Source organism: Deltaproteobacteria bacterium, from assembly GCA_005879795.1.
Classification (GTDB): Bacteria; Desulfobacterota; Binatia; order DP-6; family DP-6; genus DP-6.
In genome coordinates this window covers 1-55396 of sequence record VBKJ01000146.1, presented here as the reverse complement: position 1 = coordinate 55396, position 55396 = coordinate 1, and the positions used below count along the sequence as shown (strand labels likewise).

The window sequence follows — 55396 nt, the reverse complement described above, 5'->3', positions numbered from 1 at the left end:
GCGAGATAGCCCAGGTTGCACTCGAAGCCGTGACCCTTTCCCGGCACGTTGAACCAGTTCAGGAAGAAGCCGTTCTGGATGTGCACCAGGAAGATTGCGCCGGTCATGACGGCCGCGATCCCGAAGGCGGCGAGGCGTGTGAGACAACCGAAGAAGACGCCCAGGCCGCCGAAGAACTCGGCCGCGATCACGAGCATCGCCATGGGTGCCGGCATGCCCTGCTTGGTGAAGGCCTCGACCGTGCCGCTGAACCCCGCGCCACCCCACCAGCCGAGCATCTTCTGCGCCCCGTGCGCGAAGAAGATCACCCCCAGCGCGAGCCGGATGACGAACGGTCCCAGGCGTGCCATGCGAGCCTCCTCCGCCGTCCGGGGGAACGGCGCCGTCAGAACGTGATCACGCCGCGCGCCACCTCCCCCTTCTCCATCGCGGTGAACGCGTCGCTCACCTGGGCGATCTTGTAGCGGCGGGTGATGAGCTCGTCGAGTTTGAGCTTCCCGGCGCGGTAGAGGTCGATCAGGCGCGGGACGTCGCGCGCCATGTTGGCCGAGCCGTAGAGCGAGCCGACCAGGGACTTCTCGGCGAGCGGGAGTAGCATCCCGGGGACCGAGACCGTCGCGGTCGCCGGCGGCACGCCCACCACGATCGCCTTCCCGCCACGGCGCACGGCCATGAAAGCCTGCGTCACCACCTCGGGGCGGCCGATCACCTCGAAGGCGTAGTCGGCGCCGCGCATCCCGGTCAGATCGAGGATTGCGTTCACCGCGTCCGTCGACCCGGCGTTCACGGCATGTGTCGCGCCGAACTGCCTGGCGAACGCGAGCTTCCGCTCGTTCAGATCGATGGCGATGATCGGGTTCGCACCCGCCAGCACCGCGCCCTGAATGACGTTCAGGCCCACGCCGCCCGCGCCGAAGACGGCGACCGACTGCCCCGGCTGCACGCGTGCCGTGTTGATGACCGCGCCGACGCCGGTCATCACGCCGCAGCCGATCAGGCAGGCGCGGTCGAGCGGCACGTCCGCGTCGATCGGGATGCAGGCGGTTTCCGCCACGACGGTGAACTCCGCCATCGATCCGATGCCCGCGAACTGGCTGATGCTGGTGCCGTTGCGGCGGAAGACCTCGGCGCCGAGCGCCTTCACGTAGCCCATCTCGCACAGGTAGGCGTTGCCCGAGTTGCAGTACCAGCAGGAGCCGCAGAACGGCACCCAGTTGAGGACCACGTGGTCCTTCGGCTTGACGCGCTGGACGCCGGCCCCGACCGCCTCGACGACGCCCGCGCCCTCGTGGCCGAGCACGCAGGGGAGCGGCATGGGCAGGTCGCCGGTGATGGCGTGCAGGTCGCTGTGGCACACGCCGCTGGCGCCGAGGCGGACGAGCACCTCGCCGTCGCGCGGGTCGCGGACGGCCAGCGGCTCGACCGAGAGCGGCTCGCGGACCGCGTTCAGGACGGCGGCCTGGGCGGTCGGCATGGGGCACCTCCTCCTGGGGTGGCGAACAATTACGGCGGCAGCGCCCTCCGGGGCAAGGGGTCCTGCGGTGCAGCGCCGAACGGGAGCGTCAGTCGATCGACGCTCGCCTGCCCGGGCAGGTGCCACGCGGCCCGCGTCATGGCCGCGCCCCGGCTGGATTTCGGGACCCGAGGCATCGGCCCCGGGGGCCGGCACGGAACCTGCTCCTGAGCATGGCACCGGACGGGATGGGTACGAGTCGATCGCCGGGCTGTGGCGTGGTGGGTGTGGTTGGGCGGTGGACGTGGCTGGATGGGACGCGATGACCGTGAACCCCCTGGGAGGGTGGCGGCGCCGCCGGCGCCGCCACCCCTTCCCGACTCCGTAGCCGGCCCCGGAAGCCTGTCCGAGCACCCCTCCGGCTGCGGCGAATGACCGGGCGGCTGCGAGCGGCCTGCTCGCACCCCACTCGAGCGGCGGTGCTTGTTAACCTCCTCGCTCGGCGCTGCGCTTGCCGCTGTCGCTCGAGGTAGTTCGTTCCGCGCTCGGAGAGCGTCGGCACGACCGTGGCCGCCTCGCGGTCGCCGGTTACTCGGACAGGCTGCCGCGCCTGAGCGTCGGCATCCAGCGCGGTACGCGCCGCAGGTACTCGGCGTAGGCCGCCCCGAAGCGCGCCTGGAGGCGCGGCTCCTCGACCCGCACCACCCAGAGGTGTGCGCCCACGCCGGCCGCGAGCGCGACGAGCGCGAGGCCCCACGAGGCGGCCGCCAGCGCGGCGCCCCCGAGCGCGAGCACGAGCCCGGCGTAGAGCGGGTTGCGGGTGCGGAGATACGGCCCTGCCAGGACGAACGCGGGCCGCGGGCCGCGCCGCGGCCGGCCGCGGCCGGCGAGCAGAAGCCCGCTGCGCGCCGCGAGCGCGAGGCCGATGACGCCGGTCACGATTCCCGCGGCACGCACCTAGCTAGCGCCGCGCCATCTCCATGATGGCCGCCCACTGCTCGGCCGACACCGGCATCACCGAGAGGCGCGGCAGCCGCAGGAGGTCGAAGCCGGCGAGCCTGCGGTTCGCGCGCATCTCGCCGAGTGCGACCGGACGCGCGAGGGGCTTGACCGGCTGGAGGTCGACCATCAGGAGCCGCGTGTCCTTCTGCTTCGGGTCGGGGTACGCGCCGCGCACGACCTTCGCGATGCCGACCACGGCCCTCTCCTCGCCGGTGTGGTAGACGAGCACCTCGTCGCCGGTCGCGACGGCCGCCAGGTGCTTCAGGGCGAGCGCGTTCTTCACCCCGTCCCAGACGGTGCGCCGGTCGCGCTCGATCTCGCGCTCGAGGTAGAAGATCTCGACTTTCTCCGCCGCCCCGCCCTTGCGCACGAACTTGTGGCCGCGGAGCACGGTGTCGAGCACGCCGAGATCGGGGCGGCCGGGCAGGTCGCTCACCCCGCGGATCTCGGTGGTGGCGAAGACGGTGTCGCCCGCGAACGCCGGCGCCGTGTGCCGCCCGGTCGCGTAGCGGACGTCGGCCAGCGCGTTGTCGGCGACGTCGGGCGAGGAGAGCCCGAGGCAGAGAGAGAAAGGGATGCCCCCGTAGACGATCAGCTGCCCGCCCAGGAAGCGCTCGGGATCCTGGTCGATCATCCACTGATTGCAGTGCACCTGCGAGGTGTTGTCGAGCATCCCCGTGAGCGCAATGTGCTCGGTGGTGATCACGCGCCCGCGCGAGTGCTCGAACACGTCGCTCGCCTGGAAGTCTTCGAGATAGGTGTCGTCGCCGGTGAGATGCGCGAGCGCGCGGTAGTCGCGGCGCGGGTCGTAGGGCGGGAGCGTGAGCGCGACGGGGATGTCGCGCGCCGGCGCTTCGCCCTCGGCGACGGGCGTCTCGGGGTCGCCCTTCCACACCTGCACCTTGCGCTGGTAGGCGAGGACGACCTCGCCATCCTGGTTGCGCCCGACGGTCTGCACGTGCACCACGCCGCGGTCGCGCTCGCGCGACGACGCCTTCACGCCGAGGACGGTCGACGTCGCCTCGATCGTGTCACCGACGCAGACCGGCGCGCCGAAGCGCATGTCGATGTACTCGAGGTTCGCGCGCCCGTTCTCGGAGACGTCCTCCACGCTCTGGCTGAAGACGACGTTCATCACCAGGCCGGGTGGCGCGACCAGGCCGCGGAACCCGTACGCCTCGGCGTAGCGCCGGTTCTTGGCGAGGGCGTTGGTGGTGAAGCAGAAGTCCGTGAAGACGGCGAAGAGGCCCTCGGTGATCGTCTTGCCGCGCTTGTGGCGGAAGACCTGCCCGGGGCGGAAGTCCTCCAGGAAGTTGCCGTGCTTGGTGGGTCGCTTGGCCACGGGGCCGTCCCTTTAGCGGGCTGCGCGCGCCGCCGTCAACCGCCGCCGCGCGCTCAGACCTTCAGCAGGTTGCGCGCGATCACCGCGCGCTGCACCCCGAGGGGCACGTGTCGAGCACGCCGAGCCGGAGCCCGCCCAGCTCGCGCGGCACCTCGAGGTTCATGAGCCCGAGCTCCCACGCCTTGCGCGCCACGTCCCCGGGGAAGCGCTGCTCCTCGTCGCAGCGGGCCGCCACCGGAATGATGTCCGCGGCGGCGAAGCGGCGCGCGGTTTGCTCGAGCCGCACCTGCTCGGGCGTGAGTCGAACGCCAGCACCGTCATCAACCGCGGGCGGCCGTCTCCGCCCGGACGCCCGGCCGGCGTGCGGCCAGCACCTTGGTCACTCGCCTCCCCTTCACCTCGGCGACGGAGAGGTCATACCCCTCGACGGCCACCCTGTCGCCGGGGCGCGGCATCCGCCCCACCTGCGCCGTCACGAAGCCGCCGAGGGTGCTCACGTCGGCGGTCTCTGCGAGCTTGACGCCGAGCCGCTCGGCGACGTCGTCCACCAGCATGAGGCCGTCGAAGACGAGGCCCTGCGGCGTCTCCTCGACGTTCGGCGGCTCGCGGTCGAACTCGTCCTGGATCTCGCCCACGATCTCCTCGATCACGTCCTCGAGGGTCACCAGCCCCGAGGTGCCGCCATACTCGTCCACCACGATCGCCATGTGCGTGCGCCGCTGCTGGAAGTCCTTCTGGAGCGCGTCGAGCGGTCGCGTCTCGGGGACGAAGAGGATCTCGCGCTTGAGCGCCGCCAGGTCCTCCGAGGAGCGGAGCTGGTCGCGGCGGTTGAAGAGGTCCTTCACGTGCACCATGGCGATCACGTGGTCGATGTCGGTCGCGGCGAGAGGATAGCGCGTGGCAGCGGTCTGGGTGACGACGGCGAGGTTCTCCTCGAGGCTCCGGGCGAGCGAGAGGTACGCGATATCGGCCCGCGGCACCATCACGTGGCGCGCCGTGCGCTCGGTGTAGTCGATGACGTTCTCGAGGAGCTCGCGCTTCGCGCCCGAGAGCACCCCCACGCGGTGCGACTCGGCGAGCAGGATGCGGAGCTCTTCCTCGGAATGCGCGAGGTCGCCGCTCGTCTCGGCGGTCATGCCGAGAAGCGCGAGGGTGCCCCTCGACGCCCGGTGGAGCAACCAGAGGGCAGGCGCGAAGAGGAGCTGGAAGAGACGCATCGGGGGCGCCACCCAGAGGGCCACGCGCTCCGTGAACCGGATGGCGAACGACTTCGGCGCCAGCTCGCCGAGCACGATGTGCAGGACCGTGATGGTCGCGAAGGCGACCGCGATCGACGTGTTCTCGATGACGCGCTCCGACTCGATTCCGAGCGCGGCGAAGAGGGGGACGAGGAGGTGCGCGAAGGCCGGCTCGCCGATCCAGCCGAGTCCCAGGCTCGAGAGCGTGATCCCGAGCTGGGTGGCCGAGAGGAAGACGTCGAGGCGCCGCTGGAGCGCGGCCACGAGGCGCGCCTGCCAGTGGCCCTCCGCGGCGAGCGTCGCCACCCGCGTCGCCCGCACCCGCACCATGGCGAACTCCGCGGCGACGAAGAAAGCGTTCACCACGACGAGCGCCAGGGCGAGCGCGACGAGCAGGGGGTCGGAGACCATCCGCGGCGGGCCCGAACCCGCACCGGGATGCTAGAGGAACGGCGCCCGGGGAGGCAAGCGCCGCTGCATGACACTCCGGCCGGGCGCGTGTATGCTGCTCGAGGGCAGGCGGAGAACGCCGCCGGAGGAGGTTGCATGCGACGTGGCGTGGCTGTGGGGATGGGATGCGCGCTGCTGCTCGCCGGGGTGGCGGCGCACGCGCGCGGCGAGCGCGAGCTCACCAACGACGAGCTGCGGGCCGAGATGGCGAAGAACCGGACCCTGGCGGCGTACGTGGCCCGCAACGGCGAGCCGGACGTCGCGGAGTCGCACTTCCTTGCCGACGAGCCGCCGTGGGACGATCACGAGGTGACTCTCTACTACCTCGACGCGCGCAAGGAGATCGGCTTCGCGCGCGCCTGGATCCTGGGCAACCCGGAGATCGATATCCGGCGCTACGAGCGGCCGCTCACGGACGAGCAGGTGGCGACGCTCGCGAGCCGCGTGAAGGCGCGTGCCAAGCAGGCGCCAGCGGCGCCCGCTGCGGGTGCCCCGCCCGGTGATCCTCCCGCCGTGCCAGCCCCCCCCGGGACGACCTCCGGCGCCGAGCAGACGGCCGGCCTCGGTCCCGACGAGCGCGCCGAGCGGGCGGCTGGGCGCGCCGAGGACGCCGCGGGGCGCCTCGAAACGGCCGCCGACTCGGCCGAGCACGCGGCCGAGCGCGCGGAGGCAGTCGCCGCGAAGGCGGAGAGCGAGTTTCACCGCGGAGTGCGGAAATAGCGCGCGACCAATGCGGGCGCTGCGCTGGGACGGAGTCCGGCTGGCGCTCGCGCTCGGTCTCCCCGATCCAGAACCCGCCTCGGGCGAGGCGCTCGTCCGCGTCCACCTCGGCGGCATCAGCCGCGCCGATCAACGAGGTGACCATCCTGGGCTCACGCCGGGGGGCGCTTTCCGCCCGCTGGCCGCCCGCCGCGTGTCGGTTGCAGCGCTCATCGACGCGGTGTATCCGCTCGGCGACGCGGTCGCGGCCTTCACCCATGCCGCGACACCCGGAACGCTCGATCGTGGACGCCCAGGGACAAATGGCGATCGCCGTCTCGTCGCTGCCCGACGCAGCCCCGCTCAGCACGCCTGAGCGTGCGCTGGCGCGCTGGCTCCGTCTCTTCGCCGTACTGTTCGCGCTCGGCGCGCTCGGCTTCCTCCTCCGTCCGGATGACATCGTGCGGGACCTCGACTGGGTGGGCTCGCTGCTCGGGCTCCCGACGCTACCGCCGAGCCGAGCTCCGGTCGCGTCCGACTTCTGGCTCGCGCTCGCCGTAGCCAACATGGCGACCATCACCGCGTCCGCGTGGCTCGCCGCCGGCGACGTGCGCCGCCGGCGAGCCCTGGTCTACCCGGTCGTCGTCTCGAAGCTGGCGTCGTCGGCCACGGGGCTCCTCCTCTTCGTGCAATGGACACGTGCGTTCCCGCTGCTGACGATCGCGCTCGTGGACTTGCCGATCGCGATCGTTCTGCTGCGGGCGCTCCGGCGCGCCCGGCCTGCCGCGTGACGGCGTACGAGGAAGAGCTCCTCCGCCTGCTCGTCCGGCTCTCGTACTTCCGCGAGCCCGGGAAGCAGTTCCGGCTCGCGTCGGGACGGATGAGCGACTACTACATCGAGTGCTCGCTGACCACGACCAACCCTGCGGCGATCCCGCTCATCGGCGCGCTGGTGCACGCGCGGGTCCCGGCCGAAGCCGTCGCGATCGGCGGTCCGACCATGGGTGCCGACCCCATCGCCGCGGCGGTCGCCTTCCACAGCGCCGGCACCGGCCACCCGGTGGCGTGGTTTTCGGTACGGAAAGCCGCCAAGGAGCACGGCGCGGCGCGTTGGCTCGAAGGCTCGGCCAAGCCGGGCGACACCGTCGTGGTGGTCGAAGACGTGATCACTAGCGGCGCCTCGCTGATCGAGGCGGTCCGCAAGTGCCGCGAGGAAGGGCTCCGCGTCCGCCGCGCCATCGTGCTCGTCGATCGTGAGGAGGACGGCGGGTGCGCGCGGGCGGAGAAGGCCCTCGCCGAGGTGGGCGGGGACTTCGAGGCGCTCTTCACCCGCGGCCAGCTCGAGCGGGCGTGGCAAGCGGCGCGTCGGTGCAGTTAGCTGGCTAACTAGCCTGGTGTGCCATGGCGAGGAGCCCGGCTCCCGCCTGGACGCAAACCAGCGGCCGCAGCGGAAGGACCCGGAGCGCACTCTCGCTCTCGACCTCGCCACCGATCACGGCGAGGCGGTCGCGCAGCGCGTCGGCGAGCCGCCGCTCTCCAACCATCTCTGCCAGCCGGTACACCTCGCCCAGGTACAGCATGTGGTGGAACGCCCGGCAGGTCGTCGCGTCGAGCGCCTCGGCGCGGGTGGCCTCGCGGGTGTACGCCGGATCCTGGGCGTGGGCTCGCTCGGCGGCCAGGCGCTTCGGCGTCTTCTCGAGGTAGTCGGCGACAGAGCGGGTGAGACGGTGTGCGGGCGCGCGTCCGCGAAGCGCGCCGAACGCCCGCTCGCACTCCGCGTGCAGGGCCTCGGCGCGGCCGAGACCGGCGAGGAGCGCGTCCCGGCGGCACATGCCTGCCGCCCTCGTGTCCTCGAGCCCCGGCGCCGTGTAGTACGGCAGCTCGCAGACGAGCGAGAAGGCGTCGCAGACTCGCCGGAGCCAATCGTCGGAGCTGGTGCCCGCCTCGATCAGCGGGGCGGGATCTTCCCCGAGCGTGCGCGCCATGAACTCGTACGTCTCGTCGATGCCGAAGAGGGCGTAGACGGCGGGCGCGAGCGTGCGGAGGTAGGGCACCTCGGGCTCGCCGCGATGGAGGGGCAGGCCCTGGTGCGCAACCAGGCGGTGGAGCGCGGCGAACAGCGCCGGCCGCTCGTGCGAGACGTAGAAGTAGACCCCGCAGAAGCCCGCGTTGTGGAGCGAGTAGAAGAAGTGCGGGCGCACTCGCTCCATGACGCGCATCACGGCCGCCGTCTCGGGCGACGGGGTCGTGAAGCGGAGCGTCTTGTATTCGATCGGGAAGCTCCACTCGACCTGCTCCCGGTGTGGCGGGCGGTAGTAGTTGAGGGTGTAGCGCAGCGGAGAGAATCCCCCCTTGAACCAGCCCTCGTTCAGCACGAGCCCGTCGGGATCGGCGACCGTGATGGCGTACACGGTTGCGTCGAGGCGTGCGCGGAGCTCCGGGTCTTCGCACAGGAGCCGGCAGAGGAACTCGAGCGTGAGCGTGCCGATCGGCTCGTTCGGGTGCGGCACGCCGAGGAAGAGGGCGGCCTTCCCGCCGTGGCCGACCGTGAGCAGCTCGATCGGCCGGCCCTCTGCCGAGGCGCCGACGGTCTCCAGGCGCGCGATCCCGGGGAACTCGGCGACCAACCGGCGCGAGCTCTCCCGCAGTTCCTCGAGGGTCAGGAACTCTCGACGGTCCGGCACCCGGGCGAGGAGCGCCGCGAGATCGAGCGGGTCTTCTACGACAGCTCCTTCGAGGAGTAGCCGAGGATGCGCCGCGCGACGATCAGCTGGTTGATCTGCTGCGTGCCCTCGAAGATGTCGTTGATCTTGGCGTCCCGCATCCACTTCTCGAGGAGGAGCTGGCGCGAGTAGCCGAGCGGGCCCAGCATCTCGACCGCCTTCTGCGTGATCTGGGTCACGACGAGGCCGGCCTTCGCCTTGGCCATCGAGGCCTCGAGGTTGTTGCGCAGGCCGTTGTCCATCATCCAGGCGGCGCGCCAGGTGAGGAGCCGGGCTGCCTCGAGCTGGGCCTCCATCTCCATCACGTCGCGCTCGAGGGCGGTCAGCTTGTGGGGGGCGAGGCCGTAGCGGATCGCGATGCCGCGCTCCTCGAGCGTGTCCTTGACGAAGTCGAGCGCGGCCCGGCCGACGCCGATGGCGCTCGCCGCGACGATCGGGCGAGTGGCGTCGAAGGTGGCCATCACGCCCTTGAAGCCCTCGCTCGTCTTCGGGACCTCGGGGCTGCCGAGGATGTTGTCGAGCGGCACGCGGCAGTCCTCGAAGACGAGCGTCGCCGTGTCCGAAGCCCGGATGCCGAGCTTGTTCTCGACCTTGGTGACGTACATGCCGGGCGTGCCCGCCTCGACCACGAACGCCTTGATGCCGGCCCGGCCGGCCGAGCGGTCGAGCGTCGCCCACACCACCACGAAACCTTCCGACTTCTCGGCCGCCATGAGACCGCTGGTGCAGAAGATCTTGGTCCCGTTCAGGACCCAGTGGTCGCCGTCGCGCACGGCGGTGGTCTGGATGGCCGAGCTGTCCGAGCCGCATCCCGGCTCGGTGATCGCCATCGCGGCCCACTTGGGTTTACCGCCCTTGAAGCGCGAGAGGAAGCGCTCCTTCTGCTCCGGGGTGCCGGCAGCGGCCACCGCGGCGCCGCCGAGGCCGGTATTGGGAATCGAGAGATAGAGCCCCGCGTCGCCCCAGGACAGCTCCTCGATCGCCACGCACATGGCGAGGTTCCGTTCGCTCCGCTCCTCCCGGGGCTTTTTCTCGGCGCCCGCGACCGGGTTCCCGCTCGACACCTGCCACATCATGTTGAGGAAGTCCCAGGGCTTCTCGTGCTCGCACTCGTCGTACTCGCGCGCGATGGGGCGCATCGCCTGCTCGGCGACCGCGTGCACCATCTGTCGCTGGATCTGGACGCCTTCGGACAGCTCGAAGTCGATCATGGGCGCTCCTCCTCAGACGATGGCGAGGCCATCGAAGGTGGCGAACCCGCGCGCGTTGCGGAGCCAGAGCTCCACCGGATGCTCGCGGATGTAGCCGTGGCCGCCGAGGACCTGTACGGCGTTGTCGGTGATGTTCAAGGCCGACTGGCTGGCGTACTGCTTCACGAGGACGGCCTCGCGCGTGGCCGGCTGGCCGGAGTCGAGCTTCCATGCTGCCTCCCAGGTGAGAAGGCGCATGGAGTCGATCTCGATCGCCATGTCGGCCAGCTTGAACGCGATCGCCTGCTTCTGCGCGATCGCCACGCCAAAGGCGCGCCGCTCCTTGGCGTAGTCGCGGGCGTAGTCGAAGGCCGCCCGGGCGATCCCCACCGCGAGCGCGGCGACAGCGATGCGGCTCGCGTCGACGAGCGGCTGGAGGTTCGCCCCCTCGCCACCCAGGCGGGCTCGGACCGGCACGCGCACGCCTTCGAGCGTCACGGGGAACGTGTCGAGCGCCTTGATGCCCATGTTCTTCTCGCGCTCGCGGACGGTGAGACCCGGCGTGCCGCGTTCGACGATGAAGGCCGCGAGCCCCTCGGGCGCGGCCGCATAGACGAGGATCCCCTCGGCGCGCGCGGCGAGCGGCACCAGACACTTCTCGCCGGTGAGCACGTAGTCGCCGCCCTGCCGTTCGGCGCGGGTGGCCAGTGACGTCGCATCGAAGTCCCAGCGCGGCTCGACGAAGGCCGCCGTCCCGACCGTGAACTCGTGGCCCGCGAAACGCGGCAGCCAGCGCCCGCACTGCTCCTCGGTGCCTGCCACGAGAAGCGGGATGGTGAGGAGACGGGGGGCGAGGAGATGAAGGGTGAGAGCCAGGTCACCGTACGCGAGCTCCTCCAAGAGGAGGGCGCTGGTGACCGCCGAGCGGGCATCCCCGTAGCCACCGAACGCCTCCGGAATCGCGCTCTGCACCAGCCCGAGCTCCCAGCCGCGCTGGACGATGGTTTCCGGGACCGCGTTCTTCTCGTCGGCCTCCCGCGCCGCGGGTCGGAGGACCTCGCGCGCGAAGCCTGCCATGGTCTGACGGATGAGCTCCTGCTCGTCCGTCGGCTTGAAGTTCACCATGCCCGCTTGCCTCCCGAGACTGCGACGCCCGTGCCCGAGCTCCCGGTGGCGAGCCATGCGCTGAGCTGCTCGACGAGCGTGTCGAGGACCCGCCGGAGATCGATCTCCTCCGGATCCTGGTAGTGCTGAACCTCCGCCCCGATGATGCCCCCCATGATGACGGCTGCCGCTGCCTCGGGCGCCACATCAGCGCGCAGCGTGCCCTTCTGCTGCCCGCGCAGGATGACGGTGGCCAGGAAGCCCCGCATGCGGCGCAGGATGTCGCGGAACTCCCCCGACAGGCGCGGATTCGTGTCGAGCGCCTCGATCATGAGCGTGATGATGAAGCGCCGGTGGTTGGAGACCGTGGCGTGGAAGAAGCAGGCGTCGACGACCTCGCGCAGCCGCGTGAGCGCGTCGGGCGTCGGCGTCACCTTCTCGAGGACGTGCTGCTCGAAGCCGCCGATGCGGTCCTTCACGGTCTCGAAGAGGAGCTCTTCCTTGTCGCGGAAGTGGTAGTAGACGGCGCCCTTGGTGACGCCGGCATCGCGCGCGATGCGAGCGATGGTGGTGCCCTGGTAGCCGAGGCGCGCGAAGCAATCGATCGCGGCGGCCATGAGCTGCTTGCGCGACGGCTCGGGTCTCTCGGACCGCGATTTGCGGCCGCGCGACATACTGAACGTTCAGTATCTTCTCTGACGCACCCTGTCAACAGGTGTAGAAAAACTTGTGGACAGACGCTGGAAGCCTCGCTGGGCTAGCTAGGAGGCCGGCGGCATCGCGCCCGTGCCGGCGCCCGGCGAGGTCGCCCGCCACCCGACCTGGAGCGGGAGGAGGGGAGGAGCTCACCCGCCTGGGAGCGGCGCAAGGGGCCTGTTTCGTAGGCCGCGTTCACATCCACGCGCCGCCGTCGACGCGCAGCACCTTGCCCGTGATCCACGCGGCGTCGTCGGAGGCGAGGAAGACGGCGGCCCGCCCGATGTCGGCCGGCGCGCCCGCGCGGCCGAGCGGGATGGTCTGGAGCACCGCGTCCCCGTGGAAGCGGATCAGGCGCTCGCCCATCTCCGAACGTACCAGGCCCGGCGCGATGACGTTCACCCGCACCCCGGCGCTCGCGACCTCCTTGGCGAGCACCTTGGCGAGGGCGTTCACCCCGGCCTTGGCGACGTGATAGGGCGCGCCGCCCGCTTGGGCCGCGTCGGCGCCGATCGAGGAGATGAAGAGGAAGACACCCTTCCGCGCGACGACGTGCGGGATCGCCGCGCGCGCCGTCCAGAAGGCGCCGTCGAGGTCCGTCGTGAGCACGCGGCGCCACTCGGCCGGATCGGTCTTCGCGATCGTCGCCACTCGCGCCGCGACTCCGGAGTTCGCGACCGCGACGTCGAGCCCACCCAGGAACGCAACCGCCTGGGCCACCATGGCCTCGACCGCCTGCCCCTCGCCAACGTCGGCCTGGACCACCACCGCTCGCCGCCCGAGGGCGCGCACCTCGGCCGCGGTGGCCTCCGCGGCTTCGCGGTCACGCCGATAGTTGATCGCCAGGTCCGCGCCCTCGCGCGCGAACTCGAGCACGATGCCGCGTCCGATGCCCCGGCCGCCGCCGGTCACGAGCGCGGTCCTGCCCTCGAGCTTACCCACGTTCGACGCCGAACCCTAGCCTTCAGCCTCGCCCGATTCGGCCAGCACCGTCATCACGTTGTCGCGCACCTCCGCGAAGCCGCCGCCGAGGCGCAGTCGTACCACGCCGGCGTCGGCGCGATACGAGAGCTCGCCGGGCTCGAGCGCGGTCATCAGCGCCGCGTGGTCGGGAAGGACGCCGATCTGCCCCCAGGTGCCCGCGGCGGTGACCTCACGCACCTCGGCGTCCACGAGCTCGCGCTCGGGTGTGCGGACACGCAGGCGAAGGTGATCCGCGCTCATGCCGCCATCCTCCGGGCCTTCTCGATCGCGTCATCGATGCTCCCCACCATGTAGAAGGCCTGCTCGGGGAGATCGTCGTGCGTGCCTTCGACGATCTCGCGGAAGCCGCGGATCGTCTCCGGGAGCGGAACGTAGACGCCCTTGTAGCCGGTGAACTGCTCGGCCACGTGGAAGGGCTGGGAGAGGAACTTCTGGATCTTGCGCGCGCGGGCGACGGCGAGCTTGTCGTCCTCGGAGAGCTCGTCCATACCCAGGATGGCGATGATGTCCTGAAGGTCCTTGTAGCGCTGCAGGACCGCCTGCACCTGGCGCGCGACCCGGTAGTGCTCCTCGCCCACGACGGCGGGGCTGAGGATGCGCGAGGTCGAGTCGAGCGGATCCACGGCGGGGTAGATGCCGAGCTCGGCGATCTGCCGCGAGAGCACGGTCGTCGCGTCGAGGTGCGCGAACGTCGTCGCCGGTGCCGGGTCGGTCAGGTCGTCGGCGGGGACGTAGATCGCCTGCACCGAGGTGATCGAGCCCTTCTTGGTGGTCGTGATCCGCTCCTGGAGCTCGCCGATGTCCGTGCCGAGGGTCGGCTGGTAGCCGACCGCGGAGGGCATGCGGCCCAAGAGCGCCGAGACCTCGGAGTTGGCCTGCACGAAGCGGAAGATGTTGTCGATGAAGAGGATGACGTCCTTGCCTTCCTCGTCGCGGAAGTACTCGGCCACGGTGAGCGCCGAGAGGCCGACCCGGGCGCGCGCGCCGGGCGGCTCGTTCATCTGCCCGTAGACCAGGGCGGCGCGCGAGATGACGGGGTTGCCGTCGGAGAGCTTCGACTCCTGCATCTCGAGCCACAGGTCGTTGCCCTCGCGGGTGCGCTCGCCGACGCCGCCGAACACCGACACGCCGCCGTGCTGCTTGGCGACGTTGTTGATCAGCTCCAGGATGATGACCGTCTTGCCGACGCCGGCGCCGCCGAAGAGCCCGATCTTCCCGCCCCGCTGGTAGGGGGCGAGGAGGTCCACGACCTTGATGCCGGTCTCGAAGGCCTGCACCTGGGTCTCCTGCTCGGTGAAGGCCGGGGTGTCGCGATGGATGGGGTAGCGCCTGCTGGCCGCGATCGGACCGCGCTCGTCGACCGGCTCGCCGACCACGTTCATGATGCGCCCGAGGGTCGCCTCGCCGACCGGCACCTTGATGAGCTCGCCCGTGTCGCGCACCTCCTGGCCGCGTGTGAGGCCCTCGGTCGAGTCCATGGCGATGGTGCGGACGGTCTTCTCGCCGAGATGCTGCGCGACCTCGACCACCAGGTTCCATGGCCGGTCGTCGATGGCGGGGTTCGTGATCTGGAGGGCGTTGTAGATCGCCGGGAGGTCGCCGTCCGGGAACTCCACGTCGACGGCGGGGCCGATCACCTGCGTGATGCGTCCGATGCTGGGCATGAGCGGAGCTATCCTTTCAGCGCCTCGGCGCCGGAGACGATCTCCATCAGCTCCTTCGTGATGGTCGCCTGGCGGGCGCGGTTCATGGAGAGCGTCAGCCGATCGATCATCTCGCCGGCGTTCCGGGTCGCGTTCTCCATCGCCGTCATGCGTGCACCGTGCTCGCTCGCGATGGCCTCGAGGAGGGCCTGGGTGACGAGCACCTCGATGTAGCGCGGCAGGAGATGCGCGAGCAGCTCTGGGCGCTTCGGCTCGAAGATGTAGTCGGCGACCGGGGCATCCGTGGACGGCGCCGCCACGGGCAGCACCGGAGCGGCGCTCGGCAGCTGGGAGAGCGCCGAGCGGAAGCGCGTATAGACGAGGTAGACGGCGTCTGTCTCCTGAGCGACGAAGCGACGGGTCACCTCTCCGGCCAGCTCCGCGGCCATGGCCGTGGGGGCCGTGGTGAGGATGCCCTGACGGTGCGCCACCACCCGCGCCGAGCGCCGGCGGTAGTACTCGAGGCCCTTCCGTCCCACCACGACGACGGCCGTCTCCGCCCCGCCATGCTGCCGCACGAACCCTCCCGCGAAGCGAAGCAGGTTCGCGTTGTAGCCACCGCAGAGGCCGCGGTCGCTGGTCAGCACGAGCAGGTCGATCCGCTGCTCGGGTCGGCGGGCGAGGAGCGGATGCGCCTCCGGCTCCACCCCCGCGGCCACCGCCGCGAACATCTCGGTCAGCTTGGCGGCGTAGGGGCGGGCGCGCTCTGCGGCCTCCTGGGCACGCCGGAGCTTGGCGGCTGCCACCATCTTCATGGCCCTGGTTATCTGCTGGGTCGAGCGGACCGTGGCGATCCGCTTGCGGAGAGCCTTGAGGCTCGGCATCCGGCGGCGCTAGGCCTTGAAGAGCGTCCCAAAGTCGCTGAGGGCGGCGTCGATCTTCGCCTTCACGTCGTCGGCCAGCTCCTTCCTGTCGCGGAGCAGCGCGAGCACCGCCCCGTGCTTCGCCTCGAGGAAGGCGTAGAGCTCGCTCTCGTAACGCTGGATGGCGGCGACGGGGAGCGCGTCCAGGTAGGCGTTGGTAGCGGCGTAGATGATCACGATCTGCTTCTCGACGGGCAGGGGGACGAACTGCCCCTGCTTCATCACCTCGACGAGACGCTGGCCGCGATCCAGCTGCCGTTTCGTCGCCGCGTCGAGGTCGGAGCCGAACTGAGCGAAGGCCGCCATCTCGCGGTACTGCGCCAGCTCGAGACGGAGCGGCGCCGCGACCTTCTTCATCGCCTTCACCTGCGCGTTGCCGCCCACGCGCGACACCGAGATGCCGACATTCACCGCCGGCCGCACGCCCGAGTAGAAGAGGTCCGACTCGAGGAAGATCTGTCCGTCCGTGATCGAGATGACGTTGGTCGGGATGTAGGCCGAGACGTCGCCGGCCTGGGTCTCGATCACCGGGAGCGCGGTGAGCGAGCCGCCGCCCTTCTCGTCGCTCATTTTGGCAGCCCGCTCGAGAAGGCGCGAGTGGAGGTAGAAGACGTCGCCGGGGTACGCCTCGCGGCCCGGCGGCCGGCGGAGCAGGAGGGAGAGCTGGCGGTACGCGGTCGCGTGCTTGGAGAGGTCGTCGTAGATGAGGAGCGCGTGGCGCCCGCTCTCCCGGAAGTACTCGCCCATGCTGCAGCCGCTGTAGGGCGCGATGAACTGGAGCGGCGCGGGATCCGAGGCAGACGCCACCACAACGGTCGTGTAGTCCATCGCGCCTTCGCGCGTGAGCTTGTCCACCACCTGCGCCACCGTCGAGCGCTTCTGACCGATGGCGACGTAGAAGCACATCACGTCCCCGCCGCGCTGGTTGATGATGGTGTCGAGCGCGATGGCGGTCTTGCCGGTCTGGCGATCGCCGATGATGAGCTCGCGCTGGCCGCGACCGATGGGAATCATCGCGTCGATCGCCTTGATGCCAGTCTGAAGCGGCTCCTTCACCGGTTGGCGGACGACGATGCCGGGCGCCTTCAGCTCGATGCGTCGGGTGGCGGTCGTCTTGACCGCTCCCTTGCCGTCGATGGGCTGGCCGAGGGCGTTGACGACGCGCCCGAGCAGCGCCTCGCCCACCGGGACCTCGGCGATGCGACCGGTGCGCCGGACCTCGTCGCCTTCCTTGATCTCCTCCTGCCCGCCCAGGACGGCGGTGCCGACGTTGTCCTCCTCGAGGTTCAGCACGATACCGTAGATGCCGTGCGGGAACTCGATCAGCTCGCCCGCCGCCGCCCGGTCGAGGCCATAGATGCGGGCGATGCCGTCGCCGCAGGAAAGCACCACGCCCGTCTCACGCACCTCGAGCTGCTTCTCGTACTCCTTGATCTGCTCGCGGATGATGTCGCTGATCTCCGCCGCGCGGATCTGCATCGCTGTGTTCCCCCCGGGCCGGCGGCTAGCCGCCGCCCACGGCCATCTCCTTCGTCAGGCGAGCGAGCTGGGTCCTCAGGCTCCCATCGTAGACCGTCCCGCCGATGTCGAGCACCACACCCCCGAGCAGCTCTGGGTCGAGATTGGTGGCGGCAAGGATATCTCGCCGGCCCGTCAGGCGGCGCGCGAGCTCGATGAGCTCGGTTCGCTCGCCGGCGCTGAGCGGCGTCGCCGAGCGGATCGCGATGCGCACGCGCCCGAGCTCGTCGTCGAGCAGGGCCTCGAACCAGCGCGCGAGGTCCGGGAGGATCGCCAGCCGGTCCCGCTCCGCGAGCAGCCCGATCAGGTTGCGGACCATCGGCGAGAGCCCGAGCGCGTCCGCGACCCCCGTGGCGGTCCGCAGCCGCGCTCGGGCGTCGATCGCGGGGCTCAGCACGACGGGGCCTAGCCGCGGCTCGTCGAAAGTGGCGGCCGCCCGATTGAGCTCCTCGCCCATCGCCTCGAGCGCCCCCACCTCGCGGGCGAGGGTGAGCAACGCGCGCGCGTAGCGCTTGGCGAGGCGGCCCGTCACGCCGGCGCTCCGACGCCGGCGACGAACTCGCGCACGAACCGCTGCTGATCCTCGGGCCGGATCGCCCGGCGGACGAGCGCCGTAGCCTGCCGCACCGCCTCCTCGATCACCTCGGAACGCAGCGCCGCCCGGGCCAGGGCGAACTCGTGCGCGGCCAGCAGGCGGGCATCGGTGCGAATACGCTCCGCGGCCGCACGCCCGAGCGTGCGGAGCGCCTCGCACTGCTGCTCCGCGGTGGCCCTCAGGTCCGCCCGGAGCTGGGCGCGCAGCGCCGGCAGGTTCTCGACGTCCCGCGCGATCGCGGCGCGCAGCGCCTCCGCCTCGGCGCGGGCCCGAGCCCCCGCCTGCAGCGCCGCGCGCAGGCGCGCCGTACGGGCGCGGAAGTACTCGACCGCGGGACCGCGCCCGACGCGCGCGATAACCGCGACGAAGATGACGAAGTTGAGGGCCGGCCAGAGGAGCTGGCCGACCGCCGCCTGATGCGCCGCGTGCTCGTTCATGCGGTGCGCCCCAGGATCTTCTCGGCCACGACGCGGGCGATCTCGCTCGCGGAGTCGCGCAGCCCGAGGCGAGCGCGCTCCACCTCCTCGTCGACCTGCACACGGACGTCGGTGAGCGTCCGCTGCGCGTCCGCACGCGCCTCGGTGATCAGCCGCTGTTGCTCCGCCTCCGCCTGGCGCACCATCTCCTGCATCTCCCGCTGCGCCTCGATCTTCGCCTGGTCGAGCGCCGCCGCATGCTCGGCCCGCAGGCGCTCGGCCTCCGCCTGGATCGCACGGGCCTCCTTCACGGCCCCCTCCGAGCGAGCCGTGCGCTCGCGGATGAGGCGCAAGGCGGGGTCGAACCACAGGCGCTTGAGGACGAGCCAGAGCACCACGAAGATCGCGATCTGAACCAGGAGCGTATGGTCGATACTCATCGCGCGGTCCGGCTACGACCCGCCATAACTACCCGACGCGTCGCGGTAATTCCAGCGAGGGGGCCCGAGCTGCGGCTACTTGGCGAGCTCGGAGTGCAGCCTGACCGCGGCGACGTCCTGCGGCCGCTCGTCCTTGGGGAAGAAAGCGACCTTTCGATCCCTTTCGACTCGAGCGGCCTCCGTGCCGGACATCGTGCACTGCCCCTCGAAGATGACGCCCTCCTGAATGACGAGGCTCGGCGTCGAGATGTTGCCGAAGACCTTGCCCGGCGCCCGGATCTCCAGGCGTTTACGCGCCGTGATGTCGCCCGTCACCTTGCCGTGCACCACGACCGTGGTCCCGGTGATGTGCGCGTTGACGACCGCGCCCTCGCCGATGGTGAGTGCGTCCTGCACGGTGACCTCGCCCTCTACCTGACCCTCGATGCGGACCGTACCCTCGAAGGCGAGCTTGCCGGCGACCCGACTGCCCTTACCGAGGAACGCACTCGTGCCGCCGGTCTCGTCCACCTGAGCCTTGTCGCGCTCGAACATCTCCCCCTCCCGTGGCGCAGGATCCCGGCGCGGCACCGGCGCAGCCTCGGGATCGAATCCCCGCGGCCGATCGCTCCGCTCCCGATCCTTCCCGAATAGCGCCATTGAAACTCCGAGGCGCCGCGGGCCTTGCCCGGCGGCCGTGCTGGTCGGCTCCCGAGAAAACGGGGCCGCTTCTAGCACCGGTTCCCCGACAGTGTCAAAGCAGTCAAGCGCGCGGCAGAGCCTGCCGGAGACGGTCGACGAGGCCGTCGAGCTCGGCGTCGGAGTAGAACTCGATCTCGATCGAGCCCCCACGCGCGTGACGGGTGATCCGCACGCGCGTGCCGAAACCCCGCGTGAGCTCTTCGGCGAGTTCCCGCAGATGGAGGTCGGTGGGCGGGCCCCCGACCGGGCGCCTTCCCACACGCTGCCGCCGGGTGGCTGCCAGGTCCTCCGCCGCGCTCTTGGTCAGGCGGCGCGTGACGATCTCGCGCCCGAAGCTCACCTGCTCCGTCACCCCCTCGATGGCGAGCACGGCGCGCGCGTGCCCCGCCGTCAGCTCCCCGCTCTCGAGCTGCGCCTTCACCGCGTCCGGGAGCCCCAGCAGCCGGAGCGTGTTCGTGATCGCCGGCCGGCTCTTCCCCACCCGCGCCGCGATATCCTCCTGCGTGAGCCCGTGCGTATCGATCAGGTGGCGGTACGCCTCCGCCTCCTCCAGCGGGGTCAGGTTCTCGCGCTGCACGTTCTCGATCAGCGCCAGCTCCAGCCGGTCCTCGACCCGCGCCTCGCGCACGATCACCGGCACCCGCTCGAGCCCGGCGCGCCGCGCCGCCCGCAGCCGCCGCTCCCCGGCGATCAGCTCGTAGCGGCCCGCGATGCGGCGCACGACCAGCGGCTGGAGCAGCCCGTGGCGGCGGATCGAGTCGGCGAGCAGGCCGAGCGCCTCGTCGTCGAAGTGGCGCCGCGGCTGCTCGGGGTTGGGCACGATCTCGTGGACCGGCACCGCAAGCTCGCCCGGCGCCGCTGCGGCTGCCCGCCGTTCCTCCGGCGCCGGAAAGAGCGCCTCCAGACCCTTCCCCAGTGCCTTCCGCACCCCGCTCTCCATTCAGGTTTTCTCTCTAAAGTCGGGGGGCATGGTCACGCCTCGGCGTCGCGTTGCACGGGCTCGGGCAGCGCGGGCGCCGCGATCTCGCGCGCCAGCGCGCGGTAGGCCGCAGCCCCGCGCGAACTGGGATCGTAGAGGAGCACCGGGATGCCGTGGCTCGGACTCTCCGAGACGCGCACGTTGCGAGGGATGACCGTACGGAACACCTGGTCCCCGAAATGGGCGCGGACCTCATCCTGGACCTGCCGAGCCAGGCTGTTGCGCCCGTCGAACATGGTGAGCAGCAGGCCCTCCAGCGCCAGAGCCGGGTTTAAGGCGTCGCGCACGCGGCCCACCGTATCGAGGAGTGCCGTGAGTCCTTCCAGGGCGTAATACTCGCACTGCAGTGGGACCAGGACGCTATCCGCCGCGCGTAGCGCGTTCACGGTGAGCAAGGTGAGCGACGGCGGGCAGTCTATCAAGATGAAGTCGTAGCGAGTGCGTACGCTCATGAGGGCATCGTTCAGTCGATTCTCGCGGGCCAGCTGGCTGACCAGCTCGATCTCGGCACCCACCAGGTCGCGCGTCGCTGGCGCGACGTGGAGCTGCTCGATGCCGGTCGGTCGCACGATCTCCGCCAGCGTCCGACCGCCGAGGAGCGCCTCGTAGACCGTGTCGGCGCCCTCGGCGGGACGAGCGCCGACACCCGTCGTAGCGCTACCTTGAGGATCGAGGTCGAGGAGAAGGGTGGCGTGGCCCTGGAGCGCCAAGGCCGCCGCCAGATTGATGGCCGTGGTGGTCTTCCCCACCCCGCCCTTCTGATTCGCCACCGCGATCACCCGGCCCATCACCCAGCTCCACCCGTCGACGGAGCGGAAGCGACCCCGCCCCCACGCCACGTTTGCCTCCCTAGCACATGAGCGGTCGCTATGGAACTGGTCGGCCTCGGTCGAAGAGCAGCAGGCTACGCGCAGCTCCTCCAGGAAGGGAATAGTCGTGCCTCGCCGCAAGACGAAGACCATGCGAGGCTGCCAGCACGGGAGCGAGCCGTGACGTGCGCGGCGTCTGCATGGCGATCGCCGTGCCGTGGGGTGTGAGGAGCGGCACCGCCAAGCCGAGGAAGACGTCGAGCCGGAGCCCCCGCGCGATCGCCACCCTGGCGCGACCCGCCAGCTCGGAATCGATCGCCGCCTCCTCGGCTCGCATCTCCACGGCACGGACGGCAGTAAGCGGGATCACGCGAATCGCCTCGCGCAGGAAGCTCGCGCGCCGGCGACGGGACTCGATGAGGACGATCTCCAAGTCGGGGCGGAGGCACCCCAGCACGATTCCCGGGAAACCCGCGCCGCTCCCTACGTCGACGGTGAGCCCCGTCCTCGGGATATGCGGGGCGGGCGCGAGCGAATCGATCGTATGGTCCCGTATCAGACTCGCGCGGTCGCGGATGCCCGTCAGGTGAATGCGGCGGTTCCACACGCCGAGGATCTCGAGAAAGCGGCCAAGGCGGTCGAGCGCGTCACCGCCCACGCCGACGCCGAGCTTCCGCGCCGCAGCGGTCACGAAGCGGGCCTCCACGGGCGTCATGGCCGCCAACCCATGGGGCCGGGCAGCGGATGAGACCTCGGCTCAGCTCGCCCCTGGCTTCGGGTGGAAGGACCTCCGCATAGATGCACCACGCGTCGCTCCCTGGCGCTCATCGGGCTGAGCGTGATGGGCCGCCCCATCTGCTTCGCTTTCTCGGCGAGCCGCCGCGCCAGCTCGGTCAGATGCTCGGATCTCCGCCGCCGATAGTGTTCGACGTCAATCATCACCCGGCCCGAGGACCCATCCTGGCGGCCTACGATCAGATTCACGATGTACTCGAGAGCGTCGAGGGTCTGCCCCCGCCTGCCTATGAGCAGACCCCCGCTATCGCCACTCACCTCGAGCACGACAGTCTCCGGGTCCGGGCCAGGTCCCCCCTCGACGGTGCAGGAGATACCAAGGCGCGAGAGGATATCCTCGAGGGTGCTCTCGCACTTGCGTCGAAACGCTTCAGACGGCCTCACCGGCTGAGACGCTCCCGTGGCCGGGACGTGGGTGGGTGTCCCTCCGAGTTGGAGCGCTGCCGGCTGAGCGTGCGCCGCGCCCGGCGGGGTTTCCCGGGAACCCATCGCGGAAGGGGCGGCCTTCATGCCCTCGAGCCGGGAGACCAGCGGCGGCCGCACCGTGGCCCTGACCCGGGCCTTCCTCCCGCCGAACCCGAGCAGACCGCGGGTCGCGTCAGTCAGGATCTCGATCTGCACCTGCTCCCGCGTGACATCGAGCGCGCGGAGCGCTCGCTCGATCGCCTGGTCGATGGTGTCCCCTTCGCTTTCGATGGATCCCATGTCGTATCCTCACTTCATGGACCGCAACATGAGGTACTGCTGTCCGATGGTGAGCAGGTTGTTCACCAACCAGTAGAGAACGAGGCCAGCGGGGAACTTGAGGAACATAAAGGTGAACACCAGTGGCATGAACATCATCATCCGTTGCTGGGTGGGATCGCCCTGCGCCGGTGTGAGCCACTGCTGCAGGAACATGCTGGCCCCCATGAGGGCCGTCAGCACCGGGACGCCGACGCCAGCCACGACCAGCCGATCGGGTGCCGACAGGTCGTTGATCCAGAGCGCGAAGGGCGCGTGACGGAGTTCGATAGCCAACGAGAGGGTGGTGTAGAGCCCAATGAAGATGGGGAGCTGGAGCACCATCGGCAGGCAGCCGGAAAACGGATTCACATGGTGCCGGCGGTAGAGCTCCATGACCTCCTTCTGAAGCGCGACTTGATCATCCTTGAAGCGCTCTCGAAGCTTGGTCATTTGGGGTTGAATCTTCTGCATTTCCCGCATGTTACGGAATGTCACCCGGGTCAGGGGAGCGGTCGCCGCCTTGACCAGGGCGGTGAGCACGATGATCGCGACGCCATAGTTCCCCGTCACCCGGTGAAGTGCGCGCAGAGCGTGCAGCAGGGGGATCGCGACGAACCAGAACTTCCCGAAGTTGAGGGCGCGCCCCAGGTCATGGCCGGCACGCGCAAGCACCTCGGGATCCTTCGGCCCGGCGTACATCGCGAACTTCGCCCTTCGACCGACGACCTCCGCGTCCATCCTGACGATCGGGAGGGTTCCTGCCCCTGCGAGTACGGCGGACATCGCGCCCGACACCGGCATTGCAACGGCCAGGAAGTACTGCGTGGCAAATCCCGCCCAAGCGCTCGCTTCGAATGGCGTTTCGCCGGCCGGTGCAGTCTTGCTGAGCGCCTTCTCCACCAGCCTATCCCCGACCAGGGCGATGGCGCTCGCAGTGGCAGTCGGGCTGTCGGGGGGTAACGGCGTCACGATGAGCCCGAGCGAGGGCGGCGGGTGCGAGCTGCCCGATAGCGTCGCGGCGAACTTGAAGAGGTAGCCGTTCCCGGTGAAGCGGTACCGCTTCTCTATCTGCATGCCCGCGGGCGACTCGGCCGTGAGCGCCACCTCGGCGACGTCGCCCCCACGGACCACCACGTCGGTCAGCGACGGGCGGTATACCAGGCGTGCGTCGCTCGTACCGGCGCCGAGCTGAAGCGTGAGGGGCAGTACGGGGTCCGCCTCCACGAGATCCAGGGGGCTATCATCGGACACGGAGCGCCGATACCCCTTGAGCTGGAGGTGAACGACGCGCGCGCCGATCGTAGTGATGGCGGCCCGGAGGACATCGGTCTCGACGTTCACAAAACGGCCCGTCGTCGGGTCGGCTGCCAGGTCGCCGGCGAGCTGGGGGGTTGGCTGGGGGGTTGGCTTGGGTGACGGCACCGCCTTCGATGCAGCGGGTCCCGGGGCGGCAGCTTGCCGCCTCTGGTACCGGCTCAACACGAGCTCCTGATAGGCGAAGAGCAGGAGCAGCGAGATCGCCGTCGCGACCAGGAGTCGCCGCTGGTCCACGACTCACGTTCTCCGCGCAGGGACCGGGTCGTAGCCGCCCTCATGCCATGGTTGGCAGCGCGCGACCCGCCGCGCGGCGAGCCATACGCCCCGGAGCGCCCCGTGCTCCTCGATAGCTCCGATGGCAAACGCCGAGCAGCTCGGAGCGAACCGACACGTGGCCAGCAACGAGGGAGCGAGCACGAGACGATACGTCTTGAGCAGCGTGATCAGCGCCCGCGCGAACAGCGGCGGGGGAGGTCTGTCACTCGTCGGCGGCGAGCTCGAGGGCTCGCGCGAACTCGGTGGCCGCTTGGGCATACGTGAGGGTGTCCGCACCAGGCTTCGCAATGACCACCACGTCGGCCGGCGGCCTGATGTCGCCACGGCGCGCGCGAAAAACCTCGCGGAGGATCCGCTTGACGCGGCTACGGACCACCGCGTTCCCGACCCGCTTGCTCACCGTGACGCCGAGGCGGGAGCACGGCCCGGGAGTCGCCCGGCGGATGACCACCAGGTGCTCGCCGTGCCGGCGGCGCCCCTCGCGCTGCACGACAAGGAACTCAGCGCGCCGGCGCAAGCGGGCCGCCTTCGGGTAGCTGTGCGAGGCGGGCAAGGCTCACCCGGGCTGCTTTGGGGGAATCGTGACCGTCAGGCGCCGCCGCCCCTTGCTGCGACGGCGCTTCAAGACGCCGCGCCCTCCGGGTGTCGCCATTCGTGCCCGGAAGCCGTGCGTTCGCTTGCGCCGACGGTTGCTCGGCTGGAAGGTCCTCTTCATCGCTCACTGCGTCCGACGGGATGACGTACACGAACACACCGCTCGAGGAATGTCAATTTCGAAGGGGTACTGGCTGCATTAAGCCAGCAACCGAGGTAGGCACCATGACTTGGAGGACAGCGCCATCGCGACGACGGACCCTGCCGTCAGGCGGAGGCGATAGGGCACTCAGATCGCCCAAGGGGGGGCGAGCCGCGGGCCTCAACCCGACGCCTGCCCCTCCGCAGCCCGCGCGGGACTTTTGCCCGGGTAGTCACGCGCGAAGTGCTCCTCGCACCGCCCGCGCGCGACGACCCGCTTGCGACAGCTTTCCACGCGGCACGTCTTGTAGCGACCCTTGGGCAGCGCCCCGCGTCTCCACCTGGCGTAATGGCGCCCGCAGTAGCCCTTCCCACCGTCGGCGGGCTGGGTGCATCCCTCGTGCTTGCAGGAGGTGGAGCGTTTGGGCATGCGCCTTCCTTCCTCAGCCCGTCTCTCGCTTGAGGCCGTGGGGCATCAGGTCGACGCCGGCCTGACGTGGCAGCCTGTCCTCGTTCTCCCCCGCCGCTGCCAGCTGGGCGGCGAACTACGGTTCCGCGCCCGGAGCTCGACCTCGTGCCCGAGGCGAGCGAGACGCGTGGCCACAGCCGCGCCCTCGCTGACGGCTCCGAGGATAGTGATCCTCACCATTGCTGGGGCTGGGAGGCTGGCACGAACGCCCGCCGCCGCGCAAGCGGTGGTGGTTCGACGCCAAACCCTGTGCGGCTACGAGCCGGCCGCCGGATCGGAGTCGGGCGCCACGGGCTCGTCCCTCGCCTCGCTCTCGTCCTCGCGCTCGGCGAGGCGGGCAACCGACGCGACGCGCTCCCCTTCCTCGAGGCCGATCAGGCGCACACCCTGCGTGTTGCGACCGATCACGCGGATCTCGTTCACGCGCAGGCGGATGACCTTCCCGCCGCTCGTGACCAGCATGATCTGATCGTCATCCGTCACCATGCGCACGCCGATCACGCGGCCGGTCTTGTCGGTGGTCTTCATGGTGATGATGCCCTTGCCGCCGCGCCGTGTGAGACGGTACTCGTCCATCTCGGTACGCTTCCCGTAGCCGTTCTCGGACACGGCCAGAAGCGTCGCACCCGGCTCGACCAGATCGAGGGCGACGAGCTCGTCGCCCTGGTCGAGCTTCATGCCCCGCACGCCGTACGTGTCGCGGCCCATCGCTCGAGCCTCGACCTCTTTGAAGCGGATCGCTTGGCCGAGGCGCGTGGAGAGAATCACCTCGCGCGAGCCGTCGGTCATGCGGACGCCGATGACCTCGTCGCCCTCCTCGAGCGCGATGGCGATGATGCCCGAGGGCCGCGGGCTCGCGTACTGCATGAGGTCCGTCTTCTTGACCAGGCCGCGGCGGGTTGCAAAGACCACGTACCGTCCTTCCTGGAACTCGCGCACGGGCAGGAAGGCCGAGAGCTTCTCCTCGGGCTTCAAGCTGAGCATGTTCGTGATGCTCCGCCCGCGCGCCGCCCGCCCGGCCTGGGGGATCTCGTGGACCTTCAGCCAGTACACGTTCCCGGAGGTTGTGAAGAAGAGGAGGTAGGAGTGCGTCGAGGCGACGAAGAGGTGCTCCACGAAGTCCTCGTCGCGCGTGGTGGCCCCGATCTTCCCTCGCCCGCCGCGGCGCTGGGCGCGATAGAGGGCCACGGCGTTCCGCTTGATGTAGCCCTCATGCGAGATGGTGACCACCATGTCCTCTTCGACGATCAGGTCCTCGACCGAGATCGCGGCCGCTTCGTCCACGATCCGCGTGCGCCGCTCGTCGGCGTACTTCGCTCGCAGCGCGCGCAGCTCGTCGGCGATGATCTTCGCGATCTCCCGCTCGTCGCCCAGTATCTCGCGGTAGCGCGCGATCGCCTTCTCGGTCTCGGCGTGCTCCTCGACGACCTTCTCGCGCTCGAGGCTGGTCAAGCGTTGGAGACGCATGTCGAGGATGGCCTGGGCCTGGAGCTGCGAGAGGGCGAAGGCCGCCATCAGGCGCTCGCGCGCGGTGGCGGGATCGGGCGCCCCGCGGATGATGCCGATCGCCTCGTCCAGGTGCTCGATGGCGATCCTGAGCCCGGCCAGGATGTGGAGGCGCTCCTCGGCCTTGCGCAGATCGTAGCTCGTGCGGCGGACGACGACCTCGCGGCGGTGTTTCAGGAACACCTGCAGGGCGTCCTTCAGGCTGAGCAGCTTCGGGCGCCCCTCGACGATCGCCAGCATGTTCACGCCGAACGACTCCTGAAGCGGCGTGTGCTTGTAGAGCTGGTTCAGCAGCACCTCGGCCACCGCATCGCGCTTCAAGTCGATCACGATGCGCATGCCATCGCGGTCGGACTCGTCGCGCAGGTCGGCGATGCCGTCGAGCCTCCGCTCGTTCACGAGTTCCGCGATGCGGTCGAGCAACCGCGCCTTTCCGACCTGGTATGGGATCTCGGTGACCACGATCGCGGAGCGCCCGCTCTTCTCGTCGGTCTCGACCGTGGCCCGGGCGCGCACCGTCAGGATGCCGCGGCCCTCCCGGTACGCCTCCCGGATCGCGTTCTGGCCGCAGATGAAGCCCGCGGTCGGGAAGTCCGGCCCCGGGATGTACCGCATCAGCTCGTCGACCGTGAGCTCCGGATGGTCGACGAGGGCGACGAGCGCGTCGCACACCTCGCCCAGGTTGTGGGGTGGGATGTTCGTCGCCATCCCGACCGCGATGCCGGCCGACCCGTCGATGAGCAGGTTCGGCACCTTGCTCGGGAGGACGAGCGGCTCCTGGGTCGAATCGTCGAAGTTCGGGACGAACTCGACCGTCTCCTTGTCGATGTCGGCGAGGAGCTCCTCCGCGAGCTCCGTGAGCCGGCACTCCGTGTACCGGTAGGCGGCGGGCGGGTCGGGGTCGACCGACCCGAAGTTCCCGTGCCCGTCGACCAACGGGTAGCGGAGGTTCCACTCCTGCGCGAGGCGAACGAGGGCATCGTACACCGCGCTGTCGCCGTGCGGGTGGTAGCGCTTGAGCACCTCGCCCACCACGCCCGCGCACTTCGAGTAACGGCGGTTGTGGAGGAGTCCCTCGCTGAACATGGCGTAGAGGATCCGCCGGTGGACGGGCTTGAGCCCGTCGCGGGCATCGGGCAGCGCGCGCCCGATGATGACCGACATCGCGTAGTCCATGTAGGACTCGCGCATCTGGTCCTCGATGTTGACCGGAACCCGCTGACTCCTCTCGTCCATGCGGCTCAGATGTCGAGGTTGCGCACGTTCAGCGCGTTCGCCTCGATGAACTTCCGCCGCGGCTCGACCTCGTCACCCATGAGCGTCGAGAAGATCTCGTCCGCCTCGTAGGCGTCCTCGATCTTCACCTGCAGCAGGGTCCGGGTCCCGGGATCCATCGTCGTGTCCCACAGCTGCGACGAATCCATCTCGCCGAGTCCCTTGTAACGCTGTATCTCGAGCCCCTTGCGTGCCTGCGCCATGACGCGCGCCACCGCCTGCTGCAGGTTCGGGAGCTGCTCGGTTCCGTCGCCCTCTCCGAGCGCGTACGGCGGATCGCCGGCCGCGGCCAGCTCGCGGGCGAGCCGGCGCACCTCCTCGAACTCGGGGGTGAGAACCAGCTCTCGATCGATGACGTTGCGATGTGCGCTGCCGTTCGCGCGCGTGGAGGCGATCAGAGCGAGGCAGGCGTGCTCGCGGTCCTCCTCGAAGGAGAAGCTTACCGGCATGAGCCCGGGCGCGGCGACCCGGACGTACGCCTCGGCGGCAGCGACGATCTCCTGCAGGCGAGCCTCGTCCGCGAGCGCGCTCGCGTCCATGGCGGTCTGGCGCGCGAGCGCCGTGACGAGGTGCCGGTTCCGCCCCTTGCGCTCCAGGATCTCCAGGACCTTGTCCAAGCGGATCGCCTTCTTCACGAGTTGCTTCAGCGGCGTGCCGGAGACGACCGGCGCCCCCTGACCGTGGATCGTCATGTCCTCGGCGCCGAGCTCGATCAGATAGTCCTCGAGCGCCGCCTCGTCCTTCAGGTACTGCTGCTTGCGCCCCCGCTTCACGCCATACAGCGGCGGCTGCGCGATGAAGAGATGACCCTGCTCGATGATCTCCTGATAGTGCCGGTAGAAGAACGTGAGCAGCAGGGTGCGGATGTGAGCGCCGTCGACGTCGGCGTCGCACATGAGGATGATCGTGTGGTAGCGCAGCTTCGAGAGATCCTTGTCCTCCTTGCCCACGCCCGCGCCGAGGGCGGTGATGAGCAGCCGGATCTCCTGCGACGAGAGCATCTTGTCGAAGCGGGCTCTCTCGACGTTGAGGATCTTGCCGCGCAGGGGGAGGATCGCCTGGTTGCGGCGGTCGCGGCCCTGCTTGGCGGAGCCACCGGCCGAGTCGCCCTCGACGACGAAGAGCTCGGAGAGCGCCGGGTCGCGCTCCTGACAGTCGGCGAGCTTGCCCGGAAGCCCGCTCCCGTCGAGCGCACCCTTGCGCCGGGCCAACTCTTTCGCCTTGCGGGTCGCCTCCCGGACGCGCGCGGCCTCGAGGCCCTTCAGCACGATCCGTCGTGCTTCTACTGGATGCTCTTCGAGGTAGACCGCCAGCCGATCGTTGACCAGCGCCTCGACCGTCCGCTTCACCTCGCTGTTGCCGAGCTTGGTCTTGGTCTGGCCCTCGAACTGCGGCTCGGGGACCTTGACGCTGACGATGGCGGTCAGCCCCTCGCGCACGTCGTCGCCCTGGAGCGCCTCGTCGTCCTTCTTGACGAGCCCGTTGCCGACCGCGTAGGCGTTGATCGTCCGCGTGAGCGCGGACTTGAAGCCGATCACGTGCGTCCCACCTTCGATCGTGTTGATGTTGTTCGCGAAGGCATACACGTTCTCCGCGTAGCCCTCGTTCCACTGCAGCGCGATCTCCATCTCGATGCCGTCGCGCGCCCCCTGCAGGGTGATGACGTCGGGATGGATGGGCGTCTTTGCCTTGTTCAGGTGCTGCACGAAGGAGACGATGCCGCCCTCGTAGAGGAACTCATGCGACTTCTGATCGCGCTCGTCCTCGATCATGATGTGGATGCCACGATTCAGGAAGGCCAGCTCGCGCAGCCGCTGCGAGAGGATGTCGAAGCTGAACGACGTGGTCTCGAAGATCAATGGATCCGGCTTGAAAGTTATCTTCGTACCACGCTGATCGGTGACGCCTGTCTCCTCGATCGGCGCCTCCGGCTCACCGCGATGGTAACGCTGGAAATACACCTTGCCGGCCCGCCGCACCTCCATCTCGAGCGTCTCCGACAGTGCGTTCACCACCGACACGCCGACGCCGTGGAGCCCGCCGGACACCTTGTAGGCCGCCTTGTCGAATTTGCCGCCGGCGTGGAGCTTGGTCATCACGACCTGCGCGGCCGAGACGCCTTCGGCCTCGTGCATCTCGACCGGGATGCCGCGCCCGTTGTCATCGACCGTGATGCTCGAGTCGATGTGGATGGTGACGGCGATGCGGGTGCAGTGGCCGGCCAGCGCCTCGTCGACCGAGTTGTCGACGACCTCGAAGACGAGATGATGGAGACCGCGCTCGCCCGTGTCGCCGATGTACATCCCGGGACGCTTGCGAACGGCCTCGAGCCCCTCGAGAACCTTGATGTTCGCTGCCCCGTAGGTGGAGTCGGTCTCGGGCGTGTTCAATGGACCTCCGAAAAGCAGTTTTGTTGCACCCTACATTGTACTCGCTAAAGAGGTCCGACGCCATAGCACGGCGACGAAAATTACGTCGTCATTCTCAGATGTTACCGCCGTTCTGGCGGGGCCAATAGAACGGCGGCCCAGGGCTCGATACGGGGGGGGTGGAGGGGGGCGGATCAGAGCCGCATCGGCATCACGACATACGTGTACTCGGGGTCCTGCGAACCCCGCACGACCCCCGGCCCGACCTCGTCCGTGAACCCGAGCTCGATGACATCCCCTTCCGCGTGCACGGCCAGCACGTCCATCAGGTAGCGCGCGTTGAAACCGATCGTGAGCGGCTCCCCCGTGTACTGCACATCGACCTCCTCCGAGGCCTCGCCCTGATCCGGGTTGCTGGCCGACAGCTCGAGCTTGCCACGCTCGAGGTGCAGCTTGACGCCATGCGAGCGCTCGCTCGCCAGCAACGAGATGCGCCGCAGCGCAGCGAGGAAGTCGTCGCGGTTGGCGCGCGCCTGCACGCTCGCCGCCCCGGGGATAACCTGCCGGTAGTCCGGAAACTCCCCTTCCACGAGCCGCATGAAGAAGGACACCGAGCGCAGGACCAAGCGGACGTCCTTGGGCGACACAACCATCGTCACCTCGGCGTCCTCCGCCTCGTCGAGGAGCTTCCGTGCCTCGATCAATCCCTTCCGGGGCATGACGACACCCCGCTCCATCTTGGCGCTCGGCAGGCGTCGGTCGATCAGCGCGAGCCGGTGCCCGTCGGTGGCCACCATGCGTAGCACCCCATCATCCTCGTTGCTAAGGAAGACACCTGAGAGATTGAACCGCGTCTCGTCCGAGGACACGGCGAACAGCGTCCGGTCGATCATCTCGCGGAGGGTCCCCACCGCGATCGCCATGGTGGTCCCTTGCGGCGCGTCAGCCCCAAGCGGAAGCTCCGGAAAGTCCTTCGCGTCGAGGCTCACGATCTTGAACTTCGAGCGGCCGGCAAGTATCTCCACCCAGCCCCCCTGTACGACCCTGAGGACGACCTCGTCCGCTGTGACCTCGCGCACGATCTCGTACAGCTTGCGTGCGCTCAGCGTCACCACACCCTTCCTTCTGACCTGGGCTGGGATCAGGCTACGGAGACCGACCTCCATGTCCGTGGCCGTGAGCGCAATCCCCTCACCGGCAGGCTCTACGAGGACGTTCGAGAGGATCGGCAAGGTGTTGCGTCGCTCAACGACCCCCTGGGCCAGATGGAGACCCCGAACGAGATCCTCGCGCCGAACCGTAACCTCCATGCGCTACCTCACGCTTCCTGACTTCTCCCGGTTACCCAGAGGCTCTCCGAGTACTCCGTGTTCTCTTTACTTCCTAGAGTCGTTGTCATCGTAGGAGCTGTGGACCCCGTGGACAAGCCCGCAACGGCCCAATGCCATGTAGAAGAGTACGTCACGGTTGTCCACTGCGGGCTCACGAGTTGTTCTCTCGGGCTAGTGTTCTCGTAAGCTGCGCTCGAGCCGTTCGAGGGTGGCCTGGAAGGCGGCGTCCTCTTTGATACGCCGCTCGGTCACCGCCGTGGCGTGGATCACGGTCGAGTGATCACGCCCGAAGAGCTCACCGATGTGCGGGAAGGACGCACTCATGAGGCGGCGGCAGAGGTACATGGCGAGCTGGCGGGGGACCACGACGTTCCGGCTACGGCGCTTGGAGCGCAGGTCGATCGGGCGGAGCGAGAAATGCGTGCAGACCGCGTCGACGATGGCGTCGAAGGACACGCTGGGCACCCGGGGCTTCAGCACGGTCTGCAGGACCTCACGCGCGAACTCGACGGTGATCGGGCGGCGGGCAAGCGATGCGTGGGCCCCGAGCCGGGTGAGCGACCCCTCGAGTTCGCGCACGTTGGATGCGAGCTCGCTCCCGAGGAAGAGTGCCACCTCGTTCGGAAGGGGGATGCCCTCCATCTCGGCCTTCTTCTCGATGATCGCGACACGGGTCTCCACGTCCGGCGGCTGGATGTCGGCGATCAGCCCCCACTCGAACCGGTTTCGCAACCGCTCCTCGAGGCCGTGGATGTCCTTCGGGACCTTGTCGGAGGTGAGCACGATCAGCCGGCGCTGATCGTACAGCGCGTTGAAGGTGTGGAAGAACTCCTCTTGGGTGCGCTCGCGACCGGCCAGAAACTGGACGTCGTCGAGGATGAGGACGTCGACCCTGCGGAAGCGTTCCTTGAACTCCCCCATGCGGTCCCGTCGCAGCGACGAGATGAGGTCGTTCATGAAGACCTCGGTGGACAAGTAGGCGACGCGCGCGAGCTCGTTGCGCTCGAGGATCTGGTGGCCGATGGCGCTCACCAGGTGCGTCTTCCCGAGGCCGACCCCGCCGTAGATGAAGAGTGGGTTGTAGTGGCCTCCGGGCTGAGAGGCTACGGCCTTGCTCGCCGCGTGGGCGAACTGGTTCGAGGCGCCGACGACGAAGTTCGCGAACGTGTACTTGGGATTCAGGGTGCCGTGGAGGGGACGAGCCCGGCGCTCGGCGCGTCGGCGGCCGGTATCCGGGAAGAGCTCTCCCTGGCTGCGGAGCGGAAGCTGGATGACGACCTGCCGTGGCCCGAGAACGGCGGCAACGCTCGCATGGATGGCGGGCAGGTACCTGTCGTTGATGCAATGGAGGACCAGGCGATTCGGCGCCTCGAGCTGGAACTGGGCCGGCGTGACCGCCGTCGGCCTGAGTGGGCGGATCAACTGGTGGAGATCCTCCATGCTCACGCGTTCCGCCACCCGCTCGAGGACGCGGTCCCACGTACGCTCGAGATCGGAGGCGGGCGAGTTACGCACACGCATTTCCACAGCTGTTCAGAAGCTGCCAACCGTCGGCAATCGCAGACCGTTCGCTGTCCGTCGGCGGGCCGCAAGTGGCCCGGGTGAGCGCGAAACAGACCCGACCCGAGCAACCTGCGACGGGGGGGTGGACCTGCTGCACGGTGTCTGCGCCGGCGAGACTTGCTCGAAGCGCTTCCGTATAGGCGATGTGTCCATCGCGCTGCAAGCGAAATCTTGGTACATGCGGCGGGGCCGCGCGCTTGACGCTCCGCCAGCCGGGTGCAACGGTCGCCGAGGCGGTGTCGCGCACCTCCGAAGAGCTCTACGCCGAGGCGTGTCGCCTGATTCCAGGCGGCGTGAACAGCCCGGTGCGCTCCTGGACCGCCGTGGGCGGCAGGCCACTCTTCGTTCAGCGCGCGCGCGGCGCGGAGGTGGTCGATGCGGACGGCCGCTCGTACCTCGACTTCGTCGGCTCCTGGGGACCGCTCCTGCTCGGCCACGCGCATCCGGCGGTCGTCGCCGCGATCGCGGCGCGCGCGCGGTACGGGACGAGCTTCGGTGCGCCGACGGCCGGCGAGGTGCAGCTCGCGCGGCTCCTCGTCGCGGCGCTGCCCTCGCTCGAGCAGGTGCGTCTGGTGAGCTCGGGCACCGAGGCGACCATGAGCGCGCTTCGCCTCGCGCGTGCGGCCACCGAACGGGACCTGATCGTCAAGTTCGCGGGCTGCTATCATGGGCACGTCGATGCGCTGCTCGTGCGCGCAGGGTCCGGCGCGCTGACGTTGGGCGTGCCGGACAGCCCAGGTGTCCCGGCGGCGCTCGCGGCGCTCACACTGACCGCGGAGTTCAACGACACCGGGGGAGTCCGGGAGCTCATGCGCCGTCGTGGCCCGGAAATCGCCGCCGTGATCGTCGAGCCGGTGGCGGGCAACATGGGTGTGGTTCCCCCCGCGCCTGGGTTCCTCGAGGCATTGCGCGAGGAGACGTCGCGGGCGGGCGCCCTCCTCGTGTTCGACGAGGTCATCACCGGCTTCAGGGTCGGGTGGAGCGGGGCGGAAGGTAGGTACGGGGTCGCCCCGGATCTCAGCTGCCTCGGCAAGATAATCGGCGGCGGGCTACCGCTCGCCGCCTTCGGGGGCCGGCGAGACCTGATGGGGCGTCTCGCGCCGACCGGCCCCGTGTATCAGGCGGGCACCCTGTCGGGAAACCCGCTCAGCGTCGCGGCCGGACTCGAGATGCTCACCAAGGTACGCGAGATGGGCTCGGCCTACGAGCGCCTCGAGGAGCTCGGAGCCCTGGCCGAGCGGGGGCTCGTGGAGGCGGCGCGCGCCGCCGGCGTCGCCGCGTGCGTCAATCGGGTCGGCTCGATGCTGACCCTGTTCCTCGGGGTCGAGCGGGTGTCCGATTACGACGGCGCACGTCGCGCGGACACCGCCCGCTTCGCCCGTTTCTTCCACGCCATGCTGGACGAGGGCATCTACCTGCCGCCGTCGCAGTTCGAGGCGATGTTCGTCTCGCTGGCACACACCGAGAGCGACATCGATCGGCTCGTCCGCGCGGCAAGGAAAGTCCTTGGCGGCCTCTAGGCCCGGCGCGCTGCGCGTCGTCGATCGTCGCTGCGCCAGCCGCTCCCGCTCCCCGGTTCGTTCGCGTCGCTCACCCTGCTTACCCCGACAGGCTCCTGACTGAGTGGCGCAGTCCAATCCATTCGTACGAGCCGGGTGGTACACGGCCCTCGGCATCAACTTCTCGGGCACGATCGCCGGAGGCGCGCTGTTGGGCTGGGTGATCGATCGCTGGTTCGGCTCTGCGCCGTGGGCGCTTCTCACGTGTACCGTGCTCGGCCTGGTCGGCGGACTCATCTGGCTCATCCAGGCGCTCAGACAGCTCGAGCGGAGGGACCACGAGCCCGAGCCTTAGCCGGCTGCAGGTGCGTCACTGGACGCTCGTCGCTCTGGCGGCGAGCGCCTCCGGCGCGGCCGGTCGCCCCGGCGTGGGCGGTGTGGTCGTGGGTGGCGGCATCATGGGGCTCTCCGTCCTCCTCTACTCCGTCGGGCTCCGTGCCCTCTTGCAGAGGGCCGGCCCGCGCCTTGCTATTGCTCTTCTCTTTGCTAAACTTCTGGCCTTCCTGGGGCTTGGCTGGTGGGCCTTCGCCTCGGGGCGAGAGCACCGTCCGGATCCGATCGGTTTCGCAGTTGGCCTCACCTGCTTTCCCGCGGCGGCGGTGTGGGAGGCGATGCGGGTGCGGGGAAGTTGATGGAACACGAGCCGTTCACCTGGATCGGGGCCCTCGGGCTTCCCGAGAAGATCGCGACGGGAGGGCTCGTCGCCGCACTTCTGGTCGTGTTCGCCGTACGCGTGAGCCGCAAGCTCGGCGCGACGGAAGCCGCTCTCGATCCCGAGGACGGCATCACGACACGCAACCTGGCGGAGGCGGTCGTCGAGGGGATCTCGGGGCTTGCCGAGAGCGTCATCGGCCATGGCGCCGAGCGCTACGTGCCGCTGCTCGCCAGCTTCTTCGTCTTCATCCTGGCGTGCAACCTGATCGGGCTCGTCCCGGGCTTCTCGCCTCCCACGTCCGACTTCAACATCACGTTCGGCCTGGGCATCGTTTCGTTCATCGCGTACCACTTTGCAGGTGCGCGCGAGCACGGGCTCCACTACGTGAAGCAGTTCCTCGGCTCCGTCGTTCTCCTGTACCCCCTCATGCTGGTCGTCGAGCTGTTCACCCACGTGTTCAGACCCGTGTCGCTCGGCATCCGCCTGTTCGCCAACATGGTGGCGGACCACGAGGTGGTGGAGATCTTCACCGGCCTCACGAAGATCGGGATCCCCGTCGCATTCTACTTCCTCGGGGCATTCGTCGCCGTGGTGCAGGCCTTCATTTTCACCATGCTGAGCGCGATCTACATAGCGCTGGCCGTGAGTCACGAGCACTGAGTTCAGGTTGGGCCGCCATCCCGGCGGGAGCGGAAGAGGATAAGAGGAGAGGAAGGGAGAGCCGGCGGTTCAGAAGAGGGAAACTGAATGAAGCGAATCGGTGGAACACTGGTCGCCGTCGGGATCTTCCTGGCGGCGAACCCCGCTCTGGCGGAGGTGACAGGGGAAGGGGGCGGAGCGTCATGGTGGAGGGGCCTTGTCGCACTCGCGGGCGGGCTCGGACTAGGCATCGCGGCCTTCGGGGCCGGGCTGGGCCAGGGCCGGGCGACCGCGGCAGCCATGGAGTCGATCGGGCGGAACCCGAACTCCGCAGATCGCATCTTCACGCCGCTGATCGTCGGGCTTGCCCTCATGGAGGCTCTCGCGTTGTACGCGTTCGTGATCGCGATCCTCTTGTACGGGAAGGTTCCCTCGCTCTGATCGCCCGGCGCGCCGGCCGGAGAGTCCACGGCCTCCGGCCGGTCGAGCCCCGTTCCCGTCCGACGCTCTTCGCGCTCCGTGATGGGTGCTCCGGAGGCGCGCCTGCGGGTCTACTTTCCGTTAGTCGAGATGGTGGTGGGGGGAGGGCGGAGGTGCGTCATGTGGTGGACCATGCCTGAGGCGGGAGCCGGGGAGCAGGAGGGCGAGAAGGCACCGGTACGGCGGCTCGCGGTAGCGGGCTCGCTCCAGCGTCGGCAGCGCACCGTCCTGACCCTCGTGCGGCTCCGGGACGTGCACCCGAACCCCGACCAGCCGCGCAAGCACTTCGACGACGAGAAGCTCGGCGAGTTGGCGGCGTCGATCAAGGCGCACGGGCTCCTGCAGCCGATCGTGGTGCGGCCGGTCGCGGCGGGCTTCGAGCTGGTGGCCGGCGAGCGGCGCTTCCGGGCGGCGCAGCTCGCCGGCGTCGACCGGCTACCCGCGCTCGTGCGCGAGGTCGAGGACCCGCTCGAGCTCGCCCTCATCGAGAACCTGCAGCGCGAGGACCTCTCGCCGCTCGAGGAAGCCGAGGGCCTGGCGGCCCTCATCGCACGGCACGGCTACAGCCACCGCGAGGTGGCGGAGTTGCTCGGCAAGAGCCGGCCCTACGTGTCGAACATTCTGGCGATCACCCGCCTGCCGGACGCCGTGAAGGCTGACCTCGAGCGTGACGGGGGGGCGGTGTCGCGCGAGCTGCTCATGGGGGTCGCCCGCCAAGAGGATCCCCTGGCGGCGCTCGCGCTCTGGCGCCGCCTGCAGCTCGGGGTGCTGTCGGTGCGGCGCTTCCGCGAGGAGAAGGCCGGCCGCCGCCGGGAGCGCGCGGCGGTGGCGGAGGTGCTCGCCCTGGCACGACGGATGAACCGGGCCCTTGCGCGGCTCCTGGCCGACGAGCTTCCCGCCAATGAGACGCCTCGTGTCAGCCGAGCACTCAGGCGGACCCGGCGGCTCATCGACCGCCAGCTCGACGCCACCTCACCCCCGTCAGGTCCGAGCCCGTCGTAGCCGAGGCGCCACGTCGCTGTCGCGCTTCGCTACGGCGTGTGGTCACGTTTTGTTACGCCGTTTCATGCGACGGGGAGCGTTTTCTCCGCCCGATCGTGGCTCTGCGCGGCTGGGGAGCATGGCACGCTGCATGCTGCTGGTACCCCCGGGGGGAGGAGGAGCACGCATGCAAACGCAGGCAGCGAGAAGGCTCGACGAACCGGCCGGTGGTCCGGGGCTGGAGCCCGAGACCATCCTTCCATCACAGTTCTTCGGTCGCTTCCAGCTCGACGCGTCACTGCAGCCCGAGAAGCGGCTCATGCTGGCCGTGCTCGAGGATGCAGTCGGCACCTTTCAGAAGTACGTGACCTCTTCCACGCGCCGCGGGCAGCGTTTGTTCGCCGAGGCAGAAGAGTGGTTCGCGGCGCCCGCTACGGAGTGGCCGTTCAGCTTCGAGAGCATCTGCCAGGCCCTCGGCCTGGACGCTGCGTACCTCGGCGGGGGCCTCAGGCGATGGCGCGACGCGCAGCGTGCCCCGGTGCCGTCCTCGGCGAAGGTCGTGCGCTTCCCGTTCCGTCGTGTGAACGGCCGCCGACACTCCATCACGGGACGCCCCGTCGGGCTGCGCCACTCCGCGTAACTCTGCGCGCTCCGTCCGGCGGCGCGGAGCGAACCTTTGCGCCCCGCACCTTCCGGGGCTACTCGGCCGCCTCCATGCCGGGGCTCACTGAGCGACAGGCGGGGGTCGGCTCGGTCACCGAGGGGCTGGCGTGCCCGGCTCGAGGGGGCGGGCGAGCGTGTCCACGTGCTCGGACGCCCGGGGCACCCCTCGTCAGGAGTCGACCAGCTCGATGCGCACGCGCGCGACGCCCCGACGCACGATGCCGAGGACGCTCGCCGCCCTGTAGGACAGGTCGATCTCGCGGCGCCGCTTGTAGGGTCCGCGGTCGTTGATCGTGACCATCACGGAGCGACCGTTGAGCAGGTTCGTGACCTTGACCTTGCTCCCGAGCGGGAGCGTGCGGTGGGCGCCGGTCAGCTTGAATGGGTCGAAGAGCTCGCCGCTCGCGGTCGGACGGCGCGCGAACTCCCCTCCGTACCACGAAGCGTGTCCGACGACGGGCTCGCCCGGAACCATGTCCGCGCGGGCGGGGCACACCCAGACGATCAGCGACGCGACGGCCACCGCGAAGAGCCAGGACGCACTCGTTCGCGCATGAAAAGGGTGCCGGGGGATTGCTCCCCCGGCCCCACGGGGCACAGTCTGCATGATCCCGCTCCTTGAACGCCGGCGAAGTTAGCTGACGGGTTCGGGCTCAAAGAGCTAGCCCGTCCGGGCCCACCTAGGTGGCCCCGGATTGACCCCAGGCGCTGGGTCCTCCGCTCCCCTGCGGGGATTAGGCGTATGTCGCTTCCAATTGCCGCCGTATTGCCGGAGGACCAGCGGGCCTGTCAATCACGCAGGCCCGACAGCGAATGCTACCCGCTCCCAACTAGACGGAATCACTGGTTCTGGGATAACCGAGCGCGTGGTCGACGAGGTTCCGGAGCGGCTGTCCCTCCAGATAGCGCCCGAGGTTCTCGATGAAGAGCTCGAGAGCCCGTTCGAGGTAGCGGGGCGTCGCCCCCGCGACGTGCGGGGTGAGGATGACGTTCGGTAGGGCCCAGAGAGGGCTCGACGCTGCGAGGGGTTCCTCCGCGAAGACGTCGAGTCCCGCGCCGGCGATCAACCCGCGGCGGAGCGCGTCGAGGAGCGCCGCCTCGTCGACGACCGATCCTCGGGCGACGTTCACGAGCACGGCGTCGCGGCGCATGAGCCCGAGCTCCCGCTCGCCGATCATGCCCTCGGTCTCGGGCGTGTGCGGCACCGCGAGCACCACGAAGTGCGCCCAACCCAGGAGATCCGGGAGCCCCTCCGGCCCGACCACCGCCTCGTAGGGCGGGGGTGCCTGCGCAGGCGGGTGGCGTCGTAGGCCCCGGACAGTGGCTCCCAGAGCCGCCGAGTCGGCTGCGACCGCTGCGCCGATCGGCCCGAGGCCCAGCACGGCCACGCCGCTCCCTCGGAACTCGCGGATCGGGATGCCGCTGCCGGCCATGACCGCGGGGCGGTTCCAGCGCCCCTCGCGCTGCAGCCGGCCGGCGACGTGGAGATTACGGCAGAACGCCAGCATGACGCCGAGCACGTGCTCGGCGATCCCCGTCGATGCGATCCCCGCGCCGTTGGTGAGGAGGATCCCGCGCTCCACGACCGGTGGCGAGAGGTTGCCCTCGATGCCTGCCGACGCCGACTGGATCCAGCGCAGCCGCGGCGCCTTTGGAACCAGCTCCGAGGGGAACTGGAAGCCGTAGAACACCTCGGCGTCGGCCGCCTGCCGGACCAAAGTTTCAGCGTCGTCGGCGCCGACGAAGGTGACGGCGGGGAACCGCTCGCGCAGCGTCGCGAGCGTCCCCTCGGGCACGGCGATGCGTACGTCCTGCCCGAGATGGAAGTTGAGGAGGATATTCACGGGCGCAGGCCGGCGCAGCGACGTCGGCACCTCAGTGGTCGTCGTCCCCGCTGTCCCAGTTGCCCTTGATCGGCGGCAGGAGCGGCGATTTGAAGTGTGGCATGGTGCTGGGTGCAGGTTTGCGGTAGACGAACTCCGTCTTGCATCCCTCGCAGGTGGTGCGGAAGCCGCCCTTGCGGCGCTTCAACCGGACCGTGACGACATCGCCGTTGTCGTGGCGATGCTGGATGGCGGGGTAGTCGGCCACGTACACCGTCCGCATCGGCGCGTAGCTAGCGCCGGGGGCGCCCGGCTGTCAATCGATGACGGGCGTTGCACCGCCGCGGGCGCGCTGCCACCATGCGGGCGTGGTGCCCCCGAACCGTCTCGCCCGCGAGACCAGCCCCTACCTCCTCCAGCACGCGGACAACCCTGTCGACTGGTTTGCGTGGGGCGAGGAGGCGTTCGGGCGGGCCCGCGCGGAGAACAAGCCGATCCTGCTCTCCGTCGGCTACTCCGCCTGCCACTGGTGTCACGTGATGGAGCGCGAGTCGTTCGCGAACCCGGACATCGCGCGTCTCATGAACGAGCTCTTCATCAGCGTGAAGGTCGATCGCGAGGAGCGGCCCGACATCGACGACGTCTACATGAAGGCCGTGCAGGCGCTGACCGGTCGCGGCGGCTGGCCGATGACCGTGTTCCTGACGCCGGAGGGCAAGCCCTTTTACGGTGGCACCTACTTCCCGCCCGTGGACCGGCACGGGCTACCCGGCTTTCCGCGCGTCCTCGAAGCGGTGGCGCGGGCCTACCGGGAGCGCCCGGCCGACGTGGCCAGGTCGGTCGAGCAGATCGTCTCCGGCCTGGCGCGCTTCGAGCACGCCCAGGCCACCGGGCGTCCCCTCGACCCGACCCTCCCGCGCCGTGCGGCGGAGGCTCTCCTCGCCCATGCCGACCGCGCCGACGGCGGACTCGGCGGGGCGCCCAAATTCCCGCACACGTCGGCCTTCCAGCTCTTCCTGCGGCAGCACCGCGCGACCGGCAACCCCGCGTTGCTCGACGTGGTGCTCCTCACCTGCGAGCGGATGGCGAGGGGCGGTGTGTACGACCAGGTTGGGGGCGGCTTCCACCGCTACGCGGTGGACGCGCGCTGGCTCGTGCCCCATTTCGAGAAGATGCTGTACGACAACGCGCAGCTCGCGCGTCTGTACCTGGAGGCCTACCAGGTGACCGGCGAGCCGGGGCTCCGCCGCGTCGTCGAGGAGACACTCGACTACGTGCTGCGCGACATGCGGCACCCTGAAGGCGGCTTCTACTCCGCGACCGACGCCGACAGCGAGGGCGAGGAGGGGAAATACTTCGTCTGGACCCCCGCGGAGGTGGCCCGAGTCGTCGACGCGAACGACGTCGACCTGGTCTGCCGCTACTGGGACATCTCCGACCAGGGAAACTTCGAGGGGAGGAGCGTTCCGCACGTCACCCTGACCGTCGAGCAGGTCGCGAGGATGTTCGGCCGGAGCCCCGCCGACGTGGCGGCATCGCTCGAGCGCGCCCGCGCCCGGCTGCTGGCCGCTCGCGCGCAGCGGGCGGCGCCGGCGCGCGACGAGAAGATCCTGGCGAGCTGGAACGGCCTCATGATCGGGACGCTGGCCGAGGCAGGCCGAGTGCTCCGGGCCGCCCGCTTCCTCGGGGCAGCGTGCGCGGCCGCGGAGTTCGTCTGGACGCGCATGCGGGCCGGGGGGAAGCTGCTCCACGGGTGGGTGAGCGGGCGCGCGAAGCACGGCGCCTACCTGGACGACCACGCCTTCCTCGCTAGCGCCTTCCTCGACCTCTACGAGGCCACCGGCGAGCGGGTGCACCTCGGGCGGGCGGAGGAGCTGGTGGCCGCCCTCGACGCCCGCTTCCACGACGGCGCGGGCGGGGGCTACTTCTTCGTCGCGCACGACGAGGAGCAGCTGATCGCGCGCAGCAAGCCGGCGGGCGACGGCTCCCTACCCTCCGGCAACGCGGTCGCGGCGCACGTGCTGCTTCGCCTGCATCACCTGACCGGGGAGGCCAGCCATCGCGCCCGTGCCGAGGAGATCCTCCACCTCTATCACGACGAAGCGGCCGAGAATCCGTTCGCCTACGCGACGTACCTCCAGGGGTTGGAGTTCTTCCTCGAGGGACCGGTCGAGGTGGTGGTCGTGGGGCGACGCGGCGCGACCGACACCGATGCCCTGTGGGCCGAGGTCGCCCGCGCCTACTGGCCGCACCGGGTGCTGGTCGCCACCCAGCCGGATGAGCCCGACCTGCCGGCCCCCGCTCGCGAGCGGCCGGCGGTGGACGGGCGGGCGACGGCATACGTCTGCCGCAACTTCACCTGCGCGGCACCCGTCACCCGAGCGGAGGAGCTCGCCCGGCTGCTCCAGTCGGGCGCCTGAGACTCGGGGCCTACTCGCCGCGGAACACGGGCGAACGGCGCTCGCGCTGTGCGGCCAGGCCCTCGCGCGCGTCCGCGCTGCCCTGCACGCGGTGGAAGAGGGCCTCCAGCTCGTCCCGCCGGTAGGCTCGCCGCTCCTCGGCCAGGCGCTGCACGAACGCCTTCATGGCGCGGACCGAGAGCGGCGCATTGTGAGCGATCTGGCGCGCCAGCTCCCCCACGGCGGCCTCGAGACTCCCGGGGGGGACGACGCGGTTCACGAGCCCGAGCGCGAGCGCCTCCGGGGCGCCGAGGCCCTCGCCGGTGAAGAGCAGTTCCTTCGTCGCCGCCGCACCGATCGTGTCGACGAGCTTCCAGGTGAGCGTCACGGGCACCGCGATGCCGATACGGGCGAGCGGCATCGCGAAGTGGGCGCGGTCGGAGGCGACGCGGAGGTCGCAGTGCAGTGCCAGCTCGCAGCCTCCGGCGATGGCATCGCCCTGGACGGCGGCAATCGTGGGATGCGGGCAGCGCTCGAGGTTCTCGAGCGCGTCCTGGAGGGGGTGCGTCTCCACCCGGCCGGCCTCCCGCTGTGCCGCGAGCTCGCGCAGGTCGAGGCCCGCGCAGAAGACACCCCCGGCGCTCGCCAGCACCACGACGCGGACGTCCTCGCGTGCGGCCACCTGGGCGAGGGTAGCGTGGAGGGCCTCGATCATCTCGGTGCTGAGCGCGTTGCGCTTCTCGGGCCGGTTGAGGGTAATGGTGCACACAAGGTCGGCGATACGGCTCAGGATCAGGTCGGGCATCAGAAGCGGTCCTTCAGAGCCCGAAGCGCGGCGAAGAGCGCCACACGGTCTCCGGGCGGCAGGTCGGGAACCCGTGCCCGGACCGAGGCCGCAAGCTCGGGGCTGTCGATGCGCAGGAACGGATTGGTCGCCTTCTCCTCGGCGATCGTGCTCGGCACGGTGCACTTCCCCTCGCGGCGGAGCGCTTGCACGGCGGCCAGCTTGGCGGCGAGCGCCCGGTTTCCCGGCTCGAGCATGGCCGCGAAGCGGAGGTTCTTCTCGGTGTACTCGTGGCCGCAGTAGACGCGCGTGTCGTCGGGAAGCGCGGCGAGCTTGGCGAGCGACGCCATCATCTGCGCCGCGTCACCCTCGAAGAGGCGGCCGCAGCCCGCCGCGAAGAGCGTGTCGCCGGTGAACACGGCGCTCACGCTCGGGAAGTAGTACGCGACGTGGCCGCTGGTGTGCGCCGGGATCGTGATCGCCCGGCCCGGGAAGGCGCCGACCTGGACCGGGTCGCCGTCCCGCACGCGATGGGTGATCCCGGGGATGCGGGGCGCGTCGTCGGCCGAGCCGTAGACGTGAAGACCAGGGAGGGCGGCCAGGAGGTCCGGGTTGCCACCGACGTGGTCGAAGTGGTGGTGGGTGGCGAGCACAGCCGTGAGCCGCGCGCCCGCGCTTTCCGCCTCGGCGAGCACGGCCGCCGCCTCGGCGCAATCGACGACGGCGGCCTCGCGGGACTCGGGATCGACCAGCAGGTAGGCATAGTTGTCGGCGAGCTGAGGAACAGGGACGATCTCCACCGCGAGCTAATCCTCGACCGAGACGGGAGCGCGCTCGGGCTCGGCGAACGCCCCGGCCGCTGCCGAGGTCCCGCTGCGCTGCTCCACGCGGAAGAGCCGCTCGCGGAGGCCCGCCGTTTCGACCGCGCGGGCGACCTGCTCCTTGGAGAGATCGCTCAGCCGGCCCTCGAGGCGCGTCACGCGGTCCCGGAAGCCCGTCGCCTCGCCCGCCCGCGCGATCTGATCCTTGGAGCTCTCGACCACCCGCCCCTCGATCCTGGTAAGACGCTCGCGGAGCGCGCCCAGCTCGCCGAGCTTGGTGCCGACCTCACGCCCGAGGTCGGTGAGACGCTGCTCGGTTCGCTCGAGCCGCTGCAGGAGCTCCCCAGCGTCGAGCGTCTCGCGCGTGGCCTCGCGCGTGAGCTCGGCGACGCGCCGCTCCGCATGCTGGAGGCGGAGCGAGAGCTCTTCGATGCGCGCCAGGGCTGCGGATGCCCGCTCCCCCGCGCCGCTCGCGATCGACTGCAGGGGAGCCAACAGCTCGCGCACTCCCTCCTTCGGCACGTCGGCCAGGCGATTCTCGACCGCCCGGACGCGCTCGCGGACGCGGTCTAGATCGCGCCGCAGCGACACCGCGAGGCGATCGAGGAGAACGTCCAGGCGCTCGGAGAGCCGCTCCTCGATCCCGGCGATGAGCGTGGTCACCTGGCTCTCGACGCCGCGCCCCACCTCGACGATGCGGCGCTGCACCCCGGCGCCCAGGCTCTGCGCCTGGCCGACCAGAGCCTTCCCGCCCCCCGTCAGGACGTCCTGCAGCACGGCGAGCCGCCCGCGCGACTGCTCCTTCACACGTCCCATCACGTCCTCCTTCTCGAGTGGCGCGCCCGCGCGCGCCCGGTCCTTCCCTGTTCCCCCGTACCTATCATGCGCCGGGGCCCAGCACGGTGAGCACGCCGGTGTACTGATGAAGCTGCGTCCCGTCCGCGCCCGGCCCGAACTCCGCCCCGCTGAAGAACCCCGCAACCGGAAGCCTGCCGAGGTGCTGCCGCAGATAGGCGCTCTCCAGGCCTGGGACGCCGTAGAAGCCGCGCCCCCGGCCGACGCAGGTAACGTAGAGTGCGGCCGCGGCTTCCGGCGCCTGCCATGCCGCCGCCTGGTCGGCGAGCAGGCGTTGCAGACCCTCGCGTGCCCCGAGCGGATCGCGAACGCCGAAGAACACGCGCTGGCCCTCGGCGACCGGAGCCGCGACGGCAAGGGCGCCGTGCTCGGCGTCGAGCGCGAGCAGGTGGCGGGCGACGAACTCGTCCTCGCCGACCAGCAAGCCGGCGAGCACGGTGGCGAGCGCGCGGCGCGGATGCGCGAGCAGCGGGGAGGGGACCACAGAGGCGAAGACCTCGTAAGCGGGTCGCCCATCCAACGCGAGGATCCAGTTGCCCCGCGCGGCGGTGACTCGCCACACGGGGCTCGCGCGCCGCAGGGCGTGCGTCACGCCCACCGTCGCGCGCAGCGAGCCTTCCAGCGCCACACCGGCTACCGCTGCCGAGGAGGCCGCGTTGCCCGAGAAGACGGACACCTCACCGACGCTCCCGTCCTCCGACGCTCCGCCGCCCACCACCACCACACCGGGCAGCCGCTGCCGGAGTCCGCGAAACAGCGGCTCGGGCTCGAGATGGTACGTGTCCCCGAAGAGAAAGAGGACGCGGTCACCCCCTCCGCCCTCCCCGACGGCGTCGAGGATGTCGTCGGCAACGTGCTCGGCTCGCCCGCGCGTCAAGGGTACGAAGAAGCGACGGGCGACGAAGTCGCCGCCGAGCGCGAGTACGGCCACGGCCGGACCGCCCTCGACTTCCTCCTCACCGGCGAGCACGCCTGCGGCGCTACAGCCCACCACCTGCGCCGTCCCGCACACCTCGCCCGCGGTGCGGGTGACGCGCGTGAAGCCGGGCCCGTGTGGCGTAGTCGCGAAGACGAGCAGCACATCGGCGCGCTCGAGGCTCGCAGAGGTAAGTGCTGCGGTGGCCGCATCGGCCGCGGCGCGCGCCGAATCTCGCTCTGTCGACAGTCCCGCTCCCGCCCGAAGCACACACCCTTCTCCGGAAATGGCCCTTTAGAGCAAGCGGGAGCCGGAATTGCAACTGCGCGGGCGCGGAAAATGCTCTATCGAGCGGGCAGCGCGCGCAGCAAGGCGACGAGCCGCTGCACGCCGTCGCGGAGGTTCTCGACCGAGACGCGCTCGTTGACGCCGTGGACCGTCTTCTCGTCATCCTCGCTCAGGACGAAGGGTACGAAACCATAGCTCGCGATTCCGTGCTCCCGGAAGTAGTGGCTGTCCGTGAAACCCGTGATCACGCTCGGAACGACCGGCGCCCCGCCCAGGTCGCCGGCCGCGAGCTTGCGGATGGCGGCCATCAGCCCGGAGGCCGAGTCGGAGGAAGAGGCTGGGAACGAGAGCAGCGTCTCGATCCGGATGGCGTCGTCGGCGATCACCTCGCGCAGAAGCGCGAGGAACTCCGTGGGGCGCTCCCCCGGCAGGAGTCGGCAGTCGAGCTGCGCGCTCGCCTCCTCGGGGATGACGTTGGTCTTGGGGCTCCCTTCGAGGACGGTGGGCGTCATGGTGTTCCGGATGAGGGCATTTTGGCGCGGGTTGCGGGTGAACTCGGCAAGGAAGGCGGGATCTTCGAGCGCCTCGCTCAAGTGGGCGAGTTTGCTACGCAACGGCTCGCGCTCGAGGGGCGCCAGGGCGGCGAAGTATTCCTCCACCGGCCGCACGAGCCGCACGGCGGTCCGGTACCGACGGACCTTGTCGAGCGCCCGGACGAGCCGCGTGACGGCGGTCTGCGCGGGGGGCGTCGAGCCGTGACCACCCTCCCCGCGCGCGATCACCTTCACCCAAAACGGCGTCTTCTCCGCCACGGCGACCTGAACCACCTTTCTCCTGCCCTGGGCGACGTGGATGTGATCGCCCTCAGTCAGCAGGTACTCAGCGTTCCCGAGCAGCTCGGGCCGGTGCTGCACGATCCAGCCCGCGCCGGCCTTGCCGCCCGTCTCCTCGTCGGCGGTGGCGAGCAGGATCACGTCCCGGTCGATCGGCTGCCCGCTCCGCTTGAGCGCGACGAGCGCCATCAGCTCGACCACCGCCACGCCCTTCGCGTCGAGCGCGCCGCGCCCATGGACGTAACCGTGCTCCAGTGCGCCGGAGAAGGGCGGGACGCGCCAGCCCCGGGGGTCGGCCGGGACCACGTCCAAATGCGCGAGCAGGATGATGGGCGGCGCGCCGCCGTTGCCCGGGAGCCGGGCGTGGAGGTTGCCGCGGCCCGGCGATGACTCGAAGACCTGGGCCTCGATGCCTTCGCCCTCGAGCTTGCGGGCGAGCGCGTTCGCCGCCGCCGTCTCCCCGCCGGGCGGATTCTGGGTGTCGATGCGGATCACGTCGGCCAGCACCTCGGCCGCCTCGTTCCCGAGACGGTGCCAGTCGAGATCGGCCGCGCGGGCGACATGACCGCCGACGAGGGCAGCCGCGATGCCGAGAGCTGCAGGCGCGGAGCGCCGCGTCAGAGTAGGGCGATTCGGTCTGGTCGTGCCGCAGAGCAGCATTCCACGCCCCTTTCCGCGCTCGCGCGCGAGCAAATCCTCGCCCAGCGCGGCTTCGCGACGCACCGACTTGTCAACACCGCGCTGGGCGCGGTTTTGGCCAATGAACGCGTTCGCTCCCTGCCCTTTTGCCGACGATGTTCAAAGTGCGTTGCTCCAGCCGAAACAGGCACTTATATGGGGATCGGCCCGGGTCTTGACGGCGTGTCTCCGGAGCACTGGCGTATACCCCTGGTGCGGCACGGATTTTCGATATCCACAAGTTTTCCACACACCAGGTCCAACCCCGCATCTCAGCGCGCGGGTGCTCCGCGGTGGCCGCGTCCGACCCCGTACACCTCGGCCGATGCCTTCCGGGTGGCGTCGGGCCGCGTCGTTCGGAACTCCTCGAAGCGGCGCCGCAGCTCGGCCGTGGCGACGTCGAGCGCCCCACCCATGAAGAGCTTGATCAGGAGGTTCCCGCCGGGGCGCAGGACGGCTGGAAGCACCTCGAGCACCGCCGCCACGAGCTCGCTCGAGCGCGCATCGTCCGTCTCCCGGATTCCGGTCAGCTTGGGCGCGAGGTCCGAGAGGACGACATCGGCGGGCCGACCCAGATGCTCCAGCACGACCCGCCACGTGGACGGATCCCGCACATCACCGCTCACCAGGCGCAGGTTCGGCGCCGGCAGCGGCTCGACGGGGACCAGGTCGACGCCGACCACGCGACCGCGGGGGCCGACCGCCTCGAGGGCCACCTGAAGCCATCCACCCGGCCATGCGCCCAGGTCGACGACGGCGTCGCCGCGTCGGAGAAGCCGGAAGCGGGAGTCCAGCTGCGCGAGCTTGTAGGCGCTGCGGGCACGGTAGCCGGTGGCCCGGGCGCGGCGGTAGTAGGCGTCCTTCCGCCGGTAGCTCATGCCGCGCCCGCGCGGAGACGGGCGCTACTGGGAGGCGGGCTCGTAGGCCTCGTACCCGCCGAAGGGGCTCTCGTGGGGCACGTGCCCGAAGACGCGCTCGAGCTGCGGGTTCGAGACCACGAAGTGCATCGGGCGCATGACGATCCACTCGAGCATGAAGCCGACCGGGTAGAGCCCGTACGCCGCCAGGCGGAGCGGGTTCGATTCGGAGTCGTCGTAGGCGTCGTGCGCCCGCGCGGCGCTTGGGGCACCGAGGAGGACGACGGCGAGGGCGAGCGCGAACAGAGACCTTGTCACGGGACACCTCCCGGGGCCCGGACGTTCGGGCCGCCTTGCGTGGAGGCTAGCAGCCGTCCGGTCCCCGCTCAAGAACGCGCTCGCGCGGGCCGGCGGCGCGTTGACAGCCCGGATCTGCGCTCGCTAGAGTGCGGCGCCTTTCCCGGGCACCACGTGATGCCGCGCACCTTCAAGCCCCTCCAGCCGCTCCGCGGCTGGCGCCGGGTGGCGACGCAGGCCTGGCGGCCCCCCCGGGATCCGAGCGTCTACGCCCAGCTCGACATCCCCATGCGGTCGGCGCTCGCCTACGTCGAGCGGTTGCGCGAGGAGAGCGGAGTGCGCGTCACCGTGACGCATCTCGTGGCGCGCGGGGTCGCGCTGGCGCTGCGCCAGTATCCCCAGCTGAACGGGATCGTGGCCCGCGGCCGCATCATGCTGCGCGACAGCGTCGACATCTTCCTCCAGGTGGCGATCGAAGGCGGGACGGAGCTCTCGGGCATCAAGATCGCGCGCGCCGACGTGAAGAGCGTCCTCGAGATCGCGCGCGAGATGGAGACCCGCGTGGAGCGCCTGCGCGCGCGGCAGGACCGCCAGGTCGAGCGCACCAAATCGCTCCTCGACCGCATCCCGCTGCTCCTGCTCGGACCCGTCATGCGCACCATAGCGTACCTGGTCTACGACCTGGACCTCGACCTCACGCGGCTCGGGGTCGTGAAGGACGAGTTCGGCAGCGCGATGGTCACGAACGTGGGCATGTTCGGCCTGGCGCAGGCCTACGCGCCGCTCGTCCCGTTCAGCCGCACGCCCCTCGTCGTGCTGGTGGGCGAGGTGCAGGAGAAGCCGGTCGTGGAGGCGGGCCGGGTGGTGGTGCGGCCGATGATGACCCTCGGCGTCACCTTCGACCACCGCTTCATGGACGGCTGGCACGGCGGGGCGATGGCCCAGCTCTTCCGCGCCTTCCTGGAAGACCCCGCGCGCTTCGACGAACCCAAGGTCGTTCCGGTCGCGGCCGCTACTCCCATCCAGCAAAGCTGAGCTGCCGGCCCGTTCGCGCTCCGTCGCGACGGTAGGAGTGGTAGCCCTCGCCGCACGCGGTGCACGGGCCGAGCGTAGCCACCGATCGGACCCCTGCCGCTTGGAGGAGGCAGCGAGCGGCGATGCGCAGGTCGAGGTGAAGGCGGCTCCCGCGCGGCGTCCAGGCGGGCGCCGCCGGGTTGCCCGCGCGGGCACGGAAGGCGTCGACGACGTCGGCTCCCACCTCGTAGCAGCAGCCGGCGATGGCGGGGCCGATCACGGCCTCGAGCTCGCCCGGTCGCGTGCCGAACGCCGCGCGGAGGTGCGCCACTGCGGACTCGAGTACGCCGGCCGCCACCCCGCGCCATCCCGCGTGCACCGCGGCCACGACGCGGCATCGGCGGTGGGCGAGCAGGACCGGCATGCAGTCCGCCGTGACGACGCCGATCAGGAGCCCCGTCGTCGTGCTGGCCAGGCCGTCGGCCTCGGGCTGCACGCCGGCCGAGGTCGCGTTCACGACCCGTCTGCCGTGTACCTGGCGCGGGAGGGCGAGCGGCACGCGCACGCCGACGCGGGCGAGGACCGTTTCCCAGCCCGGGGCGGCGGCGCACTCGGCGGCGCCGAGAAACCCGTGCCGCAGGCCCGGCACGGCGTCCCAGGGGGCGTGCGTCAGCACGGTCCGCCTGGCGGCGCCGGGCGGGCTTGGCTATCCTGCGCCGCGTGGGACGCCGAGGGGCGGAGGGCCTGAGTCTCCTCGATCTGCTGGTCGCTCTCGCGCTGCTCGCGCTCCTCGTCTACCTGGTGCGGATCGACTGGCAACCCCCGCCAGCCGCACCGGCCGCCGCCGCTCACGGCTCGACGCGCTCGAGCCGAACCTCCGTGTAGCGGAGCAGCTCGTCGAGCGTCTGTCGCTTGTACTCGCGCTCGTAGAAGATGCGGCGGATGCCCGTGTTGATGAGCACCTTCAGGCAGTGAATGCAGGGCGTGTGCGTGATGTAGATGTCGGCGTCGCGGATGCTGGCGCCGTTCTTCGCCGCCTGCGCGATGGCGTTGATCTCGGCGTGGATGGTGCGGAAGCAGTTCTCCTCCGTCTCGCCGGACGGCGTGCGCGACGTGTAGACGAGGCACCCCACGTCGGTGCAGTGCGGCAGCCCGGCGGGCGAGCCGTTGTACCCCGTCGCCAGGATGTTCTTGTCGCGCACGATCACCGCGCCCACCTTGGCGCGCGCGCAGGTGGAGCGCTCCGCCACCTGGCGCGTGATGGTGAGGAAGTACTGGTGCCAGCTCGGGCGCTCGCTCATGGGAGAAGCTTGATGGGCTCGGGCACGAAGGTGAGGACGAATATCACGAAGGTGGCGAGAGCGGCGAGCCGGCGGCCTCGGCCGAGCGCACGCCGGTCGTCGTCGGTCGGCGGATGGCCGAGCGACCAGAGCACGCTGATGATGACCGTCCACAGGAGCCAGCCGGGCCAGCCACGCACGCCGAGCCAGGCGAGGAAGGCGATGAGGAGCGCCGGGACCCAGGGGGCGCCACGGCCGACCGCCGCGTAGAGCACGTGCCCGCCGTCGAGCTGTCCGACTGGGATCAGGTTGATCGAGGTCACGAAGAGCCCGAACCAGCCCGCGAAGGCGACGGGATGCAGGACCACCGTGGCGGAGTCCACGTGGAGGACGGCGCGGGTGAGGAACGCGGTCAGAAGCGAGTCACCGCACTCGACGCCGTGCCACCGGGGGGGCTCGGCGAGCACGGTCGAGTGCGCGAGCCCGACCACGGTGGCGACCAGCGCCACCACGAACCCCGCCCACGGCCCCGCCGCGCCGATGTCGAAGAGCGCGCGCCGGTCGGGGAAGCGCGAGCGGATGCGGATGAAGGCGCCGAACGTTCCGACCGGGCTCACGAGCGGCGCCGGGATGAAGTAGGGCAGGGAAGCGCTCACGCGGTGCCGGAGGCAGGCGACGTAGTGCCCGGACTCGTGCACGAGAAGGATGAAAACCAGGGTGGCCGCGAACGGCAGCCCGCGGAGGAGGAGCGCGGGATGCGCAGCGAGCGCGAGCGGGTCCACGTCGACGCCAGCCAGCGTGGCGCTGAAGATCGTCGCCCCGAGCAGCACGGCGTGCACGGCGGGGGAGCGTGCGCCGGCCATCGGCCGCGCCAGCGCGGCCGGCGACACCCCCTCGCTCGAGCGTTCGTCGATCGCCATCACGCCTCGATCACGACAGCCGCGCCGACACTGGCGCCCAGTTGATCGCGCGCCGAGCCCTCACGCACCGCGAGCTCGACGAGCCCCCAGCTGTTCACGACGGCGACGGGCTCGCCACGTTGGACCGCGGCATAGGAAGGCGCGACGCCGCGCAGGCGGACGTTCCCGATCCCGATCGACGGCGCGCGGACGGTCAGGCCGGCCAGATCGGCGGCGCTCACGTTGGTCACCAGGTTGCCGAAGTGATCGACGTAGATCACCTGGCCGCGGAGCGCGTGCCCCTCGCGCACGACCGGGGGCAGGTCGAGCCGCTGCATGTCCCGCACCTCGCTCCCGAGCTTCTCGACGGGTGTCCCCGCCGCCAGCGCGGCGGCGACCGGCGCGAACACGTCGCGTCCGTGAAACGTCGCGCTGCGCGGGGAGAGGAAGAAGTGCTCCGCCGTCAGGTGAATGATGCGGCGGATCTCGATGCGGGGTGCGGCGAGCGAGAGCAGCCCGTTGTCCGGGCCGACCAGCAGGGTGCCGGCAGTCTCGACGCACAGCGCCCGCCGCTCGCTCCCCACGCCGGGGTCGACCACCGCGAGGTGAATCGTGCTGCGCGGGAAGTAGGGCACCGAATGGCGGAGGATGAGCGCGCCGGCCAGTACGTCGTGGGGCGGGACGCCGTGCGTCAGGTCGATCACGCGCGCCGTGGGCGCGCGGCCCGCGATCACGCCCTTCATGATGCCGACGAACGGGTCCGCGGCACCGAAGTCTGTGGTGAGCGTGATGATACTCATCGACGCCGCGCGAGCGCGTCCTCCACCGCGGCCCAGAGGAGCGGGAACATGATCTCGTGGTGGCCCGTGAGCTGGATGCCGCGGCCGCCCGCCGCGGTGGGTCGCGCCACCACGTTCACCGCCGGGCGGTAGTGACGGTTGAAATCCATGTCGATCGTGGTGAGGTCGCGCACCGGATGGCCCACGTTGCGCGCCAGGTTGAGCGCCTTGACGAACACCTCCGGCAATACGACGGCCGAGCCCAGATTAAGGTAGACCCCGCCCGCGAGCCGCGCCATCACGCCCGCGAGCAGGTGGAAGTCGCGCAGGCTCCCCTCGCCGATCGCGGCCCCGTCGGCGCTCGGGTGCATGTGGACGATGTCGGTGCCGATCGCCACGTGCGCGGTGGCCGGGATGTCCGCCCGCGCCGCCGCGGCGAGGATGCTGGTCCGGCGAAAGGGAAGGCGCGCGCGCAGGATGGCCTCGCCGATCGCGCGCCCGAGCCCGCGCCCGGCCGCGACGCCCTCGCGCGTGGCGCGGTTCAGGAACTCGCCGGTCTCGCGCGCCATCCCGAAGGTGCCGCGCTCGAGGCCCGGGCCGACGTCCTCGGAGGTCCGGCCGTTCCAGGCGAGCTCGAAGTCGTGCACCAGGCAGGCGCCGTTCATCGCCACCGCCGCGAGGCGGCCACGCTCGATCAGGTCGACGATGACGGGCCCGAGCCCGACCTTGATCGGGTGCGCGCCCATGCCGAGGACGACCGGCCGACCGCGGCGGAGCGCCCCCGCGATGCGCTCGACGGCGCCGCGGAGATCGCGCGCGGCGAGGATGTCCGGCAGCCGGGCGACGAGCCGGCGCACCGTCATCCCGGCCCCGACTGGGCGACCGAGGCTCGCCGCGGCCACCAGGCTCGGCCGCCGGGCGAGCGGCACCGTGCGGACGCGCGACATGTCGAGCGGGACGGGGGCGCGGCCCGGGCGCCGCGGACGACTCACCTACGACTCCCCGAACAAGCGGCGATCGACGAGCTCGCAGAGCACGTGTCCGATCAGGATGTGCGTCTCCTGGATGCGCGCCGCGTGGGTGCTCGCGGACACGCGCAGGCAGAGATCGACCAGGCCGGCGAGCGTCCCGCCGTCGCCCCCGGTGAGCCCGATGGTCTTGATGCCGAGCTCCCGGCACACGTCGATCGCGCGCAGCACGCTGGGCGAGCGGCCGCTGGTCGAGATGGCGAGCGCGACGTCGCCCGCGGCGCCGAGCGCGCGCACCTGGCGGGCGAACACCTCGTCGTAGCCGTAATCGTTGGCGATGGCGGTGAGCGCCGAGGTATCGGTGGTGAGCGCGATGGCGGGAAGCGGCCGCCGCTCGCGCTGGAACCGTCCGACGAACTCCGCCGCGAGATGCTGGGCGTCGGCGGCGCTGCCGCCGTTGCCGAAGAGGAGCAGCTTCCGTCCGGCCGCGAGCGCGTCGGCGATCAGGTCGATGGCACGCTCGAGCGTGTCGGCGTTCTCCTGCAGGAAGACCTCGCGAGCGCGCGCACTCGCCTCGAACAGCGCCCGGATGGCCGTCCGGCTGGAGCTCGAGCGCGCGCGGGGCGTCGCCATGCGGGTCGGAGGGATCGTAGGCGCGGGTCCCCAGGCAGTCAAGGAAGCGCGCGCGGGCGGTAGTGTTGCGAGGCGAGGACGAGTGCGCTACGGTCTCGGGCCGTTGCGGGCGTAATTCAGTGGTAGAATGCCAGCTTCCCAAGCTGGACGTCGCCGGTTCGACCCCGGTCGCCCGCTCTCGTGAGTTCGAGGAGTTAGGCGCAACCGCGCTTCAAGCTGCGGACCGCTGGTGGCTGTTTGGTGGCTGTTCGTCCCCGGCCGTTTGTCCGATCACGCCGGCACGTAGGGCACGACGAGCAGCCCAACCGCCCGCTGCTTGGGCCGCTTCGAGGTCGCATCCGACTTGGGGTTGACACGCCAGTTTTGTCAGGCGAAGCAGGCGCGGGAGGACATACGATGCGACGGGATCAGCTTCGCGCTCTCCTGCGGGAACTCGCCGACGCGCCCAACCTGACCGGGACCAACGGTACCGTGCGCGCCGGGGATCGTGCTCTCTTCGCCAGCGGTGGGCGGCTGTACGCACGCCTATCTGCCACGCAGGTTGAGCCGGTCACTGTTGAAGACGAGGACGACGAGGAACAGCCTCACGCCGGCACATAGGGCACGACCAACAACCCAGCGGCCCCCTGCTTTGCCCTCTCGCCCCGCCGGTCGTACCGCGCCGTGGTCGCCGGGTTCGCGTGCCCGGCCATTGCCTGCACCACGGCCAAGTCGGCGCCGTTATCGAGTAGGTCGGAGATGAAGCTGCGGCGCATGTCGTGCGGGGAAAAGCGGGCGATGCCGGCGCGCTTCGCCAGATGGGCGAGGCGGTCAAACACGGACTCGGGTGTCAGCCGGCGGAGCATGATGCGGCCCGCCTTGTCCACCGGGACGAACAACGGCCCCGGCTCCGAGCCACGCACCGTCAACCAGGCCGCAAGGGCATCGCGGGCGCCGTTCGTCGCGTACATGAGGCGAGCCTTGTTACCCTTGCCCCGCCGGATGGTGAGTGCGCCAGTCTCGGGATCGTAGTCGGCCACGTCGAAGGCGACCGCCTCTGCGCGCCTGA

Annotated in this window: 59 protein-coding genes, 1 tRNA gene and 1 pseudogene (1 of these 61 cut by a window edge); 14 read left to right on the top strand and 47 right to left on the bottom strand. The window is 70.3% G+C overall.

Going from position 1 to position 55396, the window contains the following annotated elements; genetic code table 11:
* The 6 genes from E6J59_11705 to E6J59_11680 form a co-directional block, all read right to left on the bottom strand.
* Window positions 1-350, bottom strand: the 5' portion of a protein-coding gene (locus E6J59_11705) for a DoxX family protein (protein TMB19524.1). Its footprint begins 91 nt before the window's first position; 350 of the gene's 441 nt are visible here — the first part of the coding sequence; the start codon lies at window positions 348-350; its stop codon lies off the left edge, out of view.
* A 35-nt stretch (window positions 351-385) separates the two neighbouring features.
* Window positions 386-1474, bottom strand: coding sequence for a Zn-dependent alcohol dehydrogenase (locus tag E6J59_11700; protein TMB19523.1), 1089 nt, complete (start codon window positions 1472-1474; stop codon window positions 386-388).
* A gap of 567 nt (window positions 1475-2041) precedes the next feature.
* Window positions 2042-2410: an isoprenylcysteine carboxylmethyltransferase family protein gene (locus E6J59_11695; GenBank protein TMB19522.1), complete on the bottom strand. Its 369-nt coding sequence runs from the start codon at window positions 2408-2410 to the stop codon at window positions 2042-2044.
* A gap of 4 nt (window positions 2411-2414) precedes the next feature.
* Window positions 2415-3797 carry an EVE domain-containing protein gene (locus E6J59_11690; GenBank protein TMB19521.1) on the bottom strand — a complete coding sequence of 461 codons (1383 nt, stop codon included), beginning with the start codon at window positions 3795-3797 and terminating at the stop codon, window positions 2415-2417.
* Between the two features lie 79 nt (window positions 3798-3876).
* Entirely contained in the window at window positions 3877-4083 is a 207-nt protein-coding gene (locus E6J59_11685; protein ID TMB19520.1) for a hypothetical protein, read from the bottom strand.
* A 34-nt stretch (window positions 4084-4117) separates the two neighbouring features.
* The gene (locus tag E6J59_11680) at window positions 4118-5446 is read right to left on the bottom strand and encodes an HlyC/CorC family transporter (GenBank protein ID TMB19519.1); all 1329 of its coding nucleotides are present in this window, start codon (window positions 5444-5446) and stop codon (window positions 4118-4120) included.
* A 135-nt stretch (window positions 5447-5581) separates the two neighbouring features.
* Between E6J59_11680 and E6J59_11675 the strand changes: the two genes are divergently transcribed.
* Genes E6J59_11675 through pyrE form a run of 4 tightly spaced genes read left to right on the top strand, consistent with a single transcriptional unit; the run spans window position 5582 to window position 7562 of the window.
* On the top strand, window positions 5582-6205 hold the full coding sequence (locus E6J59_11675) for a hypothetical protein (protein TMB19518.1): 624 nt from the start codon (window positions 5582-5584) through the stop codon (window positions 6203-6205).
* 10 nt (window positions 6206-6215) lie between these two features.
* Window positions 6216-6560: a hypothetical protein gene (locus E6J59_11670; GenBank protein TMB19517.1), complete on the top strand. Its 345-nt coding sequence runs from the start codon at window positions 6216-6218 to the stop codon at window positions 6558-6560.
* Window positions 6508-6975, top strand: a complete 468-nt coding sequence (locus E6J59_11665) for a hypothetical protein (GenBank protein TMB19516.1) — start codon at window positions 6508-6510, stop codon at window positions 6973-6975. Before E6J59_11670 ends, E6J59_11665 begins: the two co-directional genes overlap by 53 nt.
* Entirely contained in the window at window positions 6876-7562 is a 687-nt protein-coding gene (pyrE, locus tag E6J59_11660; protein TMB19515.1) for an orotate phosphoribosyltransferase, read from the top strand. Before E6J59_11665 ends, pyrE begins: the two co-directional genes overlap by 100 nt.
* A gap of 4 nt (window positions 7563-7566) precedes the next feature.
* Here pyrE and E6J59_11655 read toward each other — a convergent pair whose 3' ends face one another.
* The 24 genes from E6J59_11655 to dnaA all read right to left on the bottom strand — a co-directional run bounded on the left by E6J59_11655 (window position 7567) and on the right by dnaA (window position 33205).
* Window positions 7567-9012: a hypothetical protein gene (locus E6J59_11655; GenBank protein ID TMB19514.1), complete on the bottom strand. Its 1446-nt coding sequence runs from the start codon at window positions 9010-9012 to the stop codon at window positions 7567-7569.
* Window positions 8904-10118, bottom strand: coding sequence for an acyl-CoA dehydrogenase (locus tag E6J59_11650; protein ID TMB19513.1), 1215 nt, complete (start codon window positions 10116-10118; stop codon window positions 8904-8906). Before E6J59_11650 ends, E6J59_11655 begins: the two co-directional genes overlap by 109 nt.
* Before the next feature lie 12 nt (window positions 10119-10130).
* Window positions 10131-11222: an acyl-CoA dehydrogenase gene (locus E6J59_11645; GenBank protein ID TMB19512.1), complete on the bottom strand. Its 1092-nt coding sequence runs from the start codon at window positions 11220-11222 to the stop codon at window positions 10131-10133.
* Window positions 11216-11875 carry a TetR/AcrR family transcriptional regulator gene (locus E6J59_11640; GenBank protein TMB19511.1) on the bottom strand — a complete coding sequence of 220 codons (660 nt, stop codon included), beginning with the start codon at window positions 11873-11875 and terminating at the stop codon, window positions 11216-11218. Before E6J59_11640 ends, E6J59_11645 begins: the two co-directional genes overlap by 7 nt.
* A 217-nt stretch (window positions 11876-12092) precedes the next feature.
* Window positions 12093-12839 carry a glucose 1-dehydrogenase gene (locus E6J59_11635; GenBank protein ID TMB19510.1) on the bottom strand — a complete coding sequence of 249 codons (747 nt, stop codon included), beginning with the start codon at window positions 12837-12839 and terminating at the stop codon, window positions 12093-12095.
* Window positions 12840-12854: 15 nt separating this feature from the next.
* Entirely contained in the window at window positions 12855-13121 is a 267-nt protein-coding gene (locus tag E6J59_11630; GenBank protein ID TMB19509.1) for a hypothetical protein, read from the bottom strand.
* Window positions 13118-14545: a F0F1 ATP synthase subunit beta gene (gene atpD, locus E6J59_11625; protein TMB19508.1), complete on the bottom strand. Its 1428-nt coding sequence runs from the start codon at window positions 14543-14545 to the stop codon at window positions 13118-13120. The genes E6J59_11630 and atpD overlap by 4 nt, the downstream gene beginning before the upstream one ends.
* 8 nt (window positions 14546-14553) lie before the next feature.
* Window positions 14554-15408: an ATP synthase F1 subunit gamma gene (gene atpG, locus E6J59_11620; GenBank protein TMB19507.1), complete on the bottom strand. Its 855-nt coding sequence runs from the start codon at window positions 15406-15408 to the stop codon at window positions 14554-14556.
* Window positions 15409-15417: 9 nt separating this feature from the next.
* Complete coding sequence (locus tag E6J59_11615) at window positions 15418-16926, bottom strand: F0F1 ATP synthase subunit alpha (GenBank protein ID TMB19506.1); 1509 nt, start codon at window positions 16924-16926, stop codon at window positions 15418-15420.
* A gap of 25 nt (window positions 16927-16951) precedes the next feature.
* Window positions 16952-18100 (bottom strand): ATP synthase F1 subunit delta, encoded by a 1149-nt coding sequence (atpH, locus tag E6J59_11610; protein TMB19552.1) that lies wholly within the window; start codon window positions 18098-18100, stop codon window positions 16952-16954.
* Window positions 17994-18416 (bottom strand): ATP synthase F0 subunit B, encoded by a 423-nt coding sequence (locus E6J59_11605; protein TMB19505.1) that lies wholly within the window; start codon window positions 18414-18416, stop codon window positions 17994-17996. The genes atpH and E6J59_11605 overlap by 107 nt, the downstream gene beginning before the upstream one ends.
* A gap of 75 nt (window positions 18417-18491) precedes the next feature.
* Window positions 18492-19055: a polymer-forming cytoskeletal protein gene (locus E6J59_11600; GenBank protein ID TMB19504.1), complete on the bottom strand. Its 564-nt coding sequence runs from the start codon at window positions 19053-19055 to the stop codon at window positions 18492-18494.
* Between the two features lie 103 nt (window positions 19056-19158).
* Window positions 19159-20037: a ParB/RepB/Spo0J family partition protein gene (locus E6J59_11595; protein ID TMB19503.1), complete on the bottom strand. Its 879-nt coding sequence runs from the start codon at window positions 20035-20037 to the stop codon at window positions 19159-19161.
* A gap of 32 nt (window positions 20038-20069) precedes the next feature.
* The gene (locus tag E6J59_11590) at window positions 20070-20864 is read right to left on the bottom strand and encodes a ParA family protein (protein TMB19551.1); all 795 of its coding nucleotides are present in this window, start codon (window positions 20862-20864) and stop codon (window positions 20070-20072) included.
* A gap of 79 nt (window positions 20865-20943) precedes the next feature.
* Window positions 20944-21600 (bottom strand): 16S rRNA (guanine(527)-N(7))-methyltransferase RsmG, encoded by a 657-nt coding sequence (gene rsmG / locus E6J59_11585; GenBank protein TMB19502.1) that lies wholly within the window; start codon window positions 21598-21600, stop codon window positions 20944-20946.
* On the bottom strand, window positions 21597-22385 hold the full coding sequence (locus tag E6J59_11580) for a KH domain-containing protein (GenBank protein TMB19501.1): 789 nt from the start codon (window positions 22383-22385) through the stop codon (window positions 21597-21599). The genes rsmG and E6J59_11580 overlap by 4 nt, the downstream gene beginning before the upstream one ends.
* A gap of 9 nt (window positions 22386-22394) precedes the next feature.
* On the bottom strand, window positions 22395-23957 hold the full coding sequence (locus E6J59_11575) for a membrane protein insertase YidC (GenBank protein TMB19500.1): 1563 nt from the start codon (window positions 23955-23957) through the stop codon (window positions 22395-22397).
* Window positions 23958-23960: 3 nt separating this feature from the next.
* Window positions 23961-24257, bottom strand: a complete 297-nt coding sequence (gene yidD, locus E6J59_11570) for a membrane protein insertion efficiency factor YidD (protein TMB19499.1) — start codon at window positions 24255-24257, stop codon at window positions 23961-23963.
* Window positions 24202-24552, bottom strand: coding sequence for a ribonuclease P protein component (gene rnpA / locus E6J59_11565; protein TMB19498.1), 351 nt, complete (start codon window positions 24550-24552; stop codon window positions 24202-24204). The genes yidD and rnpA overlap by 56 nt, the downstream gene beginning before the upstream one ends.
* Window positions 24553-24555: 3 nt before the next feature.
* Window positions 24556-24714, bottom strand: a complete 159-nt coding sequence (locus E6J59_11560; protein ID TMB19497.1) for a 50S ribosomal protein L34 — start codon at window positions 24712-24714, stop codon at window positions 24556-24558.
* 744 nt (window positions 24715-25458) lie between these two features.
* Window positions 25459-27945, bottom strand: a complete 2487-nt coding sequence (gene gyrA / locus E6J59_11555) for a DNA gyrase subunit A (protein ID TMB19496.1) — start codon at window positions 27943-27945, stop codon at window positions 25459-25461.
* Window positions 27946-27950: 5 nt separating this feature from the next.
* Complete coding sequence (gyrB, locus tag E6J59_11550; protein ID TMB19495.1) at window positions 27951-30374, bottom strand: DNA topoisomerase (ATP-hydrolyzing) subunit B; 2424 nt, start codon at window positions 30372-30374, stop codon at window positions 27951-27953.
* Window positions 30375-30547: 173 nt separating this feature from the next.
* Complete coding sequence (gene dnaN / locus E6J59_11545) at window positions 30548-31663, bottom strand: DNA polymerase III subunit beta (GenBank protein TMB19494.1); 1116 nt, start codon at window positions 31661-31663, stop codon at window positions 30548-30550.
* Between the two features lie 192 nt (window positions 31664-31855).
* Entirely contained in the window at window positions 31856-33205 is a 1350-nt protein-coding gene (dnaA, locus tag E6J59_11540) for a chromosomal replication initiator protein DnaA (protein ID TMB19493.1), read from the bottom strand.
* A gap of 185 nt (window positions 33206-33390) precedes the next feature.
* Here dnaA and hemL point away from each other — a divergent pair, with 185 nt between their 5' ends.
* From hemL to E6J59_11505, 7 genes and pseudogenes are all read left to right on the top strand, one after another.
* Window positions 33391-34767, top strand: coding sequence for a glutamate-1-semialdehyde-2,1-aminomutase (gene hemL / locus E6J59_11535; GenBank protein ID TMB19492.1), 1377 nt, complete (start codon window positions 33391-33393; stop codon window positions 34765-34767).
* A gap of 103 nt (window positions 34768-34870) precedes the next feature.
* Window positions 34871-35101, top strand: a complete 231-nt coding sequence (locus tag E6J59_11530; protein ID TMB19491.1) for an AtpZ/AtpI family protein — start codon at window positions 34871-34873, stop codon at window positions 35099-35101.
* 10 nt (window positions 35102-35111) lie between these two features.
* Window positions 35112-35438: a hypothetical protein gene (locus tag E6J59_11525; GenBank protein TMB19490.1), complete on the top strand. Its 327-nt coding sequence runs from the start codon at window positions 35112-35114 to the stop codon at window positions 35436-35438.
* Window positions 35438-36121, top strand: coding sequence for a F0F1 ATP synthase subunit A (gene atpB, locus E6J59_11520; protein TMB19489.1), 684 nt, complete (start codon window positions 35438-35440; stop codon window positions 36119-36121). The genes E6J59_11525 and atpB overlap by 1 nt, the downstream gene beginning before the upstream one ends.
* Before the next feature lie 87 nt (window positions 36122-36208).
* Entirely contained in the window at window positions 36209-36541 is a 333-nt protein-coding gene (locus tag E6J59_11515) for an ATP synthase F0 subunit C (GenBank protein TMB19488.1), read from the top strand.
* Window positions 36542-36712: 171 nt separating this feature from the next.
* Window positions 36713-37210 (top strand): annotated as a pseudogene (locus E6J59_11510) (ParB/RepB/Spo0J family partition protein).
* A gap of 538 nt (window positions 37211-37748) precedes the next feature.
* Window positions 37749-38201 (top strand): hypothetical protein, encoded by a 453-nt coding sequence (locus E6J59_11505; GenBank protein ID TMB19487.1) that lies wholly within the window; start codon window positions 37749-37751, stop codon window positions 38199-38201.
* A 192-nt stretch (window positions 38202-38393) separates the two neighbouring features.
* Here E6J59_11505 and E6J59_11500 read toward each other — a convergent pair whose 3' ends face one another.
* The 3 genes from E6J59_11500 to E6J59_11490 form a co-directional block, all read right to left on the bottom strand.
* Entirely contained in the window at window positions 38394-38831 is a 438-nt protein-coding gene (locus tag E6J59_11500; protein ID TMB19486.1) for a septal ring lytic transglycosylase RlpA family protein, read from the bottom strand.
* Between the two features lie 223 nt (window positions 38832-39054).
* Window positions 39055-40185, bottom strand: a complete 1131-nt coding sequence (locus E6J59_11495; GenBank protein TMB19485.1) for a D-2-hydroxyacid dehydrogenase — start codon at window positions 40183-40185, stop codon at window positions 39055-39057.
* Complete coding sequence (locus E6J59_11490) at window positions 40100-40330, bottom strand: hypothetical protein (GenBank protein ID TMB19484.1); 231 nt, start codon at window positions 40328-40330, stop codon at window positions 40100-40102. The genes E6J59_11495 and E6J59_11490 overlap by 86 nt, the downstream gene beginning before the upstream one ends.
* A gap of 40 nt (window positions 40331-40370) precedes the next feature.
* Here E6J59_11490 and E6J59_11485 point away from each other — a divergent pair, with 40 nt between their 5' ends.
* Complete coding sequence (locus E6J59_11485; GenBank protein TMB19483.1) at window positions 40371-42467, top strand: thioredoxin domain-containing protein; 2097 nt, start codon at window positions 40371-40373, stop codon at window positions 42465-42467.
* A 10-nt stretch (window positions 42468-42477) separates the two neighbouring features.
* Here the strand turns inward: E6J59_11485 and E6J59_11480 are convergent, their stop codons facing one another.
* The 7 genes from E6J59_11480 to E6J59_11450 all read right to left on the bottom strand — a co-directional run bounded on the left by E6J59_11480 (window position 42478) and on the right by E6J59_11450 (window position 48796).
* The gene (locus E6J59_11480; protein ID TMB19482.1) at window positions 42478-43251 is read right to left on the bottom strand and encodes an enoyl-CoA hydratase/isomerase family protein; all 774 of its coding nucleotides are present in this window, start codon (window positions 43249-43251) and stop codon (window positions 42478-42480) included.
* Entirely contained in the window at window positions 43251-44030 is a 780-nt protein-coding gene (gloB, locus tag E6J59_11475) for a hydroxyacylglutathione hydrolase (GenBank protein TMB19481.1), read from the bottom strand. The genes E6J59_11480 and gloB overlap by 1 nt, the downstream gene beginning before the upstream one ends.
* A 6-nt stretch (window positions 44031-44036) precedes the next feature.
* Window positions 44037-44867, bottom strand: coding sequence for a hypothetical protein (locus E6J59_11470; protein ID TMB19480.1), 831 nt, complete (start codon window positions 44865-44867; stop codon window positions 44037-44039).
* Between the two features lie 64 nt (window positions 44868-44931).
* Window positions 44932-45987: a hypothetical protein gene (locus E6J59_11465; GenBank protein ID TMB19479.1), complete on the bottom strand. Its 1056-nt coding sequence runs from the start codon at window positions 45985-45987 to the stop codon at window positions 44932-44934.
* Between the two features lie 179 nt (window positions 45988-46166).
* Entirely contained in the window at window positions 46167-47666 is a 1500-nt protein-coding gene (locus tag E6J59_11460; protein ID TMB19478.1) for a M20/M25/M40 family metallo-hydrolase, read from the bottom strand.
* A 227-nt stretch (window positions 47667-47893) separates the two neighbouring features.
* Complete coding sequence (locus E6J59_11455) at window positions 47894-48499, bottom strand: RlmE family RNA methyltransferase (protein ID TMB19477.1); 606 nt, start codon at window positions 48497-48499, stop codon at window positions 47894-47896.
* A gap of 24 nt (window positions 48500-48523) precedes the next feature.
* Complete coding sequence (locus E6J59_11450; GenBank protein ID TMB19476.1) at window positions 48524-48796, bottom strand: hypothetical protein; 273 nt, start codon at window positions 48794-48796, stop codon at window positions 48524-48526.
* 156 nt (window positions 48797-48952) lie between these two features.
* On the opposite strand from E6J59_11450, the gene E6J59_11445 reads away from it, so the two are divergent.
* Complete coding sequence (locus E6J59_11445; protein ID TMB19475.1) at window positions 48953-49810, top strand: 2-oxo acid dehydrogenase subunit E2; 858 nt, start codon at window positions 48953-48955, stop codon at window positions 49808-49810.
* Here E6J59_11445 and pgeF read toward each other — a convergent pair.
* The 6 genes from pgeF to E6J59_11415 form a co-directional block, all read right to left on the bottom strand.
* Entirely contained in the window at window positions 49788-50465 is a 678-nt protein-coding gene (gene pgeF / locus E6J59_11440) for a peptidoglycan editing factor PgeF (protein ID TMB19474.1), read from the bottom strand. The two genes, E6J59_11445 and pgeF, sit on opposite strands and share 23 nt — an antisense overlap.
* Before the next feature lie 172 nt (window positions 50466-50637).
* Window positions 50638-51090, bottom strand: coding sequence for a dCMP deaminase family protein (locus E6J59_11435; protein ID TMB19473.1), 453 nt, complete (start codon window positions 51088-51090; stop codon window positions 50638-50640).
* Complete coding sequence (locus E6J59_11430) at window positions 51087-51932, bottom strand: site-2 protease family protein (GenBank protein TMB19550.1); 846 nt, start codon at window positions 51930-51932, stop codon at window positions 51087-51089. The genes E6J59_11435 and E6J59_11430 overlap by 4 nt, the downstream gene beginning before the upstream one ends.
* 56 nt (window positions 51933-51988) lie before the next feature.
* Window positions 51989-52768, bottom strand: coding sequence for an SAM-dependent chlorinase/fluorinase (locus E6J59_11425; protein TMB19472.1), 780 nt, complete (start codon window positions 52766-52768; stop codon window positions 51989-51991).
* A complete protein-coding gene (locus tag E6J59_11420) occupies window positions 52765-53694 on the bottom strand; it encodes a hypothetical protein (GenBank protein TMB19549.1) in 930 nt (309 codons plus the stop codon). Before E6J59_11420 ends, E6J59_11425 begins: the two co-directional genes overlap by 4 nt.
* A gap of 45 nt (window positions 53695-53739) precedes the next feature.
* Entirely contained in the window at window positions 53740-54306 is a 567-nt protein-coding gene (locus E6J59_11415) for a D-sedoheptulose 7-phosphate isomerase (GenBank protein TMB19548.1), read from the bottom strand.
* A 147-nt stretch (window positions 54307-54453) separates the two neighbouring features.
* On the opposite strand from E6J59_11415, the gene E6J59_11410 reads away from it, so the two are divergent.
* A tRNA-Gly gene (locus E6J59_11410) sits at window positions 54454-54525 on the top strand.
* Between the two features lie 407 nt (window positions 54526-54932).
* Here the strand turns inward: E6J59_11410 and E6J59_11405 are convergent.
* Window positions 54933-55396, bottom strand: a 464-nt coding sequence (locus E6J59_11405; GenBank protein ID TMB19471.1) for an integrase, incomplete at its 5' end; no start/stop codon positions are given.

Excerpts from the sequence above, each read along its gene's own strand:
- E6J59_11700 (TMB19523.1), bottom strand. The coding sequence starts at position 1,474 with ATGCCGACCGCCCAGGCCGCCGTCCTGAACGCGGTCCGCGAGCCGCTC.
- E6J59_11680 (TMB19519.1), bottom strand. The coding sequence starts at position 5,446 with ATGGTCTCCGACCCCCTGCTCGTCGCGCTCGCCCTGGCGCTCGTCGTG.
- E6J59_11675 (TMB19518.1), top strand. The coding sequence starts at position 5,582 with ATGCGACGTGGCGTGGCTGTGGGGATGGGATGCGCGCTGCTGCTCGCC.
- E6J59_11670 (TMB19517.1), top strand. The coding sequence starts at position 6,216 with ATGCGGGCGCTGCGCTGGGACGGAGTCCGGCTGGCGCTCGCGCTCGGT.
- E6J59_11665 (TMB19516.1), top strand. The coding sequence starts at position 6,508 with ATGGCGATCGCCGTCTCGTCGCTGCCCGACGCAGCCCCGCTCAGCACG.
- pyrE (TMB19515.1), top strand. The coding sequence starts at position 6,876 with ATGGACACGTGCGTTCCCGCTGCTGACGATCGCGCTCGTGGACTTGCC.
- E6J59_11650 (TMB19513.1), bottom strand. The coding sequence starts at position 10,118 with ATGATCGACTTCGAGCTGTCCGAAGGCGTCCAGATCCAGCGACAGATG.
- E6J59_11645 (TMB19512.1), bottom strand. The coding sequence starts at position 11,222 with ATGGTGAACTTCAAGCCGACGGACGAGCAGGAGCTCATCCGTCAGACC.
- E6J59_11640 (TMB19511.1), bottom strand. The coding sequence starts at position 11,875 with ATGTCGCGCGGCCGCAAATCGCGGTCCGAGAGACCCGAGCCGTCGCGC.
- E6J59_11630 (TMB19509.1), bottom strand. The coding sequence starts at position 13,121 with ATGAGCGCGGATCACCTTCGCCTGCGTGTCCGCACACCCGAGCGCGAG.
- atpD (TMB19508.1), bottom strand. The coding sequence starts at position 14,545 with ATGCCCAGCATCGGACGCATCACGCAGGTGATCGGCCCCGCCGTCGAC.
- atpG (TMB19507.1), bottom strand. The coding sequence starts at position 15,408 with ATGCCGAGCCTCAAGGCTCTCCGCAAGCGGATCGCCACGGTCCGCTCG.
- E6J59_11615 (TMB19506.1), bottom strand. The coding sequence starts at position 16,926 with ATGCAGATCCGCGCGGCGGAGATCAGCGACATCATCCGCGAGCAGATC.
- E6J59_11605 (TMB19505.1), bottom strand. The coding sequence starts at position 18,416 with ATGAGTATCGACCATACGCTCCTGGTTCAGATCGCGATCTTCGTGGTG.
- E6J59_11600 (TMB19504.1), bottom strand. The coding sequence starts at position 19,055 with ATGGCGCTATTCGGGAAGGATCGGGAGCGGAGCGATCGGCCGCGGGGA.
- E6J59_11595 (TMB19503.1), bottom strand. The coding sequence starts at position 20,037 with ATGGAGAGCGGGGTGCGGAAGGCACTGGGGAAGGGTCTGGAGGCGCTC.
- E6J59_11590 (TMB19551.1), bottom strand. The coding sequence starts at position 20,864 with ATGGGCCGGGTGATCGCGGTGGCGAATCAGAAGGGCGGGGTGGGGAAG.
- rsmG (TMB19502.1), bottom strand. The coding sequence starts at position 21,600 with ATGACGCCCGTGGAGGCCCGCTTCGTGACCGCTGCGGCGCGGAAGCTC.
- E6J59_11580 (TMB19501.1), bottom strand. The coding sequence starts at position 22,385 with ATGGGATCCATCGAAAGCGAAGGGGACACCATCGACCAGGCGATCGAG.
- yidD (TMB19499.1), bottom strand. The coding sequence starts at position 24,257 with ATGCCCAAGCGGCCACCGAGTTCGCGCGAGCCCTCGAGCTCGCCGCCG.
- E6J59_11560 (TMB19497.1), bottom strand. The coding sequence starts at position 24,714 with ATGAAGAGGACCTTCCAGCCGAGCAACCGTCGGCGCAAGCGAACGCAC.
- gyrA (TMB19496.1), bottom strand. The coding sequence starts at position 27,945 with ATGGACGAGAGGAGTCAGCGGGTTCCGGTCAACATCGAGGACCAGATG.
- dnaN (TMB19494.1), bottom strand. The coding sequence starts at position 31,663 with ATGGAGGTTACGGTTCGGCGCGAGGATCTCGTTCGGGGTCTCCATCTG.
- dnaA (TMB19493.1), bottom strand. The coding sequence starts at position 33,205 with ATGCGTGTGCGTAACTCGCCCGCCTCCGATCTCGAGCGTACGTGGGAC.
- hemL (TMB19492.1), top strand. The coding sequence starts at position 33,391 with ATGTGTCCATCGCGCTGCAAGCGAAATCTTGGTACATGCGGCGGGGCC.
- atpB (TMB19489.1), top strand. The coding sequence starts at position 35,438 with ATGGAACACGAGCCGTTCACCTGGATCGGGGCCCTCGGGCTTCCCGAG.
- E6J59_11515 (TMB19488.1), top strand. The coding sequence starts at position 36,209 with ATGAAGCGAATCGGTGGAACACTGGTCGCCGTCGGGATCTTCCTGGCG.
- E6J59_11505 (TMB19487.1), top strand. The coding sequence starts at position 37,749 with ATGCAAACGCAGGCAGCGAGAAGGCTCGACGAACCGGCCGGTGGTCCG.
- E6J59_11500 (TMB19486.1), bottom strand. The coding sequence starts at position 38,831 with ATGCAGACTGTGCCCCGTGGGGCCGGGGGAGCAATCCCCCGGCACCCT.
- E6J59_11490 (TMB19484.1), bottom strand. The coding sequence starts at position 40,330 with ATGCGGACGGTGTACGTGGCCGACTACCCCGCCATCCAGCATCGCCAC.
- E6J59_11485 (TMB19483.1), top strand. The coding sequence starts at position 40,371 with ATGACGGGCGTTGCACCGCCGCGGGCGCGCTGCCACCATGCGGGCGTG.
- E6J59_11480 (TMB19482.1), bottom strand. The coding sequence starts at position 43,251 with ATGCCCGACCTGATCCTGAGCCGTATCGCCGACCTTGTGTGCACCATT.
- E6J59_11470 (TMB19480.1), bottom strand. The coding sequence starts at position 44,867 with ATGGGACGTGTGAAGGAGCAGTCGCGCGGGCGGCTCGCCGTGCTGCAG.
- E6J59_11455 (TMB19477.1), bottom strand. The coding sequence starts at position 48,499 with ATGAGCTACCGGCGGAAGGACGCCTACTACCGCCGCGCCCGGGCCACC.
- E6J59_11445 (TMB19475.1), top strand. The coding sequence starts at position 48,953 with ATGCCGCGCACCTTCAAGCCCCTCCAGCCGCTCCGCGGCTGGCGCCGG.
- E6J59_11435 (TMB19473.1), bottom strand. The coding sequence starts at position 51,090 with ATGAGCGAGCGCCCGAGCTGGCACCAGTACTTCCTCACCATCACGCGC.
- E6J59_11430 (TMB19550.1), bottom strand. The coding sequence starts at position 51,932 with ATGGCCGGCGCACGCTCCCCCGCCGTGCACGCCGTGCTGCTCGGGGCG.
- E6J59_11425 (TMB19472.1), bottom strand. The coding sequence starts at position 52,768 with ATGAGTATCATCACGCTCACCACAGACTTCGGTGCCGCGGACCCGTTC.
- E6J59_11420 (TMB19549.1), bottom strand. The coding sequence starts at position 53,694 with ATGTCGCGCGTCCGCACGGTGCCGCTCGCCCGGCGGCCGAGCCTGGTG.